The sequence below is a fragment of the Mesorhizobium sp. YM1C-6-2 genome (assembly GCF_003666685.1).
Taxonomy (GTDB): domain Bacteria; phylum Pseudomonadota; class Alphaproteobacteria; order Rhizobiales; family Rhizobiaceae; genus Mesorhizobium_K.
The window spans coordinates 1-54,911 of record NZ_RCIZ01000052.1; the positions used below are offsets into that span (position 1 = coordinate 1).

The following is a 54,911-nucleotide window of genomic DNA, read 5'->3' on the forward strand; positions in this document are numbered from 1 at the left end:
ATGAGACCCGAAACATAATCGCACGGTGGGTCACTTCTCGATGAAAACCCCGGGTCACTTCTCAGCAGCAATCAACATTTATGTCAGTCAGCTTGTTTCTACGGACATCTGTAGAGAGAACCATCACACCCCCTTGCCCCGCGGTCGCTCTCTAGCCGGTGGGGCTTGAGCGGGATGCTACCCTCTAGAGGTCCCGTAGACCAGCGCCTCACTCCATCGCCGATCAGACGTCCGAAATTGGAGATCGTCAGGTTCCGGGGCTGTCGTGGGTTAGCCTGAATGACCGATGATGGGGCGCAAAGCAGACGTCGCTGTAAGGGCAGTCGAGGGGCGTGTGTGGGGCCAAAATGCGACCATCGCTGGCCTCCCCGCTATCCTCACCGGCTCGGCTGAAGGCGCTCAATGAGCATCCCCCAGTAGAGTTCGGCCGCGCCTTCCTGCGTCAGTTTGGCGGTATCTCGACCGCCGCCCATCGCCGCCATGCCCATGCTGCGCAGAAACATGGATTGGTCGTCCGCCTCGACTGACAGAAGCTCATTATAGCTATTGCTGGCGAACGTCTCCGAGGCCGAGTAGGCAATACCGCCGGCGAAGGTGTGGTCACCCAGGAATACCGTGCAGCGGGACACAGTCTGCCCCTGCTTGTAGACGACCGCCGCGAAGCGATCCGCGTCGATACGACGAAAGTCACCCTCAATCCCGTCGTTTCTGGCTGCCAGCTCGCCGAGCGAATTCTCGAAGAACCGCGCCATATATTCGAAGCTGTCACGCTTGAAGCGGTCCTTGTCCCGCTCGGTGAATGCCTTTGCAAGGGCGAGATTGCTGGACCGCGGGCCAGCCGGAAAGGAGGACCGCGGCTCATCAGCTTCGGCGACGACGGATCTGGTTGCTACCGATGGAGAGGTCTTGGGTGTCAACCGAGCCACCGCTCCCCGAACCGCCTTGGCGACTTCGAGCAGCGCCTGGTCGCGATCTGCCTACTGGGTGACGGGCGTGCCGTTGGGCGGCGTCGCGTTGAGCTTGCCGAACGGAGCCCCATGCCAGTCGCACGCGCGCAGAATCACCGGGATGACAATCGCCTCTCCGGCTGCGTGCCGCTCCATCGCGCGCTTCATCTCGATGTCGTAGCAATAGTCGGAGGCGATGAAGTCAGCGCTGACCAGCAGCAGAATGATGTCGTCGGTTTCGACATGCCGGTCAATGGCGCCGGCAAACTCCTCACCCGCACCGATCCGCCTATCGTGCCAGGTCTCGATAACTCCCTGACGCTTCAGGAGAGCGAGCTGAGTCTCGACCTGGTCCCGCAGCGCCTCATCCACATGAGAGTAAGAAAAGAACACGCTCGCGGCCATACACTCTCCCTGGGCCGGCGCTCGCCGGACTCGGCATAAGTTCTTAATCTGTTCTAGCCAAATCCGGTGCTGACGCATAGATGCTCAGACCAAGACCGGCGATACCTTCAGCGTCCGCCCTATTTCGCGGGAGACCCGTTAGGCGCAACGCGGCTCACCCTCGCCCAGGCTCGCCAGCGAATAGCTCGTGCTCCGCCCGCCCGCTTCGTCCTTCACGAGCATGCCGCGCGCCACAAGATCGGTGATGTCGCGCAGAGCCGTGTCTGGCGAGGTCTTTGTCAGCGTCGCCCATTTCGAAGACGTGAGCTTGCCCTCGAACCCATCCAGCAGCCGGTTGATAACCTTGCGTTGACGCTCGTTGAGCGGTTGCCCGGTCATCGCATCCCAGAACCGCGCCTTCCGGAGGACATTGCCGAGAATCTCCTCGGCGCCGTCGAACGCGCGGTCGAGGCAGCCCAGGAACCATTGCAGCCATACGGTGATGTCGAGGTCGCCCTTCTGGGTCCGTTCGAGGACGGCGTAATAGTCCTTCCGCTCCAGACGGATTTGCGCAGACATGCTGTAGAAGCGTTGCGGACTGCCTTCCGATCGCGCCAGCATCATGTCGGCGATAGCGCGGGCGATCCGGCCATTACCGTCCTCGAAGGGATGGATGGTGACGAACCACAAATGGGCGACCGCCGCCTTCAAGACGGGATCGAGCGACGCGGTGCCATTGAACCATTCGACGAACCCAGCCATTTCGCCGTCGAGCCGGGCCGCCGCCGGCGCTTCATAGTGCACCTTCTCGCGGCCGATCGGGCCGGACACGACCTGCATCGGGCCCGACGCCTCGTCTCGCCAGGCACCGACGATGATCTTGGTCATACCGCTGCGCCCGGTCGGAAACAGCGACGCGTGCCAAGCGAACAGCCGCTCGTCCGTGAGCGGGGCCTGATAGTTCTGGGTGGCGTCGAGCATCATCTCGACCACGCCTTCTACATCGCGGTCGACCGGCGCCAGCGCGCCGATGTCCATGCCAAGGCGGCGGGCGATGGAAGACCGCACCTGATCCTTGTCGAGGATCTCGCCCTCGATCTCGCTAGATTTGAGCACGTCCTCGGTCAGGGTGTGCAGGACAGCCTCGGCCCGCAGGTCGAACCCGAGCGCCTCCATCCGCCCCAGCAACCGACCCTGCCGATGGCGCACGGCGGCCAATTGCTCGGCCAGGTCTTTGCTGCTCCATTCGAAGCTGGGCCAGCCTTCAAGTTCATGGATATAGGTCGCCATATTCTCCGCGCTCCTTGCGGCGAATATGGCTGACATTCTCCGCAGGCGCAAGTCTTTCGCCGCACTTTATGCGGTGAATGGCGCCATTAAACTCCGCAAGGCCTCGCTGGCTCCGACCTATTGCGTCAAAAGCTGGTTCGCGAGCGCCTCTATCCGCTCGCCATTTCCGGCGGGCAGACATGAGGAGAAACGTCATGAACCATTCGACGATCATCCCACCACGCTTCCTAGTGACGAAGGAGGCCGCGCGCTTTCTGGCGCTTTCAGCCCGGACGCTCGAGAAACATCGAAGCTACGGAACCGGCCCAGTATATCGGAAGATCGGCGGTCGGGTCGTCTATGCGATTGCCAACCTGCTGGCGTGGGCCGACAAAGGCCTGCGATACTCGACGCTAGAACCCGGCCCTGACGTGATCTATCCGACAAGCTGGGATCCAATCCTGGAAAGGCCGCGCAAGCAACTGACGGATCTTTCCGACGAAGCGTGATCAAATGGCTCGCGGGTTTGGGTCAGCCTGGAACCGCGAGCTTCAATCGAAGCGACCACCACTTCGTTTGAACAACCATGATCAGGAAGGCAAAGGAGACAGCTGTGAACAGGACATCCCGGGCCGAGATCGTGCAATACGAGGTCGCCGGATTGGAGGTCGATCGAGACATGATCCGATCGCTAGCGAACAGACTCGCGACCGAAGGGCCTCACGCAGACCGCATCCGGGCCAGGATCAACAAGGTTCTGGCTGACCAGAGCGGCATCGCCGCCGCTCTCCGGCGGTCGCCGCTTGCGGGCGCGAACCTCGACCTGACCCGTGATCGCATATCTCCGCGCGAGATCGACCTTGTAGATCGAGGCCGGTCACGCTGCCTCGCGCTCCGCGGCGCGATAGACGCCATACGCCACCTTCACCAGCAGGCCTTCTTCGCACATCCAGGCTAGGTAGTGTCTTGGGATACCAAGGGCGGTGAAATCGCAGGTCCTGACCGTGGCCCTTTCGCGCGCAAAAGCGTATGCTTTCTCCCGCAGTGAGGGCTTCGGACCGCCGGCCAGCCGAATGCGTTCTTCACGGTCCCTGTCGCGTTTCCGTCGCGTAGGAAGCTGTGGCGGGCGTTCGAGGGGAATCGGCGACTCAAAGTTCGCAGTTTCATTCAGCCTCGGGAGCCACTTCATTTTCAAATCACTGTTGTGATTTTCCGACAGGCCGCCCACTGGGCGGCCTAAAAATCGCGACTAAGGTGCGAGCTGTCAGGAAACGACCTGAATTCCACGTAACAATTCCTTCGAGGAGCGACCAAGGGCGGCTGCGACCGGGTTCATCCGATCCGGATTCGGTTGCCGAAATTGATGGTCAGCAGCAGGCCGACATAGGCAGCGATGGCGGCTTTGATGAGGTCGCCGGGCACGAAGATCAGGTTGCCGATGACGGCTTCGGCAAGCGTCAAGCTCGCAGCGAACGCAAGCCAGGCGATTCCAAAGATATGGTCGATGACCACGCCGGCGGCTGCCGCGACGAAAAAGCTGGCGACCAGCTTCCAGCGGTCGGTGATGCGATGGGCTGCCTTGTCGGACAGCCAGCCTGTGACAACGGCGGCAGGCAGGAAGCCGACCAGATAGCCGGCTGTAGGGCCGAGGAATACGGCAAGCCCACCTCGTCCGCCCGACAGTACCGGCAGGCCGACAGCGACAAGCACCCAGAGCAGGAGCACGGTTAAACCTCCCCCACGCGCGCCCAGCACCACCCCGGCCAGGAGAACGCCCAGGCTCTGCGCATGAATTGGAACAGGGAAGAACCCTACCATGATGGGCGGGACCAGCCCCAGAACCACGATGATTGCCGTGAAAAGGGCGATGAGAACTAAAGATCGAGTGGACAATGTGGTTGAACCTCTAGTTGCGCTTTGAAGGTGTGCCGCGAATATTGCGGGCGTCGATGGCATTGGCGATCTCGTCGGCACATAGAATGGTGGAGATGACCATTGGCACGATGATGGTGGACGGCCGCAATTTGAGGCCCCGGGCGCGATGCGCATCGACCACATTCCGATAGCGCGCGCGTATCTCGGGCACGAAGCGGATGACGAGGCCAATGGCCAGCCCGATGTCCCTGGCATTGGCAATGCCGAGCCTTTCCAGGGGATGGGCTATGCGCGTGATCGTATCGATGAACTGCCCTACGCTTGTGGTCACTGTGACGACGGTGGCAAATAGACTTAGCGACCCCAGGCGAAGCAAAACGATCGTGGCCGCTTCCGGGCCCCTCGCAAACACCGTCCAGATGCCGAGCGCAGCAATGGTCAGAAGCAGAGGCCAGGCCTTGAGCCACTGCACCAACGCGGCGCGGCAACACAACAGGGTGGCTGCAACAATCGCGCCGGACAGCCAGGACAAGGCGACGGGAGAGGTCAGCGTGAAGAGCAGCACGCTTAACGCGAAAAGCGCGAGCAGCTTGGCTCCCGGCGGCACTCGGTGGATCGGGCTGTCGCCCTTGGCGTCCGGGATCATCACGCGGCGAGCTTCAGGTAACGATCGATGGTTTCTTCGGCCGGGCCGTCATGGGCAAGCGTCCCTTCGTGAAAGAGGAGCACCCGCGGAAAACCCGAAACAAGAGCCAGGTCATGGCTCACGACGATAACATTCTCGTCGAGGGCATGGATCGTTTGCTCGATCAGGTTTCGGTTCCGGAGGTCCAGTTGATTGGTGGGCTCGTCCATGATGACGATGTCAGGGGAGGTGGCTAGCACCGCGGCCAGGGCCGCGAGCTGAACTTCTCCACCCGAAAGCTCGTGCGCGCGCCGTTCCAGGAGATGGGCAATGCCGACGCGCTCCAGGGCTCCGGCCACCGCACGATCAGCATCGGCCTTGGCAAGACGGCGCGATTGCAGGCCCAGCGCGATATCTTCCCTGACCAAAGGCAGCACGATTTGGCTCGCCGGATTTTGGAAGATGTAGCCGACGGCTGCACGAGCTTGGGCGGCGTGGGTCGCAGTGTCGTGACCGTTGGTGACCACGCGACCGGCCGAGGGCAGCAGAAGCCCGTTGATCAGACGTGCAAATGTGCTTTTTCCGGAGCCGTTGAGGCCAATGATGCCAATGCGTCGCTCGGTCAGCCTTAGTGACAAGGGCTTGAGCACGACGCGCCGGTCGAAGGTAGCCTCGGCTTGGTCGAACACGATGTCCAATATCGGGATCCAGCTATTGCGCGCCTGATTTGCTCTGAGCCAGTCACAAGGTCAAGGATTCATGAACGTCCGGCTACCATCCTAACGCTGACAATCCGCTTCCCACCTCCATTCACGACCTGGCGACCCAAAATTCTGCTACTGGTCGCGTTGGCGCGGGATTCTAGGGACCTTCCACCAAATGCCAGGAAATACAGGGTTTTTGATAGGGATCGATATCAGCCGCACCCGATCGACGCGTATGCTCAGGAGGCCATCGACCATTGCAATCACCCGCTGCGACGCGGGATGGCTGTCTAGGGGATGAGGTCTCGGATGCGTTTCCTGGCTCTTGCGCTGATCTTCGCGGCACCGCCGGCGGCGGCGCAGGATATCGGCTTCCGCAGTCCCAGCGGCAACGTCCACTGCATGATCTTCTCCGGCTCATACGCTGGTGCGCGCTGCGATCTGTCGAAGTTCACCTCGTCCTACCCTCGTCCGGACGATTGCGATCTCGACTGGGGATTCGCATTCGAGATCGGCGTCACCGGGCCGGGCATGCCGATTTGCGCCGGCGATACCGTGATGGACCCGAACGCAGCGGTGCTGGACTACGGGCACTCTGTGGTCTCCGACGGCATTACATGCACCTCGGCCAAGTCTGGAATGACCTGCAAGAATGCCGAGGGCCACGGCTTCACGGTCGCCCGCGCCAAACAGCAGGCGTTCTGATCGCGCCCGGCCGGGTATGCCAGCCGCTCGGAACCTTTGCCGAACCCTCGCCGTTTCAGGGAAATTCAATCCCAGCCCGGAGAGCAATCCATGCCAGACAGCACGCAGACGAACAGGGAAGACGACCTCTCAAAGGAGGTCGATCAGCTGAAGCGCGAGATTGCCAACCTCAGAAGCGCGATCGCCGAGCGGGCCGACGACTTGGTGCAGGGGGCCAGCCGCGCCGCCGGCGCCGTGGCGCAGCCCATCCGCAACAATCCCGGCACCGCCGGGCTCCTCTTCGGAACCTTGCTCGGGCTGCTCGCCGGCATGGCTATCGCCCAGATGAGCGAACAACGCCCCCGGCACTGGTACGATCGCTATAGGTGACATCGTCCGCTGAAGGGTGACGTTGAGTTACCCCTCCTGACGTTAAAGGGAGAAAGCCGCGTCTTTTTCGCTTGCGTCCCCAGCGCGGGCATGGTGCCTGTCGGCGCCAGCCTGCCTGAGGATTTGAAGATGAACGCGACCGCCGCCCCCTCCCCCGCGCCCGCCTGCCCGATCTGCGGTGGCGCGGTGTTCGGGCCGGGCCCCAAGGGCCGCACGTCGCCCAACGGCGCCATGCCGCGTTGCGCCGGCTGCCAGTCGCTGGAGCGCCATCGTATCTTCCGCATCATGTTCGACAGGCTCCGCCCGCATGATTTTGCCGGCTGGAAGGCGATCCAGTTCAGCCCCGACCCGACCGTCGACCCCGCGTGGTTCGCCTCGCATGAGCTGTCGGTCTATGGCGAGCCCGGCGGACTGGATATCCAAGCGATAGACCGGCCCGACGCCGCCTACGACATCGCCATCTGCTCGCATGTGCTGGAACATGTCGGCGACGATCGCTCGGCACTCCACGAACTGCTGCGCATCGTCAGGCCGGACGGCCTTCTCTATCTCGCCTTCCCCGACCCCTTCCGCGAAGACGTGACCCGCGACTGGGGTTTTCCGAAACCTGAGAAGCACGGCCACTGGCGCGTCTACGGCGCGGACGTGGTGGAACGTTTCGCCGCCTACATACCCGACCAGCCGGTGCTGGCCTATCGCGGCCAGGATCCGATCACCGGCGAACGGGAAGGAGCTTTCCTGCTGCCGCGCTCGGCAGCACGCCACCGCTGGATTCTCGACCGGCTGGATGGCTCGGTCAGCCTTTTTTCAGGGCCCGGCCTCTAGAGCGTTTCCAGCCAAGCGCACAGCGAGTTTGGGTCCGGAATTTGCGTCCCTAGCCGGCGACCACGTCGGCCGAGAGCCGCAGCTCGCGCATCGGTCGTACCCGGGCGGTCGTCTCGGCATAGGTCGGATGCGCCTTGTAGGCGGCGAGCGCCGCCTCGTCGGGGAACTCCGCATAGACCACCACGTCCACCTCGTCCGACAACGGGTCGACCTTGGTGTTCAGGGACACTTCGAACAGCGTGGAATTCGGGATCGAGCCGAGCGCCTCGAGCCCGACGCGCATGGCCTCGACGTTTTCGCCCCGCTTGGCGCTGAAGAACACGATGTGCCTGATCAAGATACGCCTCCGGATGAGCCCGACCAGGCAAGGATGCCGCGTCGGGCGAACGCTCGCGTAGGGTCTTTTGGTTCGGCTCTTAGCTTAGGTCAACCGTGACGAATCCACGCGCCGGCATCGCGCAAACGGAAAACCCGTTTCCCGCCCGGAAGGCGACGAGCCCACTGATCTATGCGCCGACCATGGCGGTCAACCGCTTCAGTTCCATGACCGTGTAGCTGATGTAGCGACCCTCATTATAGCCGACGTCCCAGATCAGGAACCCGGCCACGATGCAAATGCCAATGACGTAACGCATGGCTTGCTCCCCAACACCTGGGGAATCATCCGCTTTTTTGCATCGTCAGGCAACGTGTCATCGCCCGATGCCCGACTGGGGCCGGTGCGGAAGCTATTCGGGGACGCTCACAGTCTCGGACGCATAGCCGCGAAGCGTCTTTTCGGGCATCAGCCAGAGCATCGCAAAGCCGAGCAGCGTGGTCGCGGCGCAGGCCAGGAAAATCATCGAGAAGGGCTCGGTCGTCGCGGTATGTGCGCCGACGCGCATCCCCTCACCACCGAGCGGCAGCCCGTAGCCCAGCGCCACCGCGCCCAGCATGGCGACGCCAAGCGCGCTTCCAAGCGAACGCAGGAAGGTCAGCACGCCGGTCGCGACCCCGAGATGCGCCTGGTCGACCGCATTCTGCACCGAGACGGTGCACACCGGAAAGGTTGCGCCCGCGCCCAGGCCGATGCAGATCGTCAGCACCTGGACCATGAGCAGCGAGGCATCCGCAGCCACCAGCGCGAACGCCACGAGACAGGCAGCGCTGAACAGCGCCCCCGCCATGGCGATCCTCTTGTAGTGGACGAAACGCGGGATCGTCTTGCCGCTCACCGTCGCGCCAAGCACCGTGCCGAGCAAAAGCCCAAGCATCGCGATGCCGGACTGGCTGGCATTTAGGCCGAGTACCGACTGCAGATAGACCGGCAGGTAGACCGTTAGCCCGACATTTGCCGCCTGCAGCGCGAACATCGAAAGCGTGCCGGCGCGCACGATCCGATCGCCGAGCACTTCGAGCGAGATCAGCGGCTCGGTGGCCCGCATCAGCCTCAGCGCAAAGGCGCTCCAGAATACCGCCGATGCGCCGACCAGCCCGAGTATTTCGAGCGAAACCCACGGATAGGTGCTGCCGCCCCAGTTCAGCGCCAGCAGCAGCAGCGCTGTCGCCGCGATGAGCAGCAGCGCGCCGAGCGCGTCGATGCTGTGCCGCCTTGGCGCGACCGGCAGTTTCTTCAGCGGATTGTTGATGATCGCCATGGCGATCAGGCCGAGCGGGATGTTGATCCAGAAGATCAGCGACCAATGCAGGTGCTCGGCAAAGGTGCCGCCGAGCAGCGGCCCGGCGATGCTGGCGACGGCCCAGGTGCCGGAGATCCAGGCCGCATAGCGCGCACGTTCACGCGGCGGCACCAGATCGCCGATCACCGTCTGCGTCAGCGCGAACAGTCCGCCGCCGCCTATGCCCTGGATCGCCCGTCCGACGATCAGGGTCAGCATGTTCGGCGCCAGCGCGCTGACCAGCGACCCCGCCAGGAAGATCAGCACGGCCGCATGGATCGTCGGCCGGCGGCCATATACGTCGGAGATTTTTCCGTAGAGCGGCGCCAACGCCGTCGCGGTCAGCAGATAGCCGGTGACGATCCAGGGCAGATACTCGGCATGGCCCAGCGCCCCGGCGATCGTCGGCATGGCCGGCGCGACGATCGTCTGGTCGAGCGCGGCGAGCAGCATCGAAAGCAGCACGCCGCCGATGATCACGTTCTTTTCGCTATCGGATAGCGGCGGGCCCTTGAAGCCCTTCACGCCTTCCTGTCTGACGGCCTTGTCCATCGATCCACCCGCGCTTGAGGGCACCATCTCCCGAGGCAGAACCAGCATCGGCATGCGCGATGGCAATGCCGATCTCGGAGCTTCGGGGTGGCTGTGGACCTCGCCGGAAGGCGGGGCTTCGGATCCCGTGGCAACGGGATCGCCGGACTACCAACCGGCGCGCGTTTCCAGAAACAGCGCGGCGGGGCTTAACAGACCCGGTCCTGAGTGTCGAGGCAAAGCCGGAATCTGGACTAAAGAGTGATCCGGTACTTTGCGAACCCTTCCGCGCCCTCGCCGGCGGGCTCGATCTTCACCGCCTTGACCTCGGCGATGTGGTCCTTCGCCTTCGGGCCGGTCTCAAAAATGACGCTTGTCCCTTCCATCGGCACGAAGCTCCAGTTGGAATCGGCGGACGGGTTGATCGTCCCCTGCTCGACGATGTAGCGCACGATCACGTCGCGGTTGGTGTCCGGGGCCTCGAAGATCACCTTGGAGGCGTTGATCTCAGGGAAATTGCCGCCGCCGCCGGCGCGGTAATTGTTCGAGGCGACGACGAACCTCTGCGCCAGATCGATCGGCTTGCCGTCGAACGCCAGCTCGACGATGCGGTTCGAAGCGGCGTTCAGCACCTCGCCCTTCGACCCGTATTTCGGCGGCTGCGACAGGTCGATCCTGTAGGTCACGCCGTCGATCACGTCGAAATTGTAGGACGGGAAGTCGAGGTTGATCAGCGGCTGGTCCGCCTTGCCCTTCTCGATCTGGTTGAAGATGCCGGTCGACATCTCCAGCCACTCCTTGACCTGGGCGCCGGTCACCGCCACCGCCTGCACCGTGTTGGGATAGAGGTAGAGGTCGGCGACGTTCTTGATCGCCACGTCGCCCGCCGGAACGTCTGTGTAGTAGTCCGGCCCGCCGCGCCCGCCGGCCTTGAAGGGCGCCGCCGCCGAAAGCACCGGCAGATCCTTGTGCTCGGTGTCCTTCAGCATGTCCTTGATGTACCAGGTCTGCGCCTGGGAAACGATCTGCACCGACGGATCGTCGGCCACCAGCGCGAAATAGGAATAGAGCGGCGCCGACGTCTTTCCCACCGGCGTGCGCACATAGGCGAGCGTCGCCTCGTGCTCGGTCTTGGCCGCGTCCTCGACCTCGGCCTTGCTCTCGACGAGCGCTTGCGTCTTGCCGTCGGCGCGCTTGGAGATCGGACGCGCCTCGGCTGTCGAGCCGACCACCTTCCAGGCATTGCCGTCGCGCTCCAGCATCAGATCGATCAGGCCGAGATGCGAACCCCAGAAGCCGCCCATGACGCCGGGCTTGCCGTTGACGAGGCCCTTCGCTCCATCGAGGCCCGGCATGTCCTTCCCGTCCTTCTCCTGGAATTTCGGCCCGGGGAAATCGAGATGGCTGTGTCCCGTCACGATCGCGTCGATGCTGTCGACGCCCGCCAGCAGGACCGATGCGTTCTCCAGGTTCTCGGCATACTCCATCGGCCCCATGCCCGAATGCGACAGCGCGATGATGATCTCGGCGCCCTCTTCCTTCATCTGCGGCACCCACGCCTCGCCGGCCTTGACGATGTCGCGCGTCATCGCCTTGCCGGTCAGGTGGCGCGAATCCCAGGTCATGATCTGCGGTGGCACGAAGCCGATGAGGCCGATGCGGATCGGGTGCTCGGCGCCAGTCCCGTCCTTGATCGTCCTGTCGAGGATGACGTAGGGCTTCAGGAACAGCTCGTCCTTGGTCGGGTCGCCGGCGAGTTGGCCCTTGGTCAGGTTGGCGCAGACGAACGGGAAATTCGAGCCGGCAAGCACGTTGAACATGAAGTCGAGCCCGTAGTTGAACTCGTGGTTGCCGAGCGTCGAGCAGTCGTAGCCCAGCGTGTTCATCGCCTTGATGACCGGGTGGACGTCGCCTTCCTTCATGCCACGCTGATAGGCGATGTAGTCGCCCATCGGGTTGCCCTGCAGGAAATCACCATTGTCGACCAGGATCGAGTTGGTTGCCTCGGCGCGGATCTGGTCGATGATCGTGGCGGTGCGCGCCAGCCCCATCGTGTCATTGGGCTTGTCCGCATAGTAGTCGTAGGGGAACACGTGGACGTGCAGGTCCGTGGTCTCCATGATCCGGAGGTGCGCCTGGTTGGCCTGTGCGCGCGCCGAGAACGGATGCAGGATCGCGATGGCGCCAGCGGCCGTCGAGCTTGCGAGGAACGAGCGGCGCGACATCGGGTGAAGCATCTCCGGCATGGTTTTCTCCTCGTGGAACGCGGATGCGAAAGACGGCCCGACGGCGAGTGTCGCGCTGAAATTTCTCCAAGTCCAGCAGCCGGAAATGACACCGGCGTGATCGTTAGCCGGCTGACGGAGCCCCCTTGCGATCGGACGCCTCGTCCTCGTCTCCCTGGGTGATCAGCCGCGCGCTTCGCTGTCCGGAGAAGTAGATCCACAGCCAGCTCAGTGACACCGCCAGCCGGTTCCTCAAGCCGATCAGGAAATAGATGTGCGCGAAGCCCCAGATCCACCAGGCGATCCAGCCGGTCAGCTTGATCCAGCCGAAGTCGATCGCCGCGGCGCGCTTGCCGATCGTGGCGAGGTCACCGTCGTGCTTGTAGCGAAACGGGCGTGGCGCATCGTTGCCGGCAAGCCGCGCCCGGATGGTCGCCGCGACATGCCTGCCCTGCTGCTTGGCGGCCGGCGCGATGCCTGGAACGAGACGCCCCTCCTGCCACTCGACATGCGCGGTGTCGCCGATGGCGAAAATGTCGGGATGGCCCGGCACGGTGAGGTCCGGCTCCACGATCAGCCGCCCGACGCGATCGGCCGGGACGCCCAGCCATTCGGCCGCCGGCGAGGCGGCGACGCCTGCCGCCCAGATGATCGCGCCGGCCGGCAATGTTTCGCCGCCGAACGTTACGCCATCGGCGGTGCATTCGGTCACCGCGCGGCCAAGCTCGACGGTGACGCCCAGCCGCTCCAGCGCCTTCCCGGCATAGGCCGACAATTCCGGCTTGAAGCCGGCAAGGATGCGCTCGCCCGCTTCGATCAGGACGACGCGGGCCGTGCCCGGATCGATGTTGCGGAATTCGCCGGAAAGCGTGTCGTGCGCCAGTTCGGCGATCGTGCCGGCGAGTTCGACGCCGGTCGGCCCGCCCCCGATGATCACGAAGGTCATCAGCGCACGGCGCTTCTCCGGATCGGTCTCGCGCTCCGCCCTTTCGAAGGCGAGCAGGATGCGTCGGCGGATCGTGGTGGCGTCTTCCAGCGTCTTCAGGCCGGGCGCGAAAGGCTCCCATTCATCATGACCGAAATAGGCGTGCCGCGCGCCCGTCGCCAGCACCAGCGTATCGTAGGGAACCGAGCCGCCGTCCTCGAGCAGCACGCGCTTGCCTTCCGTGTCGAGCCCGACAACCGTGCCGAGCAGCATCGTCACGTCCTTGCGCTTGCGCAGCAGGTGCCTGACCGGCCAGGCGATCTCCGATGTCGCCAGCGACGTGGTCGCCACCTGGTAGAGCAGCGGCTGGAAGAGGTGGTGGTTGCGCCTGTCGATGACGGTCACGTGCACGCCGGCGCGGGAAAGCGCTCGCGTGCATTCAAGCCCTCCGAAGCCTGCCCCGATGACGACGACTTGGTGAGCGGCTTTGTTCATCGGCGTGCCTCATCTCGGCGGCTGTGCCCCGGCCCGATGATGGGGTGCGACCGGCAGTGAGACAAGGGGCCGGCATTGCCGACGCCTTGGCACAACGAGCCCTGGTTGGGTATTCGATGTCGCGAATGCGCAAACCGCAACTCTGCGGCGGGCATAATTTGCCTCGGCCGAATGCGAGGGAAGACGATGCATGACGATCACAACGGCGCGATGACCTGGCCCGATATCGCGCGCTGGCGCAAGGCCGAGCGCGAGCGGCTGATCCAGGCCCGGCTGGCGATCCCCGCCGACGAGCGTTCCACCATGTCCGCCGAAATCGCCACGCAACTCGACGCCATCGTCGGAGACGTGTCCGGCCGCATCGTCAGCCTCTACTGGCCGTTCCGTGGCGAACCGGATCTGCGTCCCTGGATGGCTCCCCTCGTCGCGCGCGGCGGTACGCCTGCCCTGCCCCTCGTTGTCGAGAAGGCGCACCCGCTGGTCTTCCGCGCCTACCGGCCCAGCGACCGCCTGGAAAAAGGCGTCTGGAATATCCCGATCCCTGCCGAGGGCGATCCCGTCATCCCCGACATCGTCATCGCGCCGCTGGTCGGTGTCGATCCCGGGAACTATCGCCTGGGTTACGGCGGCGGCTTCTTCGATCGCACGCTGGCCTCGCTGCCGGCCAAGCCGCTGGTCATCGGCGTCGGCTACGAGATGCAGCGCATCCCGACCATCCACGCGCAGCCGCACGACATCCCCATGGACCGCATCGTTACCGTCTGACTCAAGCCAGTTCCGGCTTCATTCCCATCGCCGTCCGGTCGACGATCTCGCGCAGCGCGAAGGATGAATTGATCTTCGTCACATGCGGCATCGCCGTCAGCCACTCCTTGTGGATGCGCTCGTAGTCCTGCAGGTCCTTCGCAGCGATGCGCAATATGTAGTCGTATTCGCCCGACATCAGGTGGCACGACAATATGTTGGGGCAGCGTTTCACCGCCGCCTCGAACTCGGACAGCGTCTTCTCGAACTGGCCCGACAGCGAGATGTGGACGATCGCCGTCATCTGGTGCCCTAGCGCTGCATTCGACAGCCGGGCATGGTAGCCACGGATGACGCCGGATTTCTCGAGATTGTCGAGCCGGCGCGAGCAGGCCGATTGCGACAGCCCGACCTTCTCGGCAAGCGATGCATTCGGCATGCGCCCATCCTTCTGCAGCGCTTCCAGAATAGCGATATCGATCCTATCCATCGCCAAAGTTCGAATTTCCTTCGAATGATTGTTGATTTGGCGCAACGATTAACGTCTCTAGCGCGTGGAGGCAACGCCATTTCGCAAACACGTTCGGCGCTATTTCTGGTCTAATGACTACATAAGGGGAACATGGCCCGCAAAGGGCCGCACAGGGAGATCACACATGCGCGTCGGCTGCCCGAAGGAAATCAAGAACCACGAATATCGAGTCGGCCTCACCCCCGGCGCCGTCCGCGAATATGTCGCCCACGGTCACGAGGTTCTGGTCGAAACAGGTGCGGGTGCAGGCATCGGCGCCGACGACAACGCCTACCGCTCCGCCGGGGCTGCGATCGCCAGAACGGCCGAGGACGTGTTCGCCAGGTCCGACATGATCGTCAAGGTCAAGGAGCCCCAGCCCAACGAATGGGTCCAGTTGCGCCCCGGCCAGATACTCTACACCTACCTCCACCTCGCGCCCGATCCGGATCAGACGAAGGGCCTGCTCGATTCCGGCGTGACCGCCATCGCCTATGAAACCGTTACCGACGACCGCGGCGGGCTCCCCCTCCTGGCACCGATGTCGGAGGTCGCCGGCCGCCTGTCGATCCAGGCCGGCGCCACCGCGCTGCAGAAGGCGAATGGCGGCCGCGGCGTGCTGCTCGGCGGCGTGCCGGGCGTGCTGCCGGGCAAGGTCGCCGTCATCGGCGGCGGCGTGGTCGGCCTGCATGCGGCCAAGATGGCGGCGGGACTGGGCGCCGACGTCTCCATCATCGACCGCTCGATCCCGCGCCTGCGCCAGCTCGACGACATCTTCAACGGCCGTGTCCACACCCGTTATTCGAGCATCGAGGCGCTCGAGGAGGAATGCTTCTCGGCTGACATCGTCGTCGGCGCAGTGCTTATCCCCGGCGCTGCCGCACCCAAGCTCGTCACCCGCGAAATGCTGTCCGGCATGAAGAAGGGGGCCGTTCTCGTCGACGTCGCCATCGATCAGGGCGGCTGCTTCGAGACCTCGCATGCTACCACGCATGCCGATCCGACCTACGAGATCGACGGCATCATCCATTATTGCGTCGCCAACATGCCGGGCGCGGTCCCCGTCACCTCGGCGCATGCGCTGAACAACGCCACGCTGCACTACGGCCTGCAACTGGCCGACAAGGGCATCCAGGCCATCCTCGACGACCCGCATCTCAGGAACGGCCTCAACGTCCACAAGGGCCGCGTCACCAACCGCGCCGTCGCCGAGGCGCTCGGCTACGAGATGGCCGAACCGAAATCCGCGCTGGCGGCCTGAATACACCGCCAAAAACACGGACGCCCGCCTGACTCGGCGGGCGTTTTGATTCGTTGAGACAGGTTGCAGGATTGCACGCCTTTCGTCCGACATCCGGCGCGCGGAAATACGCTCGGCAAAGATCGGACTGCGCTTTTGGTTAAAAATTTAATTATTTCTCTAAATATTTGAAATAATTATACTTTCACGGCATTTATGGTCACCGGCACACTGGGCGGCGCCGAAAGGGTGGCACTGTTACATGATTGCTACAGCCTCCTCCCGCAAACTTGCCCTAAGGGAGTACCCATTCATTACATAACGGGTGGGTACCATGAGAAATTTCGCGAAGCTGCTTCTGGCTGCTGTTTCTTCCGCTGCGATCGCATCGGCTGCGCAGGCGGCTGACGCCGTCATCGAGGAAGCGCCGGTCGTCACCGGTTACAACTGGAGCGGTCTCTATGTCGGCGCCGGCGTTGGCGTCGGTGCGACGGTCCACGGCCTTGGCCTGAGCAACATTCTCGGCCCTCTCGACGTCGATGCCAACGGCCTCGGTGGCGAAGGCTTCTTCGGCGAAGTCTCCGTCGGCTATGATTACCTCGTCTCGCCGCGCTTCCTGGTCGGCGGCTTCGCCGACTTCCGTTTTGGCAATATCGGCCCGGAACTTGAGCTTGGCGGCGGCAGCATCGAATTGACCAACCAGTATGGTTTCGATGTGGGTGGCCGGGTTGGCTACCTTTTCAACCCGACGACCCTTGGTTACGTCCTCGGCGGCTATTCCTGGCAGCGCTTCAAGCTTGACGGCGATGGCGGCATCGACTTCGAAGAGGATCGCGACGGCTACGTGGTCGGCGTGGGCATGGAAACGGTGCTCACCGGAGCTTGGACCCTCAAGACCGAATACCGTTACGCCGATTATGGCGACGATGTCGTAGCCACATTGGCCGAGAACCCCGACTTCGGCGACACCAACCTCAGCGTCCATCCCTCCACCCACACCTTCCTTCTCGGCGTGAACTACAAGTTCGGCGCCGACAACGGCGGCGGCCCGGCAATCGAGGTTCCCACCTACAACTGGACCGGCTTCTACCTTGGCGTCGCCGGGGCTGCCGGTGCGGCTGTTACCGAACTGTCGCAGGGCGGCGGATCGCTGGACGGTATTGGCGGCGAAGGTGTCCGCGGCGAAATCAGCGCCGGTTACGACTACGACTTCGGTAGCTTCGTTGCCGGTATCATGGTCGACGCCCACTACGGCAACGGCAAGAGCGAGCTCAACCTTAACCTCGGCGGACCGTCGATCAACTTCGACGCCAAGGCGGACTACGGCTTCGACATCCTCGCTCGCGCCGGTATGAAGGTGAACGAATCCACCCTCGCCTACGTCCTCGGCGGCTACAGTTGGCAGAACTTCGAGGTCGAAGCCTCGGCTACCGGCCAGGGGAGCGCGACCGTGGCCGAATGGGACGTCAACGGCTTCACCATCGGTGGTGGTCTTGAAACCGCTGTCACGTCGAATGTGACAGTCGGCTTTGAATATCGCTACACCCAGTTCGAGGATGCCGATCTCGATCTCGGCGGAGCGGACTTGGAGACGTCCATGCAGACGGCGCGCATCACCGCCAAGTACAAGTTCAACTGATACGCATCAGCGTTTCAAAAAAGCCCGCCGCGATCCTCGCGGCGGGCTTTTTCATTGCGGATAATTCACTCGAGCCTTCAGAACAGGGGCTGCTTTTCGACCCGGTGCGTCACGTAACCGCTGCGGTCCTGGGTGACCATCCCCCCGTAGCGCTGCTTGGCGGACTGTTCCGAAGCGCGCGGCGCAACCGATGAGGTCACCGTCCTGTCGTAGCCGTTGAAGGCGGGACCCGTGGTCGAGCACCCCGCCAGCAGAACAGCCGCCAAAGCGGCCAGTGTTGCCGGAAACAGACGAGATCTGGACATATCAATTCTCCTTACTGCAGGAACAAGTTTTGCCCCCAGTAAGATGCAGGTCTGTTTGTGATAGCGGATGGAATTACGGCTAGGACAAATCGATGGGCCTGTACCTTGCTTACAGATTTCAGGTAGGTACGCGACCGCCCGGTCGCCAATCACAGTTTCGCGATTGAACAATCGCGCAAGCGGTCAGCCGCGCTCGATCCTGCACTGATAGCAATTGTTCTTCGCCGAGCGCATATGCAGATAGGCGACGTCGCCGCGCGCCAGCAATTCCGCGGCGCGTCCAGGGATATCTGCCGTCGGAACTACCGCACCAGTGCCGTAGATGATGCGGTCGCCGGCGTCGTATCCCCGCACGATATAGGCCGCGGTCCGGCCGAACAGCTCCGGCAGCATGTCCGTTTCCGCCGCTCGTTCGCATCCCCGCGCATGCAGGAAGATCGGACCGGTCTCGGCATAGGGTTGCAACTGGGGGAACGGCCGATAGGCCAACACGAGGTAGGCCTCGCCCGCGTCCACATTTTCAAGGCAATGCCGGCACGGAACGCCGTCTCCATCCGAGATCTTGCGCTCCGGCTTCATGCCATAGGCATCCGGCGATCCGGCCTGCAGGGCGCGCACGGCCTCTGTCGGCAATGCTTTGAATATCGGTCTCATCGATCGTCCTCCGGCTCGATTGAGCCTCGGACCTAGGCGACGGCGCGGCGTCCGGCCACCCGTTTCCTGTCGTCTGGAGCAGATCTACTCCATCAGCGCGTCGAGACCCCGCACCAGTCCCTTGAATTCCGCCACGCGGCGGATTGCCAGCAGCGTGCCGGCCACATAGGGCGCTGCCGACGAGCCGGCATCATGGCGGATGGTCAGCCGTTCGTCGGGCAGGCCGAACAGCGCTTCGCACGAGAGGATGTAGGAAGGCAGCCTCAGCGCATGCACCTGCACGCCGTCCCCTCCCCCGACCGCGGCACCGCGCGTTCCCGGCACGCCGAGCACCTCAGCCACCGGCCTCGCGGTCGATCGCCCACGCACTTCGGCAAGCGCTTCGGCAAGCTCGCGTGCCGTGCCGGACGGCGCGTCCGGCTTCCTGGCGCTGGCATAGTCGATCACCTCGACGTCCGGCACATATTTCGCCGCCATCAGCGCAAAGCGCTTCATCAGCGTGGCGGTGATGGAGAAGTTGCCGGCGGCGAGCACGCCCACGCCCTTGTCCCTCGCCGCCTTGCCGATCTCCGCATAATCGGCGGCGCCCAGGCCCGAGGTGCCGATCACCACGTGCCGGCCCTTGTCGATCGCGGCGAGCGTATTCGCCCTCACGACGTCCGGCTTGGTGTAGTCGACCACCACGTCGGAAGGCACGGACAGCGCCTCTTCCAGCGAGGCCGACACCGTCACGCCGTTCGCCGGAAGGCCGAGCGCGACACCGCTGTCCTGCCCGGCAACGCTGCGCGCCACCGCGCCGGCCAGCGCCATGTCGTCCTGCGCCGCGATCGCCGGGATCATCGCCCGGCCGACCCATCCCGTCGCGCCCGCCATAACAACTCTGATCGCCATTGGAGAACTCCCTTGCTTGCGCAGACTTCTTCTCCACAGCGATACGAGCCGGATCGCCGCGTTTCAAGTCAGGACGGCTGTGCCAACCAAAGGCGAAGGGAGATTTGGCGCAGCCCAGCGCAATCGGCCACGCAACCGGAATTGCCCGTTGCGCGGCCGCCGGCCGGTATCCGGCCTTTTAGTGCCTCAGGAAGTCGTCGAAGCGCCTGAGCGTCACGCGGCGGTTGCGCCAGTTCTCGTTCTGCGTCGGCACCAGTAGGAATTCCTCGCCATAGCCGACCGTCTCGAGCGCACGGCGCGGAATGCCGAACTCCTCGACCAGCATCCATTTCAGCGACTCCGCGCGGCGCTCGGAAAGCGCTAGGTTGGAAGCCGCCGAGCCTACCGCATCCGTGTGCCCCTCGATCAGCACCTTGGTGCGCGGACGCCGCTGCAGGAGGCGCTCGAGGGCATCGGCGATGTTCTCGACCTTGCGGTATTGCGAGCGTGGGATCTGCGCCGAGCCGAAGGCGAAGTTGATCGACTGGATATCGATCGACGGCGCCATGCGGCGCAGTTCCGGCCGGCGCTTGAATTCGCGCACCGTCACCTTCTGGTCGGGCCTCACCTTGACGCGCGGGGCCGCGTCGAGCTGCCGTTCGATCTGCGTGGCCGAAGGCATCGCGTCCTGCGCCGATGCAAGCGAGGGGACAGCGAGAAAAGAAATCGCGGCTGCGGTGAACTGCCGGCGGGTGAACATCTTTGTGCTCCTATGTTTGCGGGCAACGGCCCTGACGACGAAAGTCGCCGCGACCATGGCGGACCGAAGCTGAATCCGCGCTGAACGGCCGGTTCATTCCGGCCCTATCTCATCACGCTGGCCGACCGCTCCTCGAACGGCAGCGGATGCACCTCTTCCCGTTTCTGGCCGACTGGCGAGAAGCCGAGCTTCTGGTAGAGCGGCAGCGCGGCCGGGTGGTCGAGCGTGCAGGTCTGCACCACGATCTGCCTCGGCTCCGTCGCCCATGCCGCTTCGATCGCCGCGCCCAGGAACCAGCGCCCGAGGCCCAGCCCGGTCGCATGTTCCATCATGCCGAAATAGGCGATTTCGGTCTCGTCCGGCTGATACGGATTGATGTCGAAGAAGCCGGCCGGCGCGCCGTCGAGATAGAGCACCCTGATATCGCGGCCGGGCGTCCTGATCTTCGCCTCCAGCGCCTCGTCGCCGAGGCGCAGCACATTCACCCAGTGCCATTTGCGGCCGACCCGATCCATCAGGTAGCGATAGTAGTGTAGCGGGATGTCGCGCGTCCTCATCAACGCGACGTTCAGGTTAGCCGGAGGATGCGAATAATTGGGGGGCGGCCGCTTCATCTCGAGGAACGTGACTGTGACCTCGATCGGCTCGAGCCGTTCGGCTGCGGTATCCATGCTACTTGCCTTTCACGACGGGCGTGTCGGAACGCCCGCCCCATTCCGTCCACGAGCCATCGTAAAGCCGGTTGGCCGAATGGCCGAGCGTCTCCAGCGCTAGCGTGATCACCGCCGCCGTGATACCCGAGCCGCAGGACGTCACCACCGGCTTCGACAGGTCGATGCCGGCCTCGTCGAAGCGCTTTTTGAGTTCCTCGGGCGGCAGCAGCTTGCCGTCCTTCGACAGCGTCGACGCGGGCAGGCTCCTGGCGCCCGGCATATGGCCGCCGCGCACGCCTGCCCTCGGCTCCGGATCCTCGCCGGTGAAGCGCCCGGCCGGCCGGGCATCGGCGATCTGGCTCTCGCCGGTCGTCACGATCTTCTTCATCTCGTCCAGAGTGGCGACGCGCGATGGGTCGAAATCGACATGGAAGATGTTCGGCGCGATCTTGGTCTGCTCGGCCGTCACCGGCCGTCCCGCCGCCTTCCAGCGGTCGAAGCCGCCATCGAGCACATAGACCTGGTAGATGCCCATGACGCGGAACATCCACCAGACGCGCGGAGCCGAGAACATGCCGGGTCCGTCATAGACCACGATCGTGTCGTCGGCCGAGACGCCCATCGAACCGACCAGCCGGGCGAAGGTCGCCGGATCGGGCAGCGTATGCGGAAGCTCCGAGTCCGGATCGACCACTGCGTCCTGGTCGAAGAAGATCGCGCCGGGAATGTGCGCGGCCTCGTATTCGGCGCGCGCGTCGCGTTTCTGCGCCGGCAGGTACCAGGAGGCGTCGAGGACAGAGAGGCCCGGCGTGCCGAGCCGGCTTTCCAGCCAGTCCGCGTCGATGGTGAAGGCTCCGCTCTCTGCCATGCATTCCTCCGCGACGGCGTCCGACATCTGCATAGCCGCGGCGCGGCCAAAACTCAAACGCCTCCGGGTACCGGCAACGGATCGGTTCAGTTCGCTCTACGCCGGCGCCGGCCCGAACCTCAGCCTAAAGCGCCGGTTCTCGCGGCCCTTCTTCTCGATCTTGCCGATGTGGATCTCGCCGACCTCGCCGGTCGAGCGCACATGCGTGCCGCCGCAGGGCTGGCTGTCAACGACGCCGTCCGCGCCGATCAGCACCAGCCTGATCCGCCCGGTTCCGGAAGGCGGGCGCACGTTCTTCGACTTCACCAGCGTCGGGTTAGCCGCCAGTTCTCCATCGGTGATCCAGCGCGTCGACACCGGATGGTCGGCCCGCACCAGTTCCATCAGCTTCGCCGTGACGTCCTCCTTGGTGAAGCCGGCATCGGGAATGTCGAAGTCGACGCGGCTGTCGTCTTCCGCCACCGCGGCGCCCGTGATCGGGAACGGGCAGACCACCGTCAGCAGATGACAGGCCGTGTGCATGCGCATCAGCTTCAGGCGCCGCTCCCAGTCGATGGCAAGCTTTACCCTGTCGCCCGGCTTCAGGCCAGAATCCGCAGCCGGCACATGGATGATCTCGTCCTTCGTCTCGCCGGTGATGGTGGCCGCGATCTCAACAGCCCGTCCGTCGGCCAGTGTCAGCCGGCCTGTATCGCCCGGCTGCCCGCCCGACGTCGCGTAGAACACCGTGCGGTCCAGGATGATGCCGCCGCGCTCGTTGACGGCGACGACCGCCGCCTCCGCATCCGCGAGGTAGCCGTCCTCGCGGAACAGCGCTTCCGTCCTGAACGCCATCAGTCGACCTTCTCGTAGGGCACGGCGATCTCCGGCGTGCGGTCCATCCAGAACGGCACCGGCAGGTTCTTCGTGCGCAGGAACTCCGGATTAAACAGCTTCGACTGGTAGCGCGTGCCGTAGTCGCAGAGGATCGTCACGATCGTGTGGCCCGGTCCGAGCTCTTTCGCCAGCCGGATCGCGCCGGCGATGTTGATGCCGGTCGAGCCGCCGAGGCACATGCCCTCCTCCTGCACCAGGTCGAAGACGATCGGCAGCGCCTCCTCGTCAGGAATCTGCCAGGAGAAATCGGGCGAAAAACCTTCCAGGTTGGCGGTGATGCGCCCCTGCCCGATGCCCTCGGTGATCGAGGAGCCTTCCGCCTTCAGCACGCCCTCGGTGTAGTAGCTGTAGAGCGCCGCGCCCAGCGGATCGGCGAGCGCGATCTTCACCGCATTGCTCTTCTCCTTCAGCCCGGCTGCCACGCCGGCAAGCGTGCCGCCCGTGCCCACCGCGGACACGAAACCGTCGACCTTGCCGTCGGTCTGCGTCCAGATTTCCTGCGCGGTGGTACGGATGTGGCCGTCGCGGTTGGCGACATTGTCGAACTGGTTGGCCCAGATCGCGCCGTTCGGCTCGCTTTTCGCCAGCTGCTCGGCCAGCCTGCCCGACACCTTCACGTAGTTGTTCGGGTTCTTGTAGGGCACCGCCGGAACCTCGATCAGCTCGGCGCCCAGCACGCGCAGCGCATCCTTCTTTTCCTGGCTCTGCGTGTCGGGGATGACGATCACGGTGCGGTAGCCGAGCGCCTTGGCGACGACGGTCAATCCGATGCCGGTATTGCCTGCGGTCCCTTCCACGATCACGCCGCCCGGCCTCAGCAGCCCCTTCGCCTCCGCGTCGCGGATGATGAACAGCCCTGCCCGGTCCTTCACCGACTGGCCGGGATTCATGAACTCGGCCTTGCCGAGTATCTCGCATCCCGTCTCCTCGGAGGCGCGCTTCAGCCGGACCAGCGGCGTGTTGCCGATCGTGTCGATCACCGAACGATGCATGAAAAAACCTCTGCTTTCCGGCCGGCCATGATGGAGCCGCCCCGGTTCTAGAAACCGCGGCAGCGCCTTTCAAGCAAAGAAATTCCTGGCAGAACCTTCTGTGGGCTGTGGCTGCCGATATCGTTGCCTTCCAAGCCACCGCCCGCATCGGAAGGACGCGACGCATATTGCATTCGCCCGCGCCTTCGGTCAGACGATTAGGGGAAACATGGCAAGGCACATGGCGATCTACAGGGCGGACAAGCAGCATGGCGTCGCCTGGATAACCGGCGGCGGCACCGGCATGGGCTACCAGTTGGCCCTCGATCTTGCCCGCGACGGCTGGACGGTTGCCGTCACCTCCCTCACCGAGAACCCGGTCGAACCCGGCGCCGAAATCGAGACCCCGGGGCTTCCCGGAAAGATCCTGCAGTACCACTGTGACGTCACCCACGAAGCGGGCATGGCGGCCGTCGTGGAGGCCATAGAGCGGCAGACCGGTCCGATCGTGCTGGCCGTCTTCAACGCCGGCATCTACATTCCCGTGCACGGCCAGGCGCTCGCCATCGCGGATTTCCGCAGGACCTACGAGGTCAACGTGTTCGGTGTCCTGAACGGCCTCGCACCGGTTGTCCCCCGCATGCAGGAGCGCGGCCGTGGCCACGTCGTGATCAATGCCTCTGTGTCGTCCTACCTCGGCTGGCCGAGTGCGGCTGCCTACGGCTCCAGCAAGGCGGCGCTGAACAACATGGCGGAGTCCCTGCGCTACGACTTCGAGCGGATGAACATCCGCATCCAGGTCGTCAATCCGGGTTTCGTCGACACCCCGCTCATCGAGAACATCAACTATCGCATGCCCACTCTGGTGCCGGTCGAACAGGCCGGCGCGCAGCTCGCACGGGCGATCCGCTCGGGCGGTTATGAGACGGCCTTCCCCCGCCGGCTGGCCTGGACGCTGAAATTCCTGCGCCTGTGGCCGGGCGACCTGGCTTTCGCCTTCATGAAATACGCCACGAGAAAGCTCCGCCGTTCTCCGATTCCCGGAGCAAGCCGAACCAGGTCTGCGCGCAAGCGCCCCGGTTAAGGTCCCGTCGGCTTCGGCAGGCCCTCGCCTTCATGCGCTGGCTCACCGTCGATCAGCGTCAGCAACACCTTCGCGGACGCGATTTCCGTCGCCGGCACCTTGGTGACGTCCTTGTCGAGCACCACCACATCGGCGCGTTTTCCCTTGCTCAGCGTGCCAGACTCCGCCTCGTCGAAGGCCGCATAGGCGCCGTTCACCGTATAGGCGCGCAGCATGTCCATCACGTCCAGCTTGTGCTGCGGCGTCAGCACCGCGCCGTCGGGGTCGGCGATGTCCTGCCGGGTCACCCCGGTCTGGATCGCCTCCAGCGGGTTCATCGACGACACGCTCCAGTCGCTCGACCCGGCGAGCGTCGCCCCCGCCTCCTTCAGCGCGCCGAACGGATAAAGCCATTCCGAGCGCTCCGGCCCGATCTTCGGCTGCGTCAGGTCTACGATATAGGTGTCCGGATAGGCCCACAGCGCCTGGATATTGGCGATAACGCCGAGTTCCTTGAAGCGCGGAACGTCGGCCGGGTCGACAAGTTCCAGATGCGTGATCTGGTGGCGGCTGTCGCGTTTGCCGTTCGCTTTCTGGGCAGCCTCATAGGCATCGAGCGTGGCGCGTACGGCGCGGTCGCCGATTGCATGCGCATGAAGTTGCAGGTCGGCCGCGTCGGCAGCGACCGCGATCTCGTTGAGCTCCTCCTGGGTGAACAGCAGCTCGCCCGACGAGTTCGAGCCGACATAGGCTTCGAGCAGCGCCGCGGTGCCGGTCTCGATCACGCCGTCGACGAAGAGCTTGACCGAGGTCACTTCGAGATGCGGGCCGGTATAGGTGTTCTTCAGCTTGATGACGCTGCCGACGGGCGACTCGTTGCCGGCCTCCACCTTGATGGCCGCCTCGACGCGCAGCTTGAGCTTGTCCGCCGCGTCGGCCCGCTGGTAGCCCTTCAGCATCCATTCTTCGGTCGACGGGTCGATGATCGCCGTGATGCCGTAGCCGATCGCCTCGGCCTGCGCTTCCTGAAGAGCCGCGTCGACCTGCGACTCCGGATAGTCGGGCAATAGGTTGCTCACGAGCTCCATCGCCTTTTCGCGCAGCAGACCGGTCGGATTGCCCTGTGCATCCCGCTCGATGCGGCCGCCTTCCGGGTCCTTTGTCGACGCGTCGATGCCGGCTGCCTTCAGAGCTGCCGTGTTCACCCAGGCCGAATGACCATCCAGGCTTTCGATATAAGTCGGGCGATCGCCCGTGATCGGATCAAGGATCGCGGCCGAGCCGTCGGCGTAAACGCCATTGTCCCAAAAATCGGCGCGCAGCCAGGCGCCATCGGCAAGGGCGGCGAGCGCCGGCGTCATCGCGTCGCGCAGAGCCCCGGCGTCGGCCACGTCGGTCATGTCGACGTTCTTTCCCTGTGTCGCGCTCCAGATCAGATGATTGTGGGAATCCTGGAAACCGGGCAGCACCAGTGCGTCGGCTGGCAGATCGTAGATTTTCGCGTCCTTGAAAAAGGGCTCGACGTCAACGTCCGAGCCGATAGCCGCGATCCTGCCGTCGACCAGTGCGATCGCCTGCGCCTCCGGCTTGGCATCGTCCATGGTCAGCACCCGCGCGCTGCGCAGCACGATCGTGTCGGCATGCGCGGCCGAGCCGAGCAGCAACACCGCGCCCGCTGCAAGAAGCTTGGATTTCCAGTACAGGCCCGGCATCGCGTCCTCCCGCATCTTTACCGTGAAAGGCCAGCGTACAAGGGCGGCATGGCCGGTCAAGCCGGGTGATTTCGGGCCTTGCCGAAAAATTTCATGGGATCGTGTCGATTCCGCACATCGCCGCTCGTCGTGTTTGCAGAGGCCGACGAACGGGCTCGAATTTTTGGATCAACCGAGGAGAAGACCGATGCGTTTCATGGTGATCGTCAAGGCGACGGAGGACAGCGAAGCGGGCGTGATGCCGAGCGAAGAGCTGCTCACCGCGATGATGAACTACAACGAGGAACTGGTGAAGGCCGGCATCATGCTGGCCGGCGACGGCCTGCAGCCAAGCGCCAAGGGCGCCCGCGTCCAGTTCGACGGGCCGAAGCGCACGGTCGTCGACGGTCCCTTCGCCGAGACCAAGGAACTCGTCGCCGGCTACTGGATCTGGGAGGTGCGGTCGCTGGAAGAGGCGATCGAATGGGTCAAGCGCTGCCCCAACCCGATGCCCGGCCCGTCCGAGATCGAGATCCGCCCTCTGTATGACATGGAGGATTTCGGCGAGATCGTGACACCCGAAATCCGCGAGCAGGAGCAGCGCCTGCGCGCCGAATCCGAAAGATTAGCGAAGAAATAGCGGCGCCGAAGCACTCTTCACTTTGCAGGAAGGGTAAGGTTGGGGAGGCGGCGGCCCGACACGCTCCGGTTGTGCCTGGCTCGGCCTCCCCTGTCTTTTCGGTGCAAAATGCACTACCCGGTAGCCCATGTCGGCTACCTCAGTGGAAAAGACCATCGAAGCTGTCTGGCGGATCGAGCAGGCGAAGATCATCGCCGCGATCGCGCGCATGGTGCGCGACGTCGGACTGGCCGAGGAATTCGCCCAGGATGCGCTGGTCACCGCCCTCGCCCAATGGCCTCAGAAAGGCGTGCCGGAGAAGCCGGCCGCCTGGCTGATGGCCACCGGGAAACGCCGCGCCATCGACCACCTGCGCCGTGCAAAGATGCTCGACCGCAAGCATGGCGAGATCGGCTACGACATGGAGATCGAGCAGACGCATGGCGGCCCCGACATCGAGGCCGCGCTCGACGACGATATTGGCGACGATCTGCTCAGCCTCGTCTTCACCGCCTGCCACCCGCTGCTGTCGTCGGAGGCGCGCGTCGCGCTGACGCTCAAGCTGATCGGCGGCCTGACGACGGAGGAGATCGCCCGCGCCTTCCTCGTGCCCGAGCCGACGGTCGCGCAGCGCATCGTGCGTGCCAAGCGCACGCTCTCCGAGGCCGGCGTGCCCTTCGAGGTGCCGCGCGGCACCGACCGCGCCGAGCGTCTCTCCTCGGTGCTCGACGTCATCTATCTCGTCTTCAACGAAGGTTATTCGGCGACATCGGGCGAGGACTGGATCAGGCCGCAACTTTGCGAGGAGGCCATGCGCCTCGGGCGCATCCTCGCCGGGCTGACGCCGTCCGAAGCCGAGGTGCATGGGCTGATCGCCCTGATGGAGATCCAGGCGTCCAGGCTGAAGGCGCGCACCGGCCCGGACGGCGCGCCGATCCTGCTTGCCGACCAGAACCGCGGCCAATGGGACCGCCTGCTCATCCGGCATGGCCTGGCCGCCCTTGAGCGCGCCGAGGCGCTGGCGCCGGAGCGCGGTCCCTACGTGCTGCAGGCTGCGATTGCCGCCTGCCACGCCCGCGCTGTGACCGCCGACGCCACCGACTGGCCGAAGATCGCCGCGCTCTATCTCGCGCTCAGCCAGCGCAGCCCCTCGCCCGTCATCGAGCTCAACCGCGCCGTCGCCCTCTCCATGGCCTTCGGACCGCAGGCGGGGCTCGACCTGGTGGATCAGTTGCTCGACGAGCCCGCGCTGAAGAACTATCACCTGCTGCCGAGCGTCAGGGCGGATTTCCTGACCCGCCTCGGCCGCCTGGACGAGGCCAGGGCCGAGTTCGAGCGCGCCGCCACCATGACCCGCAACGAGCGCGAGCGCGCGCTTCTGCTCGACCGCGCCACCGCCATCGCAGCAAATGCCAGGGCCTCGGCCTGAGCTTAAGCCTTCACGGCCTCCGGCTTGGCGTCGCGCGAGAAAAGGTAGATCAGAAGCGCAAGCCCGACCATGATCGCGTAGAAGGCAAACAGTGCGACATAGCCGCTTGTCGGCTCGCCCGGCACCGACCATGCGGTGACCACGCCGCCGGTGGCGAACTGCATCATGCCCACCCCGCCGATCGAGAAGAAGTTCATCAGCGTCACGCCGCGCCCGGTCAGATGCGCCGGCACGAAGGCGCGCGCATGCGCCATCAAGAGCCCGTAGCTGCCGCCGGCCAGTCCGATCACGACGAGAAGCAGCGTCGACGCCGCAATCCCCGGCATCGGATGCAGCGCGAAAACCACGAGTGTCAGCACCGTCACCGTGTTGCCGGAAACCGCGACCCATTTGCGCGTCCGGAAAATCTGGTCGAGCGGCCCGTAGAGGAAGGCGCCGCCGACCATCGCCAGCGCCATGAGCATGGTCACTTCGCCGATGAGTAGCGAATCCGCCCCGTAGACATCGGCGAGGTAGGGGCCGGACCACAGGCCGCGTATGCCGGTCGCCGGCGCGTAGTTCAGCGCGGTCAGCGGCATCAGCGGCCACAGCCAGCGTATCCTCAGCAGTTCCGCATAGCCCGACAGCCCGACCGGTCCCGTCGCCCCTTCCGGCCGCGCCGGGTCGCGCACGAAGACGAAGGCGGCGGCCGCGGTCGCGACGGTGAAGATGCCGAGCGCCACCATCGCCGTCCGCCAGCCGAAGATCTGCGCCGCTTCCGCCAGCGGCGCCGCGCCGATCACGTTGCCGGCGGTGCCGAAGGCGATTGTCCACGAGGCCAGCACGGCGAAGCGCCCGGGCGAATAGTTGCGCGCATAGATGAAGAGCGCCGACATCAGCACAGGCGCGCAGCCGAGCCCGATCAGCGCCATCGCGGCGACCACCATCCACGGTGCGCTCGCTGCCGAGAACAGCAGCGCGCCGCAGCCGGCGAAGACGCCGAGCATGATTGAGGCCGTCCGCCTGGGACCGAAACGGTCGAGCCATATGCCGACGGCGAACTGCGCCAGCGCGAACATCGCGAACCAGGCGCCGGACGCTACCGACAGGTCGACCTTTGACATGCCGAGTTCGGTGGTCAGGACCGGCGTCAGCACCGCCATGAACGAGCGGTAGAACTGCGACAGCACATATGCGACCGCGAGCGCGGCGATGCCGGCCATGGAGCTCCTCCCAGAGCGCGACGCTCGAAAACGAAAAAGCGGCCGAGGCATCGCCTCGACCGCCCTAGTTCATTGATGGGGCACAGGCAATTGGACCAAAGCCTGTGCGTGTTGGTCAAGCTATGCGGCCCGCGCCGGCTTGCCGCTGCCGAACCCGCTCCGCCGCTTGCGGCGGAAGGGCTTCTTGCCGGGCTTGCCGTCGGTAGGCCGGCCGGCCTCGTGCCTGCCGCCCTCGGGCTTGCCGGCATGCTGCTTGTGGCCGAAGCCTGGCCGCGGCTTCTGCCCATCGCGCTGCGGCTCGCCGCCGGCGCGGTGTTCGGCGGCACGCTGGCCGTTCTTGTGGCCATCCTGCCGCTTCGGCCCCTGGCCGCGATGATGCGGCTTGCGCTCGCGGCCCTGCCTGGGCTGTTGCTCGCCGCGGTCGTTCGCCGGCACCGGCGCATGGCGCTCTCCGGCAGGCCTTTGCGGATCGGGCTCGCCCGTATGGTCGGCCGCCACCGGCAGCTTCATGCGGATGATCCTTTCCACGAGGCGCAGCTTGGCGTTCTCGGCCGGGTCGACCAGCGTGATGGCGATGCCGTCGCGCCCATTGCGGCCGGTGCGGCCGATGCGGTGCACATAGCTCTCCGCCTCGTCCGGCAGGTCGAAGTTTACGACATGGCTGATACCAGGAACGTCGATGCCGCGCGCCGCGATGTCGGTCGCCACCAGGATGCGCACCGAACCGTCACGAAAACCGTTCAGCGCCTTCTGGCGGGCGTTCTGCGACTTGTTGCCGTGGATGACGGCGGCGTTGAAGCCGTCACGCTCGAGATCGCGCACCACGCGGTCGGCGCCGTGCTTGGTGCGGGCGAACACGATCACCGAACTCATCGCGGAGTCGGCAAGCATGTCAGACAGCACCTTGCGCTTCTGCTTGAGGCGCGCCAGCACCACGCTCTGCTTGATCTCGGACGCGGTCGTGCCCTGCGGCGCGACCTCGATGTGCACCGGATCCTTCATGATGCCGCGCGCCAGTTCCTCGATCTCCTTCGGCATGGTCGCCGAGAACAGGGCCGTCTGCTTGTCACGGTGCACGGCCTTGGCAATGCGCCTGACATCATTGATGAAGCCCATGTCGAGCATGCGGTCGGCCTCGTCGAGCACCAGCCAGCGCGTCTCGGAAAGGTTGAGGTCACGCTCCCGCACGAGGTCGGTCAGCCGACCGGGTGTGGCGACCAGAACGTCGACGCCGGGCGCGATTTTCTTCACCTGGCTGCCCCGCGACACGCCGCCGAGCACCAGCGCCGTCGAGATATGCAGGCCCTTGGACAGGATCTTCACCGTGTCCTCGATCTGCACCGCGAGTTCGCGCGTCGGCGCGAGGATCAGCGCGCGCGCCGTCTTCGGCGAACGCTTGCTGCCAAGGCCGATGATCTTGGTCAGGATCGGCAGCGCGAAGGCCGCCGTCTTGCCCGAGCCCGTCTGGGCGACGCCCAGAACGTCGCTGCCGGCGAGAAAGGGCGGGATGGCCTTTTCCTGCACGGGCTTCGGAACGTCGAACCCGGCAGCGGCCGTCGTCTTCAGGAGCGGGCCGGTGATGCCGAGTTTCGCGAAACCGGTCGGTTCCGCAGTGATTTCATTGGTCAATTTGTTCTTCTTTCAGGCGGCACGAAGGCCGCAAATACCCTTGGCGCAGGGCGCAACCTGCGTCGGGCTATTGTTCTTTGGAACGACAAGGCGGCGGACGGGACCGTCCGCACGGGCTGCGCTGTCGCGCCCGCGGTTCATCCCGCGGGACTTGTTCCGCCGCTTGTCCAAACCGGATTTTGCGAGGAAACAGACGCAACCAGTCCCTCGATTGGGAAAGCCGGAACTTCCGGCCCACGCGCCTATGTCGCCGCATATGGTCCAGTTCGCCGCAAATAGCAAGACCGATGCTGCAATGCAACAATGCACCCCACGCTGCTCCCTTGCACCCTCGCGCCGCCGTGCTACGACGATCTCCGAGAGGGAGACCGCCATGAAGGACGTGCTGAAGGAACTGGAGCGCCGCCGCGAGATCGCACGCATGGGCGGCGGCAAGGCACGCATCGACGCCCAGCACGCGCGCGGCAAGCTCACCGCCCGCGAGCGCATCGACATCTTCCTGGACGAAGGCTCCTTCGAGGAATTCGACATGTTCGTCGAGCACCGCTCGACCGATTTCGGCATGGAGAAGCAGAAGATCGCCGGCGACGGCGTCGTCACTGGCTGGGGCACGGTGAACGGCCGCACCGTCTTCCTCTTCGCCAAGGATTTCACCGTTTTCGGAGGCTCGCTGTCCGAGGCGCATGCGGAGAAGATTCAGAAGGTCCAGGACATGGCGCTCCGCAACCGGGCGCCCATCATCGGCATCTACGACGCCGGCGGCGCGCGCATCCAGGAAGGCGTCGCTGCGCTCGGCGGTTATGCGGAAGTGTTCCAGCGCAACGTGCTGGCGTCGGGCGTCATCCCGCAGATCTCGGTCATCATGGGACCGTGCGCCGGCGGCGACGTCTATTCGCCCGCCATGACCGACTTCATCTTCATGGTCCGCGACACCTCCTACATGTTCGTCACCGGGCCGGACGTGGTGAAGACCGTCACCAACGAGACCGTCACCGCGGAGCAGCTCGGCGGCGCGTCGGTCCACACGACGAAATCCTCGATCGCCGACGGCGCCTACGACAACGACGTCGAGGCGCTGCTGCAGATGCGCCGGCTGGTCGACTTCCTGCCAGCCTCCAACACGGCCGAAATCCCCGAGATCGCCTGCGCCCAATCCACCTCGGACACCAACCTCTCGCTCGACCGGCTGGTCCCCGACAACGCCAACAAGCCCTACGACATCCGGGAACTCATCCTGAAGACCTGCGACGAGGGCGACTTCTTCGAGATCCAGCAGAGTTTTGCAAAGAACATCGTCACCGGCTTCGGCCGCGTCGAGGGCCGCACGGTCGGCTTCGTCGCCAACCAGCCGATGGTTCTCGCCGGCGTGCTCGACAGCGACGCCTCCCGCAAGGCCGCTCGCTTCGTGCGCTTCTGCGACTGCTTCAACATCCCGCTGGTCACCTTCGTCGACGTGCCCGGCTTCCTCCCCGGCACCAGCCAGGAATATGGCGGGCTGATCAAGCACGGCGCCAAGCTGCTCTTCGCCTATGCCGAGGCGACCGTTCCGAAGGTCACTGTCATCACCCGAAAAGCCTTCGGCGGCGCCTATGACGTCATGGCCTCGAAACACCTGCGCGGCGACGTCAACTATGCCTGGCCGACGGCGCAGATCGCCGTCATGGGCGCCAAGGGCGCGGTCGAGATCATCTATCGCAAGGACATCGGCGACGCGGAAAAGATCGCTGCCCACACCAAGGCCTATGAGGACCGTTTCCTGTCACCCTTCGTGGCCGCCGAGCGCGGCTATGTCGACGAGGTGATCATGCCGCATTCGACCCGCCGCCGCGTGGCGCGCGCGCTGAAGATGCTGCGCAACAAGGACCTCCAGAACCCCTGGAAGAAGCACGACAACATCCCGCTGTAGGTCAAGCCAGCTTGGGATATTTGCCGCTTTCGCAGCACCTTCCCTCAGTCGATCTCGAATGGCCGACAGACTAATCTCCCGGCGCTTCTGAAAAAATAGAAACGCGTCGCCCGCTGCGCTGCTCTGCATTTACGATGACGCCGGAAGAGTATAGTATTCCCGAGATCAATTCATAACTGAATTTCCCGCATCCTTGTGTCGACGGAGGGTATCGACATGTTTCTGAGGTGTGGCTGCTGCATAATCCCCAAGGACGTCCTCGAACGCTTGTTGCAGGATCCGACCCTGCCGGCGAAGACCCGCGCCTCGCTTGAATCGACGGTGGCGCAGGAGTCCATCTGGCGACGGCTGCGCGTGGCGCAAGGCGCGGCAATACAGGCGCGCCTTTTCACGCTGGAATCCACCACGACGCTCGCCAAGGTCCCGAGTATCACGGTCAATGACTGCCAGAACACGACTTCGCTGCCCGGCAAGCCGGTCGCGAACCCCGGCAAGTCCAAGGACCAGACGGCCAAGCGCGCCTTCGACAGGACCACCGATGTCGTGGAGTTCTACAAGACCTGCTTCGGCCGCAACTCCATCGACGACCTCGGCATGACGCTGATGTCGTCCATCCACTACGATGTGAACTACAACAACGCCTTCTGGAACGGCGTCCACATGACCTATGGCGACGGCGACGGTCAGCTCTTTCTCGACTTCACCCGGGCCAACGACGTCGTCGCCCACGAGCTGGCGCATGGCGTCACCGAATATACGTCTGGCTTCGTCTACACCAACGAGGCAGGCGGGCTGAACGAGAGCATGTCCGACGTTTTCGGCTCGATGTTCCGCCAGTGGCAGAAGAACCAGACCTTCTCGAGGGCCGACTGGCTGATCGGCGCCGATATCGTCGGACCGGCGGCCAAGGCGCGCGGCTACAAATGCCTGCGCGACCTCGCCGATCCCGGCGCAAAGCACTGCATCTCGCCCCAGCCCTTCCGCTACAAGGACTACATTCCGGGCGGCGATCCGCACGACAACAGCGGCATCCCCAACCACGCCTTCTATCTCGCCGCGAAGGCCATCGGCGGGCGCTCATGGGAGAAGGCCGGCAAGGTCTGGTACGCCGCGCTGACCAGCAGGAAGGCCACGAAGAACATGAAGTTCAAGGCTTTCGCCAAGCTCACGCGCGTGGCGGCGAAAACCTTGTTTCCGTCCGAGCCCGCCGTATATTCCGCAATCGACAAGGGATGGGCGGGCGTCGGCGTTTCTTAGAGCAATTCCAGCAAAAGCGCGCAGCGGTTTTGCGTCCGAAATTGCGTAAAAACAAATAGATAGAGCGGTTCCTGCGATTCTGAGAAAACTGGAACCGCTCTAGCTGGCGCACCGGCCGATCGCCGGCCAGGACTTGCGGAGCGCGAAATGGAACGCTTCATCATCGAGCGGCGTGGCGGCATTGCCGGCCTGAAGGGGCGTGGCGAGATCGCCGCGGATGAACTCGATGAAAACGATCGCGAAACGCTGAAAAGCCTTTTCAAGGGCGGCCGGAAATTGCCCAGGGACGAGGGAGCGGACCGCTACACCTACACGGTCACGCGCGTGAGCGTGTCCGGCAGCAAGACCGTCGAGATACCGGAAACGCTGATCCCCCGCGCCCTGGCGCGCTGCGTCAAGGACCAGCTTTAGTCCTGTCCGTCGAATTCCATCGCCGCATTAAGCAACTGTGCATGCGCCATCACGCAAGCCGTTATATCTTCCAGGGCGACATTCTCGGATATGTTGCGGCTGCGAACGTCTTCGGCCACTGCGGATACGTTGACGATACCCTGCGCGTGATACGCCGACCGGACCGATTGGGTCAGATCGTCCACAAGTCGCTGGGATAAAACGATTCTCATTGCACACCTCATACCTCTTTGCCGGCCGGGTGAGCGGCTTCTGCGGAATTATAAGAAATATGACATTTTTGTCAATAATTTCAATTAGTTAGTAATAAACTCCTTTAGTGCGCTCTGCACTTAGCTCATCATGTCAGCAAAAACCCTCACAGGCTTGTTCAGGCCATTTGACTCGCTTGATAAATGCTGCGCCTTATGACAAAAATTATTGGAACTAGTCACTTACTCATTCGTTGTATGGCGCTTGCTTGGGGCTTTGAGGAATCATGGCAGAGCTTGAACGTCCGGAACGCTTGCAGATCATGCTGAGCGCCGATGAATTAACGGCGGTGGAGAATTTCCGCTTTGACAGGCGCATGCCGAGCCGAGCCGCCGCCGTTCGCGAGCTGTTGAGGCGCGGTTTGGCCGCTGAGGGATTCTTACTCGCCGACCCTGGCGCCAAGTCGCAGGACTATGGCGTGGTCAGTTCAGGCCAGGACAAGAACGGGCGCAAGGGCAAGCGCTAGTCTTCGACCCGCTAAGACACCGCCGCGTTCGAGCTGATCGCCGCCGCGAAGCCCGCCGCGATCTTGGCGGCGCCGCTCGCTTTGGGGTGTATCTCGTCTGTGTGCCAGTCGCCCGCCGACATCCTTGGCCGCATGTCGATATAGACGATGCCGGCGCGGCTCGCGGCGAAGTTCTTCAGCGCCGTGTTGAACTGGCCGACCATGTTGGCGACGATCGCCTTCGACAGCGGCCCTACAACAGTCGGATCGAAGCCCAGCGCCTCGAGCCGCTTGCCGAGATAGGGCCCGTTCTTCTTCGGGAGAGCGTTGGCGTAGCCGTGTATGTAGAGCACCGTCCTGTTGCCGGTGGTTTTCCGCACGTCGTTTGCCAGTGTCTCGTATCCCGAGATGATGCCCCTCACCTTCGTCGCAAACGACGCCTTCACATAGGCCGGCGCATTGGCCGGATCGGTGTCGCCGGGCTTGCGCGTCTTCACATAGGTGCCGATCGAGCCCAGCACGTCGTTGCCGCCGCCCGAGAACAGGAAATGCCGGAACGTGCCGGCCCTCAGCTTCTGCACATACTGCTTCTGCGCCAGCATGTTCTCGACCGTGTCGCCCCATTTGGCGACGCTGACCACGTTGTGCGTCCGGTTGAGGACGTCGAGCGCGTCGTTGGGATAGAGAAGATCCGGCAGGTTGAACCAGGAATCGCCTTCGGCGAGCACCTTGATCGCCGCCGCGGCGCCTTCGAGCTTTGGTTCTTCCGGCCGCTTCGCCATCGCCTGCCGGTACAGTTCGGCCGTCTCTTCCGGCGACAGCTCCTTTCCGCCGGTGTCGACGCGAGCATAGTTCAGTCGCAGCGCCGGCGCGAAGGCTTCGGTGTTGTCCTCGTCGATTTCGAAATAGCCGCGCAGTTCCCTGTCGGCCAGGTCGCCCTTCCGGATGCGCTTCTTCAATTCTTCGAGCGTGATGCGTTTTACGGATGCTGTTGCCATCTTCGCCCCTCCTCGACCAGGCCGAATGCAACGCCGGTAACGCCAATACTTTGCCACATCCCGAATTGCGTGGGAAGAATATCGGGGTCGCATAGAACAAGCGCCTGATATGCTTGCCAACGGCGCAATATTGCGCTGGCTTTCTTCAGGCGGGGCGAGCGTGTGGATTTCCCTCCAAGGGGAAGGAAACAGCTTCAGGCCGCGTGGGCGACGATGTCGTTGTACTCGTCGAGGTCGATGTAGAAAATGCGGGTGATCTCGCGGATGAGATCCTCGTGATCGTAGCCTTCGGAGCGCAATATGTTGATGGCCGCGATGATATCCAGCCGCTCCGTCAGCCGCTGCTTGGCGTTGTCTTCTACGTAGTGCTCCATGAAACCGTCCCCGTTCCTTGGCTCAACGCATTTGAAGAACGACTGATTGCAGGGCCACTCTGAGGCGCGTTGCTTGCGTGGAACTGGATTGTCCGGCAGAGCGCCTGCCCGCTTCACTTCACAAGGAACGCAACAGCACTAGACTCACCGAGTCTGCCCTTAGAATATCACTTATAGCTAAAATTGTATTAACGGCTCGGGCGGTCGCCGTTCCAGTCGGCCGCAAGCGTCTCGAGCGCCAGCTCCGCCGCCGGTCCGAACACCTGCTGGCGCTCCGACCGGCCGATCTCCTCGCCCGTCACCAAGCTGTCGACCACCGTGCAGATCGACAGCGCCCTCGCCCCGAACCGTGCGCCGATGCCGTAGATCGATGCCGTCTCCATATCGCAGGCGGACGCACCGCGCGCCCGCGCCTTGTCGAAGCGGCCGAGCGGATCGGGATGGTAGAACACGTCGCTCGACACCATCGGGCAGGCCCGATGCGGGATGCCGCTCTTGCTCGCGAGGGTCGTCGCCAGTTTGTTGAGTGCAGGATCGGGCCGCCGCCACGCATCGGCATTGTCGACCTCGAAATCCATGACCGCCGCCTGCGCGATCACCAGCGAGCGCAGCGCCACCTTCTCGTCCAGGCTGCCGCAGCTTCCCGTCCGCACGATCGTCCTGATGCCGAACACGGAGAGCAGCTCGTGCACATAGATGGAAAGCGACGGCCGCCCGATGCCGGTGGCCTGCACGCTGACGGGCATGCCGCGATAGCTTCCGGTGAAGCCCAACGCGCCCCTGATCGCGTTCACCTGGCGCGGTTCGTCGAAGAAGGTCCGGGCGATCCAGGCGGCGCGGTCGGGATCGCCGGGCAGGAGCACCCGCTCGGCGTAACCGCCCTTGCCGGCCTCGATATGCGGCGTCATCCGCCCCCCCGCGCCCTGCTCCCGAAGCTGCCTGCTTTCCCTATTAACCCTGCCGTCGTCGTCGGAATTATGACACGATCTATGACACGCGGCGACGGTCTGTCAGTCCGCCTCCAGCACTTCCTTCACTACCGTCGCAAGCTGCTTCAGCGAGAACGGCTTCGGCAGGAAGCCGAACTTGGCGTCCGCCGGCAGGTTCTTGGCGAAGGCGTCCTCGGCATAACCCGACACGAAGACGAACTTGATGTCGGGCTGCAGCTTGCGCAATTCGCCGAGCAGCGTTGGCCCGTCCATCTCCGGCATCACCACGTCGGAAACCACGATGTCGATCTTGCCGCCGAGTTCGTTGTAGATCTCCAGCGCCTCGACGCCCGACGAGGCCTCGTGCACCGTATAGCCGCGCGAGGTCAGCGCCCTCACCCCGCCCATGCGCACGGCATCCTCGTCCTCGACGAGCAGCACCGTCGCCGACCCAGACAGGTCCCTGGCCATGTCGGCGACCTTGGCCGGCGCGGCGGGCGCCGTCTCGCCCGTCAGCGACGCGCCTTGCGGCTCGGATTCCGACCGCGCCGAGACCCCGGGCACATGGCGCGGCAGGAAGATGCGGAACACCGTGCCCTTGCCCACCTCGGAATCGCAGTAGATGAAGCCGCCGGTTTGTTTGATGATGCCGTAGACCATCGACAGGCCGAGGCCGGTGCCCTTGCCCACCTCCTTGGTGGTGAAGAACGGCTCGAAGATCTTCTTCAGCACGTCGGGCGGAATGCCGGTGCCGCTGTCCTGGACCTCGACCAGCACATAGTCTCCCGGAACGATCTCCCGGTAGCCGTAGGCCCTCGTTTCCTCGGTAGTGACGTTCTTCGTCCGCACCGTCAGCTCGCCGCCCTCGGGCATCGCGTCGCGCGCATTGACGGCGAGGTTGACCACCACCTGCTCGAACTGGCCGATATCCACCTTGACCGGCCACAGGTCGCGGCCGTGGTCGACCTTGAGCTTGATCTGGTTGCCGACCAGCCGCGCCAGCAGCATGCGCAGGTCGGCCAGCACGTCGGTGAGGTTCAGCACTTCCGGCCGCAGCGTCTGCTTGCGCGAGAAGGCGAGCAGTTGCCGGACCAGCGACGCCGCGCGGTTGGCGTTCTGCTTGATGTTCATGATGTCGGGGAAGGACGGGTCGGACGGCCGATGGTTGGTCAGCAGCAGGTCGGACGCCATGATGATGGCGGTCAGCACGTTGTTGAAGTCGTGCGCGATGCCGCCGGCGAGCTGGCCGACCGCCTGCATCTTCTGGCTCTGCGCCATCTGTCCTTCGAGCGCCTTCTGCTCGGTCGTGTCGACCGCATAGACGATCGCCGCCTCCTCCGCGCCCTCGCCGCCGGTGCCGTCCGCCACCGCGTTAACGTAGAAGCGGATATGCCGCTCGTCGTTGTTGGGCAGCACCGTGTCGATCGGCGCGATGTCCGCCTGCCTGAGCCGCGCCTTCTCCAGCGCTGCGGCAAAAGCGGCGCGGTCGCGCTCGTGGATCACCGTGTCGAGCCGCACCTTGCGATCGACCGCGTCACGGTCGACGACGGATGAGAACAGCGACAGGAACGGCGCATTGGTGCGCACGATGCGGCCCTGCAGGTCGACGCCCGCGATCGCCATCGGCGTCGAGTTGAAGAAGCGGGTGAAGCGGATTTCCGACGCCCTGAGTTCCGCCGAGGCGTCCTCGCCCTGCGTGCGATTCAGCACGATGGTGCGGCTCGGTCCCGGCGCCCCCTCGCGGTTGGCCGAGACGCGGTGCATGAAGCGCACCGGCAGCGCTTCGCCGGCAGTGGTCGCAAGGTCGAGGTCGATGACCGCGTTGCGCGTCGTCCCCGGATCGGCCTTCACCGAGCGGATCAGCGCCATGCCGTCGCCGGCGACGATTTCCGGCAGCGTCGTGGCCCCCGGCGTGAAGTTGGCGAGGTCGATGCCCAACCACCCGGCCAGCGTCGCGTTGATATAGGTGACGCGGCCCTCCTGATCTGCAGAGAAGAAGCCGGCCGGCGCGTGGTCGAGATGATCGATCGCCTTCTGCAGGTCGAGGAAGAAGCGCTCCTGCTCGGCCCGCTCCTTGGAGATGTCCGTGAGCTGCCAGGCGAGTAGCGGCTGCCGCTGTCCCGGCGCGTTGAAGGCGCGCGCCCTCACCCGGTACCAGCGCGCCCCCGGCTCGGAGCCCGGCCGGATCGCCTGCGACAGCCTGAATTCGCCGTCGCCGGCGATTCCGTCCCGCAGGCCGGATGCCAGCCGCTCGATGGTCGAGGAGGCTTCCGGCACGTCCGACAGCAGGTTTTCGACCGTCTTGATGTCGGCGGCCGACGAAGTCCCCGTCATCTCGCCATAGGCCTTGTTGGCGTAGACGACGCGTCGCTTCATGTCGGTGACCAGCAGCCCCTGCGACATCGAATCGACGAAGGCCTTCGACAGTTCGTCGGTGGTCGAGCGCGGCGCGATCTGCACGAAGCCGATTGCGGTGGCGAAGAGATAGCCGACGCCGATCATCGCGAGCACGCCGAGCATGCCGAGCAGGAACGGGTCGCCCAGCCTTTCGCGGAAGATGCCAAAGACGATGGCAGCACCCGTCAGCACCACGACGAAGACGATCAGCCGGGTAACGGCGCCGGGACGCGTGTTCTGGTCGACGATCGGTAGCGGATAGAATTCGCCGCGAGGCTCTCTTGCCATCAAAGGTGATTCCCGAAAATGGCGGCTCCCCCGCCGCGGACCGGTTGAATCACATTCTCCCTGGATGGAAAAGGTCTTGCCCCCAAATCCGCCGGAAAATTGCCGGCTTTCGGCCCGGCGGGGAAAAACGCTGGCGGAAAGGCAACTTGCGGACGCCCGCCGTCCGGGGTTACTGTCGCGCGGCCGGAACGTCGGATCAAAAGCGTCAAACGGCTTTCGCATCAATCCGATGCATGGCAGGGAATGGAGCGGCGATTCCCGATCCGGGAACTCGCCTTTCTCTTTGCGGCACGAGGAATTCTATGAGCGCTTGGTTCGAAGGCCTGGGAGGCCCTGGATTCCTCACCGCGGTCGTCTGGACTCTCGCCGCCCTCATTCTGCTGGTGATCGTCCTGGTGATCATCCGGCTGGTACGCAGCATGACCTTCGGCACCTTCGTCGCTGGAGGACGCAACCGCAAGACACGCCTGGCCGTGATGGACGCCACCGCCGTCGACAGCCATCGCCGGCTGGTGCTGGTGCGGCGCGACGACATCGAGCATCTGCTTCTGATCGGTGGGCCGACCGACGTGGTTGTCGAGCGCGAGATCCGCTTGGGTCAGACCCGCCGGAACCAGTCGGTGTTCGGCACCGACGCGTCTTACGAGGCGCCGGCTCCCGCGCCCCTTCCGCCGATCCCGACCGCCCCGCCTGCAGCGCCGCGGCAGCGCGCGCCCGAACCGGCGCAACTGCCGCCACTGCCCGCCCGGAACGGAGCGCCGCAGCCGGCCAGGCAGCAGCCCGACAGGGCGGCGCAACCGCCGCGCCAGCCGGTCCAGCCTCCACCGCGCCCGTCGCGGCAGACGGGTGCCCGCCCCCCGATGCGTGAAACAGCTGTGCCGCCCGGACGGCCGAACGCCCCGCCGCGTGGCCCGGCAGCGCCGTATCCGGCCGCACCGCCGCCGGCGACCAGCATGTCGACGAACCTGCCGCAGCAGCCCGCGCGCACCAATAGCCTCGACGACGCGCTGCTCCAGGAACTCGAGGTCACCTTCGACCCCGGCCCGCCCAAGGCGCCGGCGCAGCCTGTCGAGATGACGCTCGACGACGAGATGACCAAGCTGCTCGGCGAGCTTTCCAGCCACAAGCGCTGAACACGGCGCCTGTCAGGCGCTTTCAAGAAAAGCGGAATCCCGTTTTCCGTCAGTCAGACAAGATGACGTTGCGTCAGCAAACGACAGGAGTTAGCCAACAAAAAAGCGGCCCTCAGCCGCTTTTTTGTTCAATCCATTTCACTAAAAACCGCTTCGCTCAGTCGTCGCGATAGACCTTCTCGCGCCGCTCGTGCCGTTCCTGCGCCTCTATCGACAAGGTCGCGATCGGGCGGGCGTCGAGGCGCTTCAGCGCGATAGGCTCGCCGGTCTCCTCGCAATAGCCGTAAGTGCCTTCCTCGATGCGCTGCAGCGCCGAATCGATCTTGGCGATCAGCTTGCGCTGTCGGTCGCGGGCGCGCAGTTCGATGGCCCGGTCGGTCTCCGACGATGCACGGTCGGCAAGATCGGGGTGGTTGGCGTTCTCTTGCTGCAGGATTTCGAGGGTTTCGCGAGCTTCGCGGAGGATGTCGTTTTTCCAGGTGACCAGCTTGGCCCGGAAGTATGCCTTCTGCCGCTCGTTCATGAACGGTTCGTCATCGGAGGGCACATAATCGGCAGTAACGAGATCGTTCATTCGACTCACCCCACATACCCGTTTTGGGCGCCTATATATTCGGGCTCCAAAGACGGCACAAGATCATTCAGTGCGACGCTCACGCAATTGTCAAAAGCAAGGCTCATGCCAGATTTCGGGCCTCATGCGCTGCATCCGTGACCGAAATTGGGCAACGTGTGTTTGCACGGGATCGCACTGCCTCCCCTTGTTGCGCCGGGCGGCGCGCGCCGTTAAATCCTGAGCGGGCATCGCGGCTGTGGGAGGACGATCGTTGGGCAGGCTGTTTCTGCTGCGGCATGCGAAAGCCGGCTGGGCACTTCCGGGAGTGCGCGACTTCGACAGGCCGCTCGAAGCCTCCGGCCGCATCGATGCGGAAGCCATCGGCGCCGAGATGCGCAGCCGCGGCTACGTGCCCGACCTCACGCTCTGCTCCAACGCGCTGCGCGCCCGGGAAACGCTGGAGGGCGTCGCCGGCCAGGCCGACACCGGCCGCGTCGTGTTCTGCGACAAGCTCTACAGCGAGGACGCCGCCGGCTACCTCGCTCTGATCCACGAGAATGCCGACAGCGGATCGGTCCTCGTCATCGGGCACAACCCGATGATGGAGGACCTCGCGGCCGCGGTTTCCGGCGACGGCGACCCCGCGGCCAGGACGAAGCTCGATGCCGGCTTCCCGACCTCCGGGCTGGCGGTGATCGCCTTCCCCGGCAGCCTCAGGAAGGCTGCGCCGGGCGGCGGCTTCCTGGAGGCCTTCCTCGCTCCCGGCCTGCACTGAACGGATAGCGCCATTCCAAACCAGCGGCCCATTCCCTATATCGGGCCTTCGACAGCCGAGGGCGAAGTTTGGCGACAGCGCTGACCAGTTTTACCGACGAGGCCAGGATTGCGCTGGATACGCTTTCCGGCCGGGCCGCCGCGCTGTTCTCGCCGTCGGTCCGGCTCGGCGTCACCGGCCTTTCGCGGGCCGGCAAGACGGTGTTCATCTCGGCCCTCGTCCACAATCTGGTGCATGGCGGCCGCCTGCCGCTGTTCGAGGCGCAGAAATCGGGCCGCATCATGCGCGCCCTCCTCGAGGAGCAGCCCGACGACGCCGTCCCGCGCTTTCAGTACGAGGATCATATCGAGGCGCTCGTCGACGCGCGCACATGGCCGGATTCGACCCGCGCCATCTCCGAACTGCGGCTGACGGTGGAATTCGAATCGGCATCCGGATGGAACCGCATGTTCCGCAGCGGCAGGTTGTCGATCGACATCGTCGACTATCCCGGCGAGTGGCTGCTCGACCTGCCCCTGCTCGGCAAGAACTACGCCGAGTTCTGCCGCGACGCCCTCGAACTTTCGGAACTGGCGGTGCGTTCGGAACTGTCGCGCGACTGGCGGCAACTGGTGCAAACGGTCGATCCCAAGGCCGATTCCGACGAGATGCTGGCGCGCCGGTTGGCGGAATCCTTCACTGCCTACCTCCGGGCCTGCAAGCTCGACGAGCGCGCGCTCTCCACGCTGCCGCCCGGCCGCTTTCTCATGCCTGGCGACCTCGAAGGCTCGCCTGCGCTGACCTTCGCGCCCCTGGTGAACCTCGCCGAGGGGCGACCTCGACCAGGCTCGCTGCAGGCCATGATGGAGCGCCGCTACGAGGCCTACAAGACGCATGTGGTGAAGCCGTTCTTCCGCGAGCACATAACCCGTCTCGACCGCCAGATCGTGCTCGTCGACGCCATGCAGGCACTGAACGCCGGACCCGGCGCTGTCGCCGATCTGGAGCGGGCGCTGACGGAGATCCTCGCCTGCTTCCGGCCTGGCCGCGGCAGCTTCCTCACCGACCTGGTCTCGCGCCGCATCGACCGCATCCTGATCGCCGCCACCAAGGCCGACCACCTTCACCACGAAAGCCACGACCGGCTGCAGGCGATCGTGCGCCGCCTCGCCGATCGCGCCATCAAGCGTGCGGATTTTTCGGGCGCGGCTGTCGACGTGCTGGCGATGGCCGCGGTCCGCGCCACGCGCGAAGGCACGGTGAAGCAGGGACGCGAGACCCTGCCCGTCATCATCGGCACCCCTTTGAAGGGCGAGACGATCGGCGGCGAAACTTTCGACGGCAAGACCGAAACCGCCATATTTCCCGGCGACTTGCCGGTGAAGATTGATTCGATCTTTGAAGACCAGGCAGATGGAAAACGTCAGCTCGAGCCGCCGATCCGCTTCGTGCGCTTCCGCCCGCCGAAGCTCGAGCGCGATGCGGACGGCCTTAAGCTGTCATTACCGCATATCAGGCTCGACCGCGCGCTGCAGTTCCTGATCGGAGACCATCTCGCATGAGTGCCCCAAGGAAACCGGCCGCCTTCCGCGTCGATCCCGAAGAGCGTGCGACGACGCCTGAAGCCGATGCCCTGCCGAGAAAACCCCGCGCGCTCGACCGATCGACGGCCATCGTCACCCCGGCCGAGGTCGACGTCTTCGAGGATGGCGAACTCCTCGATGAGGTCCCGCCGCCGCCCACCGCGCCGCGGCGGCGCTCCTGGCTCGCCGCGGTCTTCCTGTCCGCCTTCGGCGCCCTCCTCTCGCTGGCGATCGGCCTCTGGACAGATCAGCTCATCCGCGAGCTTTTCAGCCGCGCCGAATGGCTGGGCTGGCTGGCCGCCGGGTTGGCGGCGCTCGCCGCCCTGGCGCTCATCGTCATCCTCATGCGCGAGATGCTGGCGATTGGCCGCCTCGCCTCGGTCGAGAGGCTGCGTGCAAAGGCCCTCGATGCAATCTCCCGCGACGATCCCAAGGTGGCGCGCGCCGTCGTATCGGAGCTCGCGAGTTTCGTGTCGCACAAGCCGGAAACCGCCGCCGGCCGCCGTGCGCTCGCCAGCCTGAAGGACGACATCATCGACGGCGCCGATCTCGTCCGCATCGCCGAGGCCGAAATCCTTGGGCCCCTCGACGCCCGCGCAAGGCAGATGATCCTCGATGCGGCCAAGCGCGTTTCGCTGGTCACCGCCGTCAGCCCGCGCGCCCTGGTCGACCTCGCCTATGTGCTTTTCGAATCGGGCCGGCTGATCCGCCGCCTGTCGGAACTCTATGGCGGACGTCCCGGCACGCTCGGCTTCTTCCGCCTCGCGCGCGGCGTGCTCGCCCATCTCGCGGTCACCGGAGCGATCGCGGCCGGCGACGATATTGTGCACCAGATCGTCGGCCAGGGCCTTGCCGCCCGCCTTTCGGCAAAACTCGGCGAAGGCGTGGTCAACGGCATGATGACGGCACGTATCGGCGTTGCCGCCATGGAGGTGACGCGCCCCCTGCCCTTTTCCGCACTGAAGCGGCCGGGTCTGACGGATTTCCTCGCCGCGCTCGCGTCCTTCACCCGCAAGAAAGCAGGCGCTGGCGACACCTAGTTTTGGTTACCGCACGCAGCGCCCGGCATCGGCGATAGACGGTCCATTAACCATTTCTGGTCATGGTTCCACCAAGTCGTTTCCCCTTTCTCGCGTTGCCGGGTGTTTCATGAAGAAGCGTGCAATCCTGTCCAGAATCCCGGCGCTCGCGGCATCGGCCACCATCGCTATGGGTCTCGCCGGCCCGGCGGCTGCGGCCGAGCGCGACCGCGCCTTCTTCCAGTCGATCGAAGGCTCCTGGGCCGGTGCTGGCGAGATCGTCGCCGGCAAGTACAAGGGCACCAAGTTCAACTGCGCCTTTGCCGGCAGCACGCCCGCCAAGAAGCTCGGCATGGCGCTCGACGGCGGCTGCCGCGTCGGCGTCTTCATGCAGAAGATGAACGCCAGCGTCATCCAGAACCGCAAGGTCGGCTACGAAGGCAAATTCATGGACGGCGCCGAGGGCACCGGCCTCGACATCGTTTCCGGCAACGTCGTCAACGACCGCAAGGTCGTCTTCGCCATCAACCGCAACCAGTTGCGCGGCATCATGCAGGCGCGCCTTGCCGACGACAACACCATGAACGTCACCATATCGGTCCGCGTCGACGACGACATGGTGCCGGTCATCGGCATGAGCCTGAAGCGCGTCGACGACACCGCTGTCGGCGCTATCGCCCGCCAGTAAGAGCCTCGCCACCCTCGGCCCCGTTATCCTCGGGCTTGCCGCGAAGATTTTGCAGCAGGCGCGACCAACATCGATATCGCGCCGGCTTCGTGCTGCCGGACCGCCAGCCTCCCCCGCAACTAAGGGGGACTGTTCTAACGCCTGACCAACCCCTATCTTGGACCTTCCGGCGCGCTCTCCGTGCGACGGCCTCACACATCCGGGATGGCGCATGGCGGCAGAAGCAGCATCGGGCAGCGAACTGATCCAGGTGGTGGCGCTGCTGACGGCAGGCGTCGTCGCCGTGCCGATCTTCAGGCGCATGGGCCTCGGCTCAATCCTCGGCTATCTCGCCGCCGGCCTCGTCATCGGTCCGTTCGGCCTGGCGATCTTCCACGAGCCCGAAGCCATCCTCCATGTCGCCGAACTAGGCGTGGTGATGTTCCTCTTCATCATCGGGCTCGAGATGCAGCCGTCGCGGCTCTGGGGCCTCAGGCAGCAGATATTCGGGCTCGGCACGGCGCAGGTCGGCTTCTGCGCGCTCCTTCTCACGCTGGTCGGCGTGATCGGCGGCTTCCCGGTCAATGTCGCCTTCGTTGCCGGCGCCGGCTTCGTGCTCACCTCGACGGCCGTCGTCATGCAGATCCTCGAGGAGCGCGGCGAAGTCTCCTCGCCGCGCGGCCAGCGCATGGTCTCGATCCTGCTCTTCGAGGATCTGATGATCGTGCCGCTGCTCGCCCTCGTCGCCTTCCTGGCGCCGGTCGCCACCGAGAGCACGCTGTCCGAGCGTCTTGTCGACGTCGGGATCGGCGTCGCCTCGATCGTCGGCCTGATCGTCGCCGGCCGTTACCTGCTCAACCCGCTGTTTCGCGTGCTGGCCGACTCCCACGCCCGCGAGGTGATGACCGCCGCCGCGCTGCTGGTGGTGCTCGGTTCGGCGCTCGCCATGCAACTCGGCGGCCTCTCCATGGCGATGGGCGCCTTCCTCGCCGGCGTCATGCTTTCGGAATCGACCTTCCGCCACCAGCTCGAAGCCGACGTCGAGCCCTTCCGCGGCATTCTGCTCGGCCTCTTCTTCATGGCGGTCGGCATGTCGCTCGATCTCTCGGTCGTCGCCGAGAACTGGCATCTGGTCGCCATCTACGTCGTCGCCTACATGGTCATGAAGGCGGTCGGCATCTATGCCGTCGCCCGCTTCCGCTCCAGCCACCGCGACGCGCTCGACCGCGCCGTCGTCATGGCGCAGGGCGGCGAGTTCGCCTTCGTCCTCTACGGTGCCGCGACCGTCGTCGGCATCATCGACGGCGAGGCCAACGCCATCCTCACCGCCATCATCATCGTCTCGATGATCCTCACCCCCTTCGCCATCATCATATTGCGCGCCTTCACCCCGAAGGACGAGCAGTCTCTGGAAGGCGTCGAGGTGGCCGACGGGTTGGACAGCAGCGTGCTCATCATCGGCTTCGGCCGCTTCGGCCAGATCGTCAGCCAGCCCTTGCTGCTCAGGGGCGTCGACGTGTCGATCATCGACAATGACGTCGAGATGATCCAGGCCGCCGCCGATTTCGGCTTCAAGGTCTATTACGGCGACGGCACCCGCCTCGATATCCTCCATGCCGCCGGAGCCGGCCGCGCCCGCGCTGTGCTGATCTGCGTCGACAAGGCCGAGACCGCGGTCAGGATCGCCGAGCACCTGAAGGCCGAGTTCCCGCTGGTGCCTGTGCTGGCCCGCGCCTACGACCGCGGCGCTGCTATTGGATTGATGAATGTCGGCGTCGACTACCAGATCCGCGAGACCTTCGAATCCGCCCTGCTCTTCGGCGGCGCGACGCTCGAAAAGCTCGGCGTCGACGAGACAGAGGTCGCCGAAGTCATCGCCGACGTCCGCCGCCGCGATGCCGAGCGACTGGAACTGCAGATTTCCGGCGGCCTGCAGGCCGGCCGACGCCTGATGAAGGGCAACATACCCGAACCGACGCCGACCCCGCTGACGCCGCCCCGGCGCCCCGGACAGGCGATGAATGAAGGCGCGGCCGACGCGCTGGGCGGCAGAGGCACGACCGCCGCCGAAGAAGGAGCATGACATGACCGGACTGCACCCGCGCGCGACGGAAGTCGTCGAATTCTGGAGAAATGCCGGCCAAGAGGCCTGGTTCACCAAGGACGCCGACTTCGATGCGGGCTTCCACGACCAGTTTCGCGAATTGCATTTCGCGGCGGCGCGGCGCGAGCTCGACCACTGGATGGACCATCCCGAGGGCGCACTTGCGCTGATGATCCTGCTCGACCAGTTCCCGCGCAACTGCTTTCGGGGCACCGGCCACATGTTCGCCACCGATCCCCTGGCGCGGCGCCTCGCGCGGCAAGCCTTCGATGCCGGGCACGTCGAGCGGGTGCCCGAGGAACTCCGTATATTCTTCGTGCTTCCCTTCGAGCATTCGGAAGAGCTCGCCGACCAGCATCTATCCGTCGAGCTCTCGGCGCCCTATGGCGAGGAGTTCCTGAGATACGCGGTGCTCCACCGCGACATCATCGAGCGCTTCGGCCGCTTCCCGCACCGCAATCCGGCGCTCGGCCGTGAAACCACCCCCGAGGAGAAGGCATTCCTCGACGGCGGCGGGTTCTCAGGCTGACGATCCGCTAATCCGGTTTCTTCCACCAGTCGCGGCCAGACTGCAGCCGCTCGATGCCTGCCGTGTCGAGCTTTGCAAGATGCTCTGTAAGCGTGCGCCCGCCGGCAACGAAATCGGGCGCGATCTCGGCCAATGGCGCCAGCACGAAGGCGCGCTCCAGCATGCGTGGATGCGGTATCTCGAGCCCGTCCTCGTGCACGGTCATTTCGCCGAAGATGAGTATGTCGATGTCGATCAGCCGCGGTCCCCAGCGCTCCTGCCGGACGCGCTTGAGCTTCTGTTCCGCCTCCAGGCAGAGATCGAGAAGCTCGCGCGGCGAGTGGCTGGTCAGCACTTCGGCCGTCGCGTTGAGGAAATCCGGCTGGTCCGTCTTTCCCCAGGGCGGCGTGCGGTAGAGCGATGAGACCGCCGCCATCTCGGTCAGCGGATCGGCGTCGAGCATCCTGAGTGCGGCGCCCATCGAACTGGCGGGATCGCCGAGATTGCCGCCGAGCCCCAGATACGCCCGCTCCTTCTTTCGATCCGACAACATTCACCTCGATATGGAAGCCTGGCGCCCTTCGCGCGCGAGCATAGCATCCGCGAAAGCCAGCGCATCCATGTTCACTGCGACATTGTGCACGCGAAACAGCGCCGCGCCCTTGAGGCGCAAGATCACGCTGGTCGCTGCCGTGCCCATGTCCCGCTGGTCGGCATCGCGTCCGGTCACGTGGCCGATGAAGCGTTTTCGCGACGTGCCTACGAGAAGCGGCAGGCCGAATCCGTGCAGTTCCTCGAAACGCGCCATCAGGTCGAGATTTTCATCCGGGTCCTTGGCGAAACCGAAGCCCGGATCGAGAACGATCCGCTCCAGCTCCACGCCCGAAGCCTCGGCGATCTCGAGCGAACGACCCAGGAACTGAGACTGGTCGGCGATGACGTCGGAAAGCTTCTCCCGCTCGCGTCCCGTATGCATGATCACCAGCCCGGCGCCGGTCTCGGCTGCCAGGCGGGCGATATCGGGTTCGCGCTGCACGCCCCAGACGTCGTTGACGATATGCGCGCCCGCCGCGACGGCAAGCCGCGCCGTTTCCTCGCGATAGGTGTCGATCGAGATCAGGCAGGAACCTTCCGCCGCCAGCGCCTCAATCACCGGAAGCACGCGCCGCTGCTCCTCGGCCGCCGTCACCGATTCCGCGCCGGGCCGCGTCGATTCCCCGCCGACATCGATGATCGTGGCGCCCTGGCCGACCATCAGCCGCGCCTGGGCGAGCGCGCTTTGCGTCGTGCCGAAAAGCCCGCCGTCCGAAAAGCTGTCCGGCGTGACGTTGAGCACGCCCATGACCAGCGCCTTCTCGCCGAGATCGAGATGGCGTCCATGCGCCAGCATCCACCGTTTCGTCGCCATTTGCCTCGGCCCGAACTTCGCGCCCGAGCCATGCCGCCTGCATGATCGAAAATCAACGGCTTTCCGCCTCTCCTGAGGAGACCGTTACGAAAACCTCGCCTTCTGTCGATTTCCGTTGCGCGATGTTTTCCCGTATCGCAAGGTCGGGCGAAACAAGTCGTCACCATGCTCCGCATCCTTCTCGCGTTGTCGCTTCTTGGTCTTGCGGTGCCGCCGGCGGCGGCCGCCGTGGTGTGGCGCAACTACAGCTATTTCTCGGTCAGCGGCAAAACGCTCGACGAGTTGATGATCGAACTCAGCATCCGTGGCCCCCAGGTCAGGAGCACCGGCCAAAGGCACCCGGGTGCGACGAAGCTGCAGTTCAACACCCGCCTCGGCTACACCGAGGGCGGCGGCAAGTGCTGGATTTCAGCCGCGACGGCCACCATCAAGGCAAGGATCATCCTTCCCAGGTGGAAGGACCGCCGCAAGGCAGGCAGGGAGCTGCGCATCTATTGGGATGCGCTTGCAGCCGACATCAAGCGGCACGAGGAAGGCCACGTCGTCATCGCCAAGAACTATGCCTCGCAACTGGAGAAGGAGCTGGCTGCGCTCCCGCGCCAGGACAGTTGCAAGCCCGTGGCCCAGCAAGCCGAGCTTCAGATCGAGAAGGTGCTTGAGCAGTACCGCAAGGAAAGCGAACGCTTCGACCGCGTAGAGAGCGCGAGTTTCGACCGCCGCATGCAGTCGCTCTACCAATACCGCCTGGAGCGCATCGAATCCGGCCGGCTGCCGGAGCCGTGAGCCTCACGCCACGCCGAGCTTCTTCTGCAGGCTGGTCGACGATGTCGTGTATTGGAAGACGATCCGCTCGCCGGGGCTGACGATGCGCTTGGCCGCCTGCGCCATCAGCGCGACCTCGTGGAAGCCGGACAGGATCAGCTTCAGCTTCCCCGGATACCAGTTGATGTCGCCGACCGCGAAGATGCCGGGCACCGAGGTCTCGAACTTCTCCGTGTCCACCGGGATCAGGTTTTCGTGGAGGTTCAGGCCCCATTCGGCGATCGGCCCAAGCTTCATCGTCAGGCCGAAGAAGGGCAGCATGCGCGTGCAGGGGATCTCGATGTCGCCGTCGGGTCCCTTGATCGTTGCCGATTCGAGCTGGCCGTCGCTGCCCTTCAGCGCCGAAACCTGACCGATCTCGAACCTGAGCTCTCCCGTCTCCTGCAGGGCAAACATCTTGTTGACGCTGTCGGGCGCGGCGCGGAACTCCGGCCGCCGGTGGACCAGCGTGACGCTGTTTGCGATCGGCTGCAGGTTGAGCGTCCAGTCGAGCGCGGAATCGCCGCCGCCGACGATCACCAGGTCTTGGCCGCGGAATTCCTCCATGCGCCGCACCGAATAGAAGACGCTCTTGCCCTCGAAGGCCTCGATGCCGGGGATCGGCGGCCGCTTCGGCTGGAACGAGCCGCCGCCGGCTGCGATCACCACGACCTTCGCTTCGAACACCTCGTTCTCGTCGGTGGTCACGCGGAACGTGCCGTCCTCCAGCTTCTCCAGCCCGGACACCATGCGGTTGAAGGTGAATTCCGGCTTGAACGGCGAAATCTGCTCCATCAGCCGGTCGACCAGCTCCTGCGCCGTCACCGTGGGCAGCGCCGGAATGTCGTATATCGGCTTCTCCGGATAGAGTTCGGCGCATTGGCCGCCGGGCCTGTCGAGAATGTCGATCAGGTGGCATTTCATGTCGAAGAGGCCGAGTTCGAACACGGCGAACAGGCCGACCGGCCCTGCCCCGACGATCAGGACGTCCGTCTTGGTGACTTCGCTCATCGGATGCCCCCTGAACCATAGCAGTTCCAGGCCCGCAATCGCGGCAAGGCCTAAAATTGCAACAAGACATTGTGCCCGATCAGTTCATCGAGTCCCGTGACCGATGACCCGATCCAGACGCATGCCAGCTTGTCCTAGCATGCGGTGCGTCCGCCACGCGACTTTTTGTCAGCCCTGCCGCTCCGGAATCTGCACGACCAGCCCGTCCAGTTCGTCACGGACCTTGATCTGGCAGGACAGCCGCGAATTCGGCCTCACGTCGTAGGCGAAATCCAGCATGTCCTCCTCCATCGCCTCCGGCTCGCCGACCTTGTCGGTCCAGGCCTCGTCGACATAGACGTGGCAGGTCGCGCAGGCGCAGGCGCCGCCGCATTCGGCCTCGATGCCCGGTACGGCATTTCTGATGGCGTTCTCCATCACGGTCGAGCCGTTTTCGGCCTCTACGTCGAAGCGAGTGCCGTCGAAGGCGATGTAGGTGAGCTTTGTCATGAGAAGTCCTGGGGAAGTCGGCTCCCGGGAGATAATGACTCCTCCGCACGAGTCAACTGTGCCCCGGAAACGCCGCTCTCCGGCGTATTTCCGGCAACTCCCGTCTAGCCGGTTATCTGCTTATCGACGCGATGAAGTCGCACGCCTCGTCGATGAGCCTCACGAGGCGCTTCACCACGATGCGATCTGTCGGGCTGTCCTCGATGGCGCTGGCGCATTCCGCGATGGCGAAGGCCCCGACGCCGCGCGCAGATCCCTTGAGCGAATGCGCCAGGAAGAGCCGCTGCTTGACCTCGGCGCTGCCGATCTGCCGGCGGACCGCCTGCGCCTGTTCGGCGAACATGCCGAGGATCTCGTGCTCCAGGTCCCTGTCGCCCATCGTCTGCTTCGACAGATGGGCCAGATCGATCGGCCGCGCCCGCCTTGCGTCGGACGTTTCGCCCCCCGGCATCGAGAAGGCCACTTTCTCGTAACCATTACGCAAAATAGCCAAAGCCCGTCTCCTGGACCTGTTGATGGTTGATCAGAGTAGGCCTCGTCAGTGGACAAGGCGTTAACCGGGGAAATCCAGCAAACCCGGCACAAATTCGCCTCAAATCGGATGGGTGTTAACCTTATGTTTAAACTTTTACACATCGCCCGGATTGCATGTTTCCTTTACCTGTCTGTGTCACTACGATACGGCGGGTCCATAAAAAGCCTAGCGTACGGACATTGTTGTGCCAGTTCATGGCGTTCGTGCGCGCTGAGTAGAGGGTAACGGCGGCATGGCGAAGAAAACGACCACCACCAGATCCATCGAGAGCGACGTTTCCAGGGAACTCGAAAACGCCCTTGATCTCGATCTGACGGAATCTCCGGTCAATTCCGACATTTCCGTATCGATGGACGACCTGGAAGCTCAGATTTCCCAGGCCGCGGACGAGTTGGTGCGCGAGGGGCGCAACGGCCAGCAGGCCGCCGCGCGGCAGCCCGCGCCCGATTTCAGGCCCGCCGACCGTCCGGTGGATCGCCCCGTCGACAGGCCTGTTGACCGCCCGATCGAGCTCGTGGCCGCCAACCAGCCCGCCACTTTCGCGCCGGCGAACGACGACCGCCAGAAGGATTTCCGCTCGCTGCTGCAGGGCCTCAACAAGCGTGCGTCGCGCACGGTCTACTGGGTCGCGGCGGTATTCTCCGTTCTTTGGCTGGGCGCGTCCGCCCTGCTCGCCAACCGCCTGTTCCCGGATATCTGGCGGACGGGTTCTGTCGACCAGCTTTTCGCCCGTCCTGAATGGGTGATGTTCCTGCTCGGCGCCCTGCTCCCGGTCGTCCTGATCTGGGCCTTCGCGGCGATGGTGCGCCGCGCCCAGGAAATGCGGATCGCCGCGCAGTCGATGACCGAAGTCGCGTTCCGTCTGGCGGAGCCGGAAAACCTGGCGCAGGACCGCGTCATGATGGTCGGCCAGGCCGTGCGCCGCGAAGTCGCCGCCATGGGCGAAGGCATCGAACGCACACTCGCGCGCGCCGTCGAGCTCGAAACCCTCGTCCATACCGAGGTCAACCAGATCGAGCGCTCCTATTCCGAGAACGCCGCGCGCATCCGTGCGCTGGTCGATGGTCTCGGCAGCGAGCGCGAAGCCGTCGTCACCCATGCCGAGCGCGTCCGCGCCTCCATCACCGGCGCGCACGAGACGCTGCGCGACGAGATCGGCCAGGCCAGCGACATCATCCGCGATTCCATCCTCAACGCATCGACCAACCTGTCGATGACCATCACCAATTCCGGCGACACGCTGATCGACCGCATCAACGAAAGCGGCATGAATCTCTTCGATTCCATGGATTCGCGCGTGGATTCGATCACCGACCGGCTGACCACCTCCGGCGAGGCCTTCGCCAGCCTGCTCGACACGCGCATCGCCAAGCTGACTGATTCGACCGACAACCTCACCCGTTCGCTGACCGACCTGCTCGACGACCGCACCTCCGGCATGGTGTCGCTGCTCGGCGGCGCCGCGAGGACGCTGAGCTCGGAGTTCGAGGCGAGCCTCAACAGCATCGAGCGCACCCTCTCCGAGCGCGGCCAGGGCCTCATCAGCGAGTTCGAGACCCGCGCGCATGCGCTGGACACCGGCACCGCCAAGCTCAACGCGGCGCTCGAAGCCCGCGCCCGCCAGATCAACGAGACGCTGGTTGAGCGCGCCAAGGAGATCGCCACCACCTTCATCGAAGGCAAGGAGACGCTCTTCGGCATGATCGACGAGGGCAAGTCGCGCATCGGCGCCGAAATGTCCGACATCGTCCAGTCGACCTCCTCCATGCTGGAGGCCCGCGCCACCGACTTCGCCGGTCGCCTCGACCACGCCCGCCATGTCGTG

At 64.6% G+C, this 54,911-nt stretch carries 59 protein-coding genes (1 of these 59 running past the window's edge); 24 read left to right on the plus strand and 35 right to left on the minus strand.

Annotated features, from left to right (window positions below):
* Window positions 1–377: 377 nt before the first annotated feature.
* From D8676_RS27810 to D8676_RS26660, 3 genes are all read right to left on the minus strand, one after another.
* Window positions 378–917, minus strand: a complete 540-nt coding sequence (locus D8676_RS27810) for a hypothetical protein (RefSeq protein ID WP_245427207.1) — start codon at window positions 915–917, stop codon at window positions 378–380.
* 60 nt (window positions 918–977) lie between these two features.
* On the minus strand, window positions 978–1,352 hold the full coding sequence (locus D8676_RS27815) for a toll/interleukin-1 receptor domain-containing protein (protein WP_245427210.1): 375 nt from the start codon (window positions 1,350–1,352) through the stop codon (window positions 978–980).
* A 138-nt stretch (window positions 1,353–1,490) separates the two neighbouring features.
* On the minus strand, window positions 1,491–2,621 hold the full coding sequence (locus D8676_RS26660) for a Fic family protein (protein ID WP_121584112.1): 1,131 nt from the start codon (window positions 2,619–2,621) through the stop codon (window positions 1,491–1,493).
* Between the two features lie 194 nt (window positions 2,622–2,815).
* On the opposite strand from D8676_RS26660, the gene D8676_RS26665 reads away from it, so the two are divergent.
* Window positions 2,816–3,109, plus strand: coding sequence for a DNA-binding protein (locus tag D8676_RS26665; RefSeq protein ID WP_121584113.1), 294 nt, complete (start codon window positions 2,816–2,818; stop codon window positions 3,107–3,109).
* A gap of 104 nt (window positions 3,110–3,213) precedes the next feature.
* On the plus strand, window positions 3,214–3,558 hold the full coding sequence (locus D8676_RS26670; protein ID WP_245427213.1) for a hypothetical protein: 345 nt from the start codon (window positions 3,214–3,216) through the stop codon (window positions 3,556–3,558).
* On the opposite strand, the gene D8676_RS27985 is transcribed toward D8676_RS26670, so the two are convergent.
* From D8676_RS27985 to D8676_RS26690, 4 genes are all read right to left on the minus strand, one after another.
* A complete protein-coding gene (locus D8676_RS27985; protein ID WP_121584114.1) occupies window positions 3,478–3,789 on the minus strand; it encodes a type IV toxin-antitoxin system AbiEi family antitoxin domain-containing protein in 312 nt (103 codons plus the stop codon). The genes D8676_RS26670 and D8676_RS27985 overlap by 81 nt on opposite strands.
* A gap of 143 nt (window positions 3,790–3,932) precedes the next feature.
* On the minus strand, window positions 3,933–4,493 hold the full coding sequence (locus D8676_RS26680) for a biotin transporter BioY (protein ID WP_121584115.1): 561 nt from the start codon (window positions 4,491–4,493) through the stop codon (window positions 3,933–3,935).
* 13 nt (window positions 4,494–4,506) lie between these two features.
* Window positions 4,507–5,121, minus strand: coding sequence for an energy-coupling factor transporter transmembrane protein EcfT (locus tag D8676_RS26685; protein WP_121584116.1), 615 nt, complete (start codon window positions 5,119–5,121; stop codon window positions 4,507–4,509).
* Complete coding sequence (locus tag D8676_RS26690; protein ID WP_121584117.1) at window positions 5,121–5,798, minus strand: energy-coupling factor ABC transporter ATP-binding protein; 678 nt, start codon at window positions 5,796–5,798, stop codon at window positions 5,121–5,123. Before D8676_RS26690 ends, D8676_RS26685 begins: the two co-directional genes overlap by 1 nt.
* A 315-nt stretch (window positions 5,799–6,113) precedes the next feature.
* Here D8676_RS26690 and D8676_RS26695 point away from each other — a divergent pair, with 315 nt between their 5' ends.
* The 3 genes from D8676_RS26695 to D8676_RS26705 all read left to right on the plus strand — a co-directional run bounded on the left by D8676_RS26695 (window position 6,114) and on the right by D8676_RS26705 (window position 7,703).
* Window positions 6,114–6,509, plus strand: coding sequence for a DUF6636 domain-containing protein (locus D8676_RS26695; RefSeq protein WP_121584118.1), 396 nt, complete (start codon window positions 6,114–6,116; stop codon window positions 6,507–6,509).
* 90 nt (window positions 6,510–6,599) lie between these two features.
* The gene (locus D8676_RS26700) at window positions 6,600–6,878 is read left to right on the plus strand and encodes a hypothetical protein (RefSeq protein WP_121584119.1); all 279 of its coding nucleotides are present in this window, start codon (window positions 6,600–6,602) and stop codon (window positions 6,876–6,878) included.
* A gap of 129 nt (window positions 6,879–7,007) precedes the next feature.
* Window positions 7,008–7,703, plus strand: a complete 696-nt coding sequence (locus tag D8676_RS26705; protein WP_210210777.1) for a methyltransferase domain-containing protein — start codon at window positions 7,008–7,010, stop codon at window positions 7,701–7,703.
* 49 nt (window positions 7,704–7,752) lie between these two features.
* Here the strand turns inward: D8676_RS26705 and D8676_RS26710 are convergent, their stop codons facing one another.
* The 5 genes from D8676_RS26710 to D8676_RS26725 form a co-directional block, all read right to left on the minus strand.
* Window positions 7,753–8,040: a Dabb family protein gene (locus tag D8676_RS26710; protein ID WP_121584121.1), complete on the minus strand. Its 288-nt coding sequence runs from the start codon at window positions 8,038–8,040 to the stop codon at window positions 7,753–7,755.
* 169 nt (window positions 8,041–8,209) lie between these two features.
* Window positions 8,210–8,338 carry a hypothetical protein gene (locus D8676_RS27890; protein ID WP_281034815.1) on the minus strand — a complete coding sequence of 43 codons (129 nt, stop codon included), beginning with the start codon at window positions 8,336–8,338 and terminating at the stop codon, window positions 8,210–8,212.
* A gap of 93 nt (window positions 8,339–8,431) precedes the next feature.
* Window positions 8,432–9,913 carry an MDR family MFS transporter gene (locus D8676_RS26715; RefSeq protein WP_121584122.1) on the minus strand — a complete coding sequence of 494 codons (1,482 nt, stop codon included), beginning with the start codon at window positions 9,911–9,913 and terminating at the stop codon, window positions 8,432–8,434.
* Between the two features lie 233 nt (window positions 9,914–10,146).
* The gene (locus tag D8676_RS26720) at window positions 10,147–12,138 is read right to left on the minus strand and encodes a bifunctional 2',3'-cyclic-nucleotide 2'-phosphodiesterase/3'-nucleotidase (RefSeq protein ID WP_121584123.1); all 1,992 of its coding nucleotides are present in this window, start codon (window positions 12,136–12,138) and stop codon (window positions 10,147–10,149) included.
* Window positions 12,139–12,241: 103 nt separating this feature from the next.
* The gene (locus tag D8676_RS26725) at window positions 12,242–13,537 is read right to left on the minus strand and encodes an NAD(P)/FAD-dependent oxidoreductase (protein ID WP_121584124.1); all 1,296 of its coding nucleotides are present in this window, start codon (window positions 13,535–13,537) and stop codon (window positions 12,242–12,244) included.
* 186 nt (window positions 13,538–13,723) lie between these two features.
* On the opposite strand from D8676_RS26725, the gene D8676_RS26730 reads away from it, so the two are divergent.
* The gene (locus tag D8676_RS26730) at window positions 13,724–14,302 is read left to right on the plus strand and encodes a 5-formyltetrahydrofolate cyclo-ligase (protein ID WP_121584125.1); all 579 of its coding nucleotides are present in this window, start codon (window positions 13,724–13,726) and stop codon (window positions 14,300–14,302) included.
* Window position 14,303: 1 nt separating this feature from the next.
* On the opposite strand, the gene D8676_RS26735 is transcribed toward D8676_RS26730, so the two are convergent.
* Window positions 14,304–14,777 carry an Lrp/AsnC family transcriptional regulator gene (locus D8676_RS26735; RefSeq protein ID WP_121584126.1) on the minus strand — a complete coding sequence of 158 codons (474 nt, stop codon included), beginning with the start codon at window positions 14,775–14,777 and terminating at the stop codon, window positions 14,304–14,306.
* A 160-nt stretch (window positions 14,778–14,937) separates the two neighbouring features.
* Here D8676_RS26735 and ald point away from each other — a divergent pair, with 160 nt between their 5' ends.
* Together ald and D8676_RS26745 are read left to right on the plus strand one after the other, a co-directional pair.
* Window positions 14,938–16,053 (plus strand): alanine dehydrogenase, encoded by a 1,116-nt coding sequence (gene ald / locus D8676_RS26740; protein ID WP_121584127.1) that lies wholly within the window; start codon window positions 14,938–14,940, stop codon window positions 16,051–16,053.
* 313 nt (window positions 16,054–16,366) lie between these two features.
* Window positions 16,367–17,671, plus strand: coding sequence for an outer membrane beta-barrel protein (locus D8676_RS26745; protein WP_121584128.1), 1,305 nt, complete (start codon window positions 16,367–16,369; stop codon window positions 17,669–17,671).
* Window positions 17,672–17,748: 77 nt separating this feature from the next.
* Here the strand turns inward: D8676_RS26745 and D8676_RS26750 are convergent, their stop codons facing one another.
* The 8 genes from D8676_RS26750 to D8676_RS26785 form a co-directional block, all read right to left on the minus strand.
* Window positions 17,749–17,976: a hypothetical protein gene (locus D8676_RS26750; RefSeq protein WP_121584129.1), complete on the minus strand. Its 228-nt coding sequence runs from the start codon at window positions 17,974–17,976 to the stop codon at window positions 17,749–17,751.
* Between the two features lie 183 nt (window positions 17,977–18,159).
* Window positions 18,160–18,630 carry a DUF1203 domain-containing protein gene (locus tag D8676_RS26755; protein WP_121584130.1) on the minus strand — a complete coding sequence of 157 codons (471 nt, stop codon included), beginning with the start codon at window positions 18,628–18,630 and terminating at the stop codon, window positions 18,160–18,162.
* A gap of 84 nt (window positions 18,631–18,714) precedes the next feature.
* A complete protein-coding gene (dapB, locus tag D8676_RS26760) occupies window positions 18,715–19,521 on the minus strand; it encodes a 4-hydroxy-tetrahydrodipicolinate reductase (protein ID WP_121584131.1) in 807 nt (268 codons plus the stop codon).
* A gap of 178 nt (window positions 19,522–19,699) precedes the next feature.
* Window positions 19,700–20,260: an OmpA family protein gene (locus D8676_RS26765; RefSeq protein ID WP_121584132.1), complete on the minus strand. Its 561-nt coding sequence runs from the start codon at window positions 20,258–20,260 to the stop codon at window positions 19,700–19,702.
* A gap of 104 nt (window positions 20,261–20,364) precedes the next feature.
* The gene (locus D8676_RS26770; protein ID WP_121584133.1) at window positions 20,365–20,931 is read right to left on the minus strand and encodes a GNAT family N-acetyltransferase; all 567 of its coding nucleotides are present in this window, start codon (window positions 20,929–20,931) and stop codon (window positions 20,365–20,367) included.
* A gap of 1 nt (window position 20,932) precedes the next feature.
* Window positions 20,933–21,781, minus strand: a complete 849-nt coding sequence (sseA, locus tag D8676_RS26775) for a 3-mercaptopyruvate sulfurtransferase (protein ID WP_121584164.1) — start codon at window positions 21,779–21,781, stop codon at window positions 20,933–20,935.
* Between the two features lie 96 nt (window positions 21,782–21,877).
* Entirely contained in the window at window positions 21,878–22,615 is a 738-nt protein-coding gene (locus D8676_RS26780; RefSeq protein ID WP_121584134.1) for an alanyl-tRNA editing protein, read from the minus strand.
* Window positions 22,615–23,649, minus strand: a complete 1,035-nt coding sequence (locus D8676_RS26785; RefSeq protein WP_121584135.1) for a cysteine synthase A — start codon at window positions 23,647–23,649, stop codon at window positions 22,615–22,617. The genes D8676_RS26780 and D8676_RS26785 overlap by 1 nt, the downstream gene beginning before the upstream one ends.
* A 220-nt stretch (window positions 23,650–23,869) precedes the next feature.
* Between D8676_RS26785 and D8676_RS26790 the strand changes: the two genes are divergently transcribed.
* A complete protein-coding gene (locus D8676_RS26790) occupies window positions 23,870–24,712 on the plus strand; it encodes an SDR family NAD(P)-dependent oxidoreductase (RefSeq protein ID WP_121584136.1) in 843 nt (280 codons plus the stop codon).
* Here the strand turns inward: D8676_RS26790 and D8676_RS26795 are convergent.
* A complete protein-coding gene (locus D8676_RS26795; RefSeq protein WP_183097273.1) occupies window positions 24,709–26,403 on the minus strand; it encodes an amidohydrolase in 1,695 nt (564 codons plus the stop codon). The genes D8676_RS26790 and D8676_RS26795 overlap by 4 nt on opposite strands.
* Window positions 26,404–26,590: 187 nt before the next feature.
* On the opposite strand from D8676_RS26795, the gene D8676_RS26800 reads away from it, so the two are divergent.
* A complete protein-coding gene (locus tag D8676_RS26800) occupies window positions 26,591–27,022 on the plus strand; it encodes a YciI family protein (protein ID WP_121584138.1) in 432 nt (143 codons plus the stop codon).
* A gap of 127 nt (window positions 27,023–27,149) precedes the next feature.
* Window positions 27,150–28,430: an RNA polymerase sigma factor gene (locus D8676_RS26805; RefSeq protein ID WP_121584139.1), complete on the plus strand. Its 1,281-nt coding sequence runs from the start codon at window positions 27,150–27,152 to the stop codon at window positions 28,428–28,430.
* Window positions 28,431–28,432: 2 nt separating this feature from the next.
* Here the strand turns inward: D8676_RS26805 and D8676_RS26810 are convergent, their stop codons facing one another.
* Both D8676_RS26810 and D8676_RS26815 read right to left on the minus strand, forming a co-directional pair.
* Window positions 28,433–29,632 carry an MFS transporter gene (locus D8676_RS26810; protein WP_121584140.1) on the minus strand — a complete coding sequence of 400 codons (1,200 nt, stop codon included), beginning with the start codon at window positions 29,630–29,632 and terminating at the stop codon, window positions 28,433–28,435.
* A 120-nt stretch (window positions 29,633–29,752) separates the two neighbouring features.
* The gene (locus tag D8676_RS26815) at window positions 29,753–31,261 is read right to left on the minus strand and encodes a DEAD/DEAH box helicase (RefSeq protein ID WP_121584141.1); all 1,509 of its coding nucleotides are present in this window, start codon (window positions 31,259–31,261) and stop codon (window positions 29,753–29,755) included.
* A gap of 373 nt (window positions 31,262–31,634) precedes the next feature.
* Here D8676_RS26815 and D8676_RS26820 point away from each other — a divergent pair, with 373 nt between their 5' ends.
* The 3 genes from D8676_RS26820 (at window position 31,635) to D8676_RS26830 (ending at window position 34,835) form a co-directional block, all read left to right on the plus strand.
* A complete protein-coding gene (locus tag D8676_RS26820) occupies window positions 31,635–33,167 on the plus strand; it encodes an acyl-CoA carboxylase subunit beta (protein WP_121584142.1) in 1,533 nt (510 codons plus the stop codon).
* A 216-nt stretch (window positions 33,168–33,383) separates the two neighbouring features.
* On the plus strand, window positions 33,384–34,424 hold the full coding sequence (locus D8676_RS26825) for a M4 family metallopeptidase (RefSeq protein ID WP_121584143.1): 1,041 nt from the start codon (window positions 33,384–33,386) through the stop codon (window positions 34,422–34,424).
* Window positions 34,425–34,571: 147 nt separating this feature from the next.
* Complete coding sequence (locus D8676_RS26830; protein ID WP_121584144.1) at window positions 34,572–34,835, plus strand: protealysin inhibitor emfourin; 264 nt, start codon at window positions 34,572–34,574, stop codon at window positions 34,833–34,835.
* On the opposite strand, the gene D8676_RS26835 is transcribed toward D8676_RS26830, so the two are convergent.
* Window positions 34,832–35,047: a hypothetical protein gene (locus D8676_RS26835; RefSeq protein WP_147448285.1), complete on the minus strand. Its 216-nt coding sequence runs from the start codon at window positions 35,045–35,047 to the stop codon at window positions 34,832–34,834. The genes D8676_RS26830 and D8676_RS26835 overlap by 4 nt on opposite strands.
* 266 nt (window positions 35,048–35,313) lie before the next feature.
* Here D8676_RS26835 and D8676_RS26840 point away from each other — a divergent pair, with 266 nt between their 5' ends.
* Complete coding sequence (locus tag D8676_RS26840; protein ID WP_121584146.1) at window positions 35,314–35,553, plus strand: hypothetical protein; 240 nt, start codon at window positions 35,314–35,316, stop codon at window positions 35,551–35,553.
* Window positions 35,554–35,564: 11 nt separating this feature from the next.
* Here D8676_RS26840 and D8676_RS26845 read toward each other — a convergent pair whose 3' ends face one another.
* The 4 genes from D8676_RS26845 to D8676_RS26860 all read right to left on the minus strand — a co-directional run bounded on the left by D8676_RS26845 (window position 35,565) and on the right by D8676_RS26860 (window position 40,518).
* On the minus strand, window positions 35,565–36,530 hold the full coding sequence (locus D8676_RS26845; protein ID WP_121584147.1) for an SGNH/GDSL hydrolase family protein: 966 nt from the start codon (window positions 36,528–36,530) through the stop codon (window positions 35,565–35,567).
* 194 nt (window positions 36,531–36,724) lie between these two features.
* Window positions 36,725–36,904, minus strand: a complete 180-nt coding sequence (locus tag D8676_RS26850; RefSeq protein ID WP_121584148.1) for a hypothetical protein — start codon at window positions 36,902–36,904, stop codon at window positions 36,725–36,727.
* 188 nt (window positions 36,905–37,092) lie between these two features.
* Complete coding sequence (locus tag D8676_RS26855; protein WP_121584149.1) at window positions 37,093–37,812, minus strand: purine-nucleoside phosphorylase; 720 nt, start codon at window positions 37,810–37,812, stop codon at window positions 37,093–37,095.
* Window positions 37,813–37,914: 102 nt separating this feature from the next.
* The gene (locus D8676_RS26860) at window positions 37,915–40,518 is read right to left on the minus strand and encodes an ATP-binding protein (protein WP_121584150.1); all 2,604 of its coding nucleotides are present in this window, start codon (window positions 40,516–40,518) and stop codon (window positions 37,915–37,917) included.
* Between the two features lie 302 nt (window positions 40,519–40,820).
* Here D8676_RS26860 and D8676_RS26865 point away from each other — a divergent pair, with 302 nt between their 5' ends.
* On the plus strand, window positions 40,821–41,651 hold the full coding sequence (locus D8676_RS26865; protein WP_121584151.1) for a flagellar biosynthetic protein FliO: 831 nt from the start codon (window positions 40,821–40,823) through the stop codon (window positions 41,649–41,651).
* A gap of 157 nt (window positions 41,652–41,808) precedes the next feature.
* Here D8676_RS26865 and dksA read toward each other — a convergent pair whose 3' ends face one another.
* Window positions 41,809–42,225, minus strand: a complete 417-nt coding sequence (gene dksA / locus D8676_RS26870) for an RNA polymerase-binding protein DksA (protein WP_121584152.1) — start codon at window positions 42,223–42,225, stop codon at window positions 41,809–41,811.
* 253 nt (window positions 42,226–42,478) lie between these two features.
* Here dksA and D8676_RS26875 point away from each other — a divergent pair, with 253 nt between their 5' ends.
* From D8676_RS26875 to D8676_RS26900, 6 genes are all read left to right on the plus strand, one after another.
* Window positions 42,479–42,982 carry a histidine phosphatase family protein gene (locus D8676_RS26875; protein ID WP_121584153.1) on the plus strand — a complete coding sequence of 168 codons (504 nt, stop codon included), beginning with the start codon at window positions 42,479–42,481 and terminating at the stop codon, window positions 42,980–42,982.
* Between the two features lie 68 nt (window positions 42,983–43,050).
* A complete protein-coding gene (locus D8676_RS26880; protein ID WP_121584154.1) occupies window positions 43,051–44,523 on the plus strand; it encodes a YcjX family protein in 1,473 nt (490 codons plus the stop codon).
* Window positions 44,520–45,584: a TIGR01620 family protein gene (locus tag D8676_RS26885; protein ID WP_121584155.1), complete on the plus strand. Its 1,065-nt coding sequence runs from the start codon at window positions 44,520–44,522 to the stop codon at window positions 45,582–45,584. Before D8676_RS26880 ends, D8676_RS26885 begins: the two co-directional genes overlap by 4 nt.
* A 109-nt stretch (window positions 45,585–45,693) precedes the next feature.
* The gene (locus tag D8676_RS26890; RefSeq protein WP_183097274.1) at window positions 45,694–46,251 is read left to right on the plus strand and encodes a hypothetical protein; all 558 of its coding nucleotides are present in this window, start codon (window positions 45,694–45,696) and stop codon (window positions 46,249–46,251) included.
* Between the two features lie 211 nt (window positions 46,252–46,462).
* Window positions 46,463–48,313 carry a monovalent cation:proton antiporter-2 (CPA2) family protein gene (locus tag D8676_RS26895; protein ID WP_121584156.1) on the plus strand — a complete coding sequence of 617 codons (1,851 nt, stop codon included), beginning with the start codon at window positions 46,463–46,465 and terminating at the stop codon, window positions 48,311–48,313.
* Window position 48,314: 1 nt separating this feature from the next.
* Window positions 48,315–48,863, plus strand: a complete 549-nt coding sequence (locus D8676_RS26900; protein WP_121584157.1) for a DUF924 family protein — start codon at window positions 48,315–48,317, stop codon at window positions 48,861–48,863.
* A 7-nt stretch (window positions 48,864–48,870) separates the two neighbouring features.
* On the opposite strand, the gene folK is transcribed toward D8676_RS26900, so the two are convergent.
* Together folK and folP are read right to left on the minus strand one after the other, a co-directional pair.
* A complete protein-coding gene (folK, locus tag D8676_RS26905; RefSeq protein ID WP_121584158.1) occupies window positions 48,871–49,395 on the minus strand; it encodes a 2-amino-4-hydroxy-6-hydroxymethyldihydropteridine diphosphokinase in 525 nt (174 codons plus the stop codon).
* Window positions 49,396–50,250, minus strand: coding sequence for a dihydropteroate synthase (gene folP, locus D8676_RS26910; RefSeq protein WP_121584159.1), 855 nt, complete (start codon window positions 50,248–50,250; stop codon window positions 49,396–49,398).
* A 165-nt stretch (window positions 50,251–50,415) separates the two neighbouring features.
* Between folP and D8676_RS26915 the strand changes: the two genes are divergently transcribed.
* Complete coding sequence (locus D8676_RS26915; protein WP_121584160.1) at window positions 50,416–51,033, plus strand: DUF922 domain-containing protein; 618 nt, start codon at window positions 50,416–50,418, stop codon at window positions 51,031–51,033.
* A gap of 3 nt (window positions 51,034–51,036) precedes the next feature.
* Here the strand turns inward: D8676_RS26915 and D8676_RS26920 are convergent, their stop codons facing one another.
* From D8676_RS26920 to D8676_RS26930, 3 genes are all read right to left on the minus strand, one after another.
* A complete protein-coding gene (locus D8676_RS26920) occupies window positions 51,037–52,062 on the minus strand; it encodes an NAD(P)/FAD-dependent oxidoreductase (protein WP_121584161.1) in 1,026 nt (341 codons plus the stop codon).
* Between the two features lie 168 nt (window positions 52,063–52,230).
* Window positions 52,231–52,551: a 2Fe-2S iron-sulfur cluster-binding protein gene (locus tag D8676_RS26925; RefSeq protein ID WP_121584162.1), complete on the minus strand. Its 321-nt coding sequence runs from the start codon at window positions 52,549–52,551 to the stop codon at window positions 52,231–52,233.
* Window positions 52,552–52,663: 112 nt separating this feature from the next.
* Entirely contained in the window at window positions 52,664–53,002 is a 339-nt protein-coding gene (locus tag D8676_RS26930; protein ID WP_121584166.1) for an Hpt domain-containing protein, read from the minus strand.
* A gap of 316 nt (window positions 53,003–53,318) precedes the next feature.
* On the opposite strand from D8676_RS26930, the gene D8676_RS26935 reads away from it, so the two are divergent.
* The coding region annotated (locus D8676_RS26935) for a kinesin (RefSeq protein WP_121584163.1) crosses the window boundary (this coding region is incomplete at its 3' end): on the plus strand, window positions 53,319–54,911 show 1,593 of its 5,997 nt. The annotated region continues 4,404 nt past the right edge of the window.

Excerpts from the sequence above, each read along its gene's own strand:
- D8676_RS27815 (WP_245427210.1), bottom strand. The coding sequence starts at position 1,352 with ATGGCCGCGAGCGTGTTCTTTTCTTACTCTCATGTGGATGAGGCGCTG.
- D8676_RS26660 (WP_121584112.1), bottom strand. The coding sequence starts at position 2,621 with ATGGCGACCTATATCCATGAACTTGAAGGCTGGCCCAGCTTCGAATGG.
- D8676_RS26665 (WP_121584113.1), top strand. The coding sequence starts at position 2,816 with ATGAACCATTCGACGATCATCCCACCACGCTTCCTAGTGACGAAGGAG.
- D8676_RS27985 (WP_121584114.1), bottom strand. The coding sequence starts at position 3,789 with ATGAAGTGGCTCCCGAGGCTGAATGAAACTGCGAACTTTGAGTCGCCG.
- D8676_RS26685 (WP_121584116.1), bottom strand. The coding sequence starts at position 5,121 with ATGATCCCGGACGCCAAGGGCGACAGCCCGATCCACCGAGTGCCGCCG.
- D8676_RS26695 (WP_121584118.1), top strand. The coding sequence starts at position 6,114 with ATGCGTTTCCTGGCTCTTGCGCTGATCTTCGCGGCACCGCCGGCGGCG.
- D8676_RS26700 (WP_121584119.1), top strand. The coding sequence starts at position 6,600 with ATGCCAGACAGCACGCAGACGAACAGGGAAGACGACCTCTCAAAGGAG.
- D8676_RS26705 (WP_210210777.1), top strand. The coding sequence starts at position 7,008 with ATGAACGCGACCGCCGCCCCCTCCCCCGCGCCCGCCTGCCCGATCTGC.
- D8676_RS27890 (WP_281034815.1), bottom strand. The coding sequence starts at position 8,338 with ATGCGTTACGTCATTGGCATTTGCATCGTGGCCGGGTTCCTGATCTGG.
- D8676_RS26715 (WP_121584122.1), bottom strand. The coding sequence starts at position 9,913 with ATGGACAAGGCCGTCAGACAGGAAGGCGTGAAGGGCTTCAAGGGCCCG.
- D8676_RS26720 (WP_121584123.1), bottom strand. The coding sequence starts at position 12,138 with ATGCCGGAGATGCTTCACCCGATGTCGCGCCGCTCGTTCCTCGCAAGC.
- D8676_RS26725 (WP_121584124.1), bottom strand. The coding sequence starts at position 13,537 with ATGAACAAAGCCGCTCACCAAGTCGTCGTCATCGGGGCAGGCTTCGGA.
- D8676_RS26730 (WP_121584125.1), top strand. The coding sequence starts at position 13,724 with ATGCATGACGATCACAACGGCGCGATGACCTGGCCCGATATCGCGCGC.
- ald (WP_121584127.1), top strand. The coding sequence starts at position 14,938 with ATGCGCGTCGGCTGCCCGAAGGAAATCAAGAACCACGAATATCGAGTC.
- D8676_RS26745 (WP_121584128.1), top strand. The coding sequence starts at position 16,367 with ATGAGAAATTTCGCGAAGCTGCTTCTGGCTGCTGTTTCTTCCGCTGCG.
- D8676_RS26750 (WP_121584129.1), bottom strand. The coding sequence starts at position 17,976 with ATGTCCAGATCTCGTCTGTTTCCGGCAACACTGGCCGCTTTGGCGGCT.
- D8676_RS26755 (WP_121584130.1), bottom strand. The coding sequence starts at position 18,630 with ATGAGACCGATATTCAAAGCATTGCCGACAGAGGCCGTGCGCGCCCTG.
- dapB (WP_121584131.1), bottom strand. The coding sequence starts at position 19,521 with ATGGCGATCAGAGTTGTTATGGCGGGCGCGACGGGATGGGTCGGCCGG.
- D8676_RS26765 (WP_121584132.1), bottom strand. The coding sequence starts at position 20,260 with ATGTTCACCCGCCGGCAGTTCACCGCAGCCGCGATTTCTTTTCTCGCT.
- D8676_RS26770 (WP_121584133.1), bottom strand. The coding sequence starts at position 20,931 with ATGGATACCGCAGCCGAACGGCTCGAGCCGATCGAGGTCACAGTCACG.
- sseA (WP_121584164.1), bottom strand. The coding sequence starts at position 21,781 with ATGGCAGAGAGCGGAGCCTTCACCATCGACGCGGACTGGCTGGAAAGC.
- D8676_RS26780 (WP_121584134.1), bottom strand. The coding sequence starts at position 22,615 with ATGGCGTTCAGGACGGAAGCGCTGTTCCGCGAGGACGGCTACCTCGCG.
- D8676_RS26785 (WP_121584135.1), bottom strand. The coding sequence starts at position 23,649 with ATGCATCGTTCGGTGATCGACACGATCGGCAACACGCCGCTGGTCCGG.
- D8676_RS26790 (WP_121584136.1), top strand. The coding sequence starts at position 23,870 with ATGGCGATCTACAGGGCGGACAAGCAGCATGGCGTCGCCTGGATAACC.
- D8676_RS26795 (WP_183097273.1), bottom strand. The coding sequence starts at position 26,403 with ATGCCGGGCCTGTACTGGAAATCCAAGCTTCTTGCAGCGGGCGCGGTG.
- D8676_RS26800 (WP_121584138.1), top strand. The coding sequence starts at position 26,591 with ATGCGTTTCATGGTGATCGTCAAGGCGACGGAGGACAGCGAAGCGGGC.
- D8676_RS26805 (WP_121584139.1), top strand. The coding sequence starts at position 27,150 with ATGTCGGCTACCTCAGTGGAAAAGACCATCGAAGCTGTCTGGCGGATC.
- D8676_RS26810 (WP_121584140.1), bottom strand. The coding sequence starts at position 29,632 with ATGGCCGGCATCGCCGCGCTCGCGGTCGCATATGTGCTGTCGCAGTTC.
- D8676_RS26820 (WP_121584142.1), top strand. The coding sequence starts at position 31,635 with ATGAAGGACGTGCTGAAGGAACTGGAGCGCCGCCGCGAGATCGCACGC.
- D8676_RS26825 (WP_121584143.1), top strand. The coding sequence starts at position 33,384 with ATGTTTCTGAGGTGTGGCTGCTGCATAATCCCCAAGGACGTCCTCGAA.
- D8676_RS26830 (WP_121584144.1), top strand. The coding sequence starts at position 34,572 with ATGGAACGCTTCATCATCGAGCGGCGTGGCGGCATTGCCGGCCTGAAG.
- D8676_RS26835 (WP_147448285.1), bottom strand. The coding sequence starts at position 35,047 with ATGAGAATCGTTTTATCCCAGCGACTTGTGGACGATCTGACCCAATCG.
- D8676_RS26840 (WP_121584146.1), top strand. The coding sequence starts at position 35,314 with ATGGCAGAGCTTGAACGTCCGGAACGCTTGCAGATCATGCTGAGCGCC.
- D8676_RS26845 (WP_121584147.1), bottom strand. The coding sequence starts at position 36,530 with ATGGCAACAGCATCCGTAAAACGCATCACGCTCGAAGAATTGAAGAAG.
- D8676_RS26850 (WP_121584148.1), bottom strand. The coding sequence starts at position 36,904 with ATGGAGCACTACGTAGAAGACAACGCCAAGCAGCGGCTGACGGAGCGG.
- D8676_RS26855 (WP_121584149.1), bottom strand. The coding sequence starts at position 37,812 with ATGACGCCGCATATCGAGGCCGGCAAGGGCGGTTACGCCGAGCGGGTG.
- D8676_RS26860 (WP_121584150.1), bottom strand. The coding sequence starts at position 40,518 with ATGGCAAGAGAGCCTCGCGGCGAATTCTATCCGCTACCGATCGTCGAC.
- D8676_RS26865 (WP_121584151.1), top strand. The coding sequence starts at position 40,821 with ATGAGCGCTTGGTTCGAAGGCCTGGGAGGCCCTGGATTCCTCACCGCG.
- dksA (WP_121584152.1), bottom strand. The coding sequence starts at position 42,225 with ATGAACGATCTCGTTACTGCCGATTATGTGCCCTCCGATGACGAACCG.
- D8676_RS26885 (WP_121584155.1), top strand. The coding sequence starts at position 44,520 with ATGAGTGCCCCAAGGAAACCGGCCGCCTTCCGCGTCGATCCCGAAGAG.
- D8676_RS26890 (WP_183097274.1), top strand. The coding sequence starts at position 45,694 with ATGAAGAAGCGTGCAATCCTGTCCAGAATCCCGGCGCTCGCGGCATCG.
- D8676_RS26895 (WP_121584156.1), top strand. The coding sequence starts at position 46,463 with ATGGCGGCAGAAGCAGCATCGGGCAGCGAACTGATCCAGGTGGTGGCG.
- D8676_RS26900 (WP_121584157.1), top strand. The coding sequence starts at position 48,315 with ATGACCGGACTGCACCCGCGCGCGACGGAAGTCGTCGAATTCTGGAGA.
- folK (WP_121584158.1), bottom strand. The coding sequence starts at position 49,395 with ATGTTGTCGGATCGAAAGAAGGAGCGGGCGTATCTGGGGCTCGGCGGC.
- folP (WP_121584159.1), bottom strand. The coding sequence starts at position 50,250 with ATGGCGACGAAACGGTGGATGCTGGCGCATGGACGCCATCTCGATCTC.
- D8676_RS26915 (WP_121584160.1), top strand. The coding sequence starts at position 50,416 with ATGCTCCGCATCCTTCTCGCGTTGTCGCTTCTTGGTCTTGCGGTGCCG.
- D8676_RS26920 (WP_121584161.1), bottom strand. The coding sequence starts at position 52,062 with ATGAGCGAAGTCACCAAGACGGACGTCCTGATCGTCGGGGCAGGGCCG.
- D8676_RS26925 (WP_121584162.1), bottom strand. The coding sequence starts at position 52,551 with ATGACAAAGCTCACCTACATCGCCTTCGACGGCACTCGCTTCGACGTA.
- D8676_RS26930 (WP_121584166.1), bottom strand. The coding sequence starts at position 53,002 with ATGCCGGGGGGCGAAACGTCCGACGCAAGGCGGGCGCGGCCGATCGAT.